Below are 57360 nucleotides of genomic sequence, written 5' to 3' on the forward strand. Positions count from 1 at the left end.
GTGATCGCGCGCACGGCCGGCTGGAGCGCGCACATCGTCGAGCAGCGCATCGACAACAAGATCATCCGGCCGAGCGCGAATTACACCGGACCGGACGATCTGCCGTTCGTGCCGCTCGCGAAACGCGTTTGATGTGGGGTTGGGCGGCTCGGGTTGCCACCTTCGCCGCCAACCCCACCTCGAAAGAGCAGCATCAGAACAGCGAGCTAAACTAGCGTCACTGTCCGACCGACCGCGCGAGTGAAGCGCCGGCGGCCGCCGGCATGCCGTCCGCCGTCCGATAACCGTCCTGTCCCCAACGCCATGAATACTGCAAACCGCAAACGCCTTCCCGGCACCGAGCTGGACTTCTTCGATACGCGTGCCGCGGTCGAGGCGATCGAACCCGGCGCTTACGACAAGCTGCCGTACACGTCGCGCGTGCTCGCTGAGAATCTCGTGCGCCGCTGCGACCCCGCGACGCTCACCGCGTCGCTCAGGCAGATCATCGAGCGCAAGCGCGAACTCGATTTTCCGTGGTTTCCGGCGCGCGTCGTGTGTCACGACATTCTCGGCCAGACCGCGCTCGTCGATCTCGCCGGTCTGCGCGATGCGATTGCGGCGCAAGGCGGCGATCCGTCGCTCGTGAACCCGGTGGTGCCGACCCAGCTCGTGGTCGATCACTCGCTCGCCGTCGAGTGCGGCGGTTTCGATCCGGATGCGTTCGCGAAGAATCGCGCGATCGAAGACCGCCGCAACGAAGACCGCTTCCACTTCATCAACTGGACGAAGCACGCGTTTCGCAACGTCGACGTGATTCCGCCCGGCAACGGCATCCTGCATCAGATCAACCTCGAACGCATGAGCCCGGTCGTGCAGGTGAAGGACGGCGTCGCGTTTCCCGACACGCTCGTCGGCACCGACTCGCATACGCCGATGGTCGACGCGCTCGGCGTGATCGCGATCGGCGTGGGCGGCCTCGAAGCGGAGAGCGTGATGCTCGGCCGCGCGTCGTATATGCGGCTGCCCGATATCGTCGGCGTGGAGTTGACGGGCAAGCCGCGCGAGGGCATTACGGCGACCGACGTGGTGCTGTCGTTGACCGAATTCCTGCGCAAGGAAAAGGTGGTCGGCGCATACCTCGAATTCTATGGCGAGGGCGCGGCGAATCTGACCTTGGGCGATCGCGCAACGATTGCCAACATGGCGCCCGAGTTCGGCGCGACGGCCGCGATGTTCTATATCGACGAACAGACGATCAAGTATCTGAAGCTCACCGGCCGCGACGATGCGCTCGTGAGGCTCGTCGAAACCTATGCGAAGGAAACCGGCTTGTGGGCCGATACGCTCGAACACGCCGAATACGAACGCGTGCTGACGTTCGACCTTTCGAGCGTCGTGCGCACGCTCGCGGGGCCGTCGAATCCGCATCGGCGCCTGCCGGTGTCGGACCTCGCCGTGCGCGGCATTAGCGGCAAGGTCGAGAACGAGCCGGGTTTGATGCCGGACGGCGCGGTCATCATCGCCGCGATCACGAGCTGCACGAACACGAACAACCCGCGCAACATGATCGCGGCGGGCCTGCTCGCGCGCAACGCGAACCGGCGCGGACTCACGCGCAAGCCGTGGGCGAAGACCTCGCTCGCGCCGGGCTCGAAGGCGGTCACGCTGTACCTCGAAGAAGCAGGGCTGTTGCCGGAACTCGAAAAGCTCGGCTTCGGCGTGGTCGCGTATGCCTGCACGTCGTGCAACGGCATGTCCGGCGCGCTGGACCCGGCGATCCAGAAGGAAGTGATCGAGCGCGATCTGTATGCGACTGCCGTGCTGTCGGGCAACCGCAATTTCGACGGCCGGATTCATCCGTACGCGAAGCAGGCGTTTCTCGCCTCGCCGCCGCTCGTCGTCGCGTATGCGATTGCGGGCACGATCCGCTTCGACATCGAAAAGGACGTGCTCGGCGTCGATGCCGATGGCCGTGCGGTCACGCTGAAAGACATCTGGCCGTCGGATGCGGAGATCGACGCGATCGTCGCCGCGAGCGTGAAGCCCGAGCAATTCCGCAAGGTGTACGAACCGATGTTCGCGCTCGCCGCCGAGAGCGGCGAGAAAGCCGATCCGCTTTATGACTGGCGCGAGACGAGCACCTACATTCGCCGCCCGCCGTATTGGGAAGGTGCGCTTGCCGGTGAGCGTACGCTCAAGGATATGCGTGCCCTGGCCGTGCTCGGCGACAACATCACGACCGATCACCTGTCGCCGTCGAATGCGATTCTGCCGGATAGCGCCGCGGGCGAATACCTCACGAAAATGGGGCTGCCCGAAGAGGACTTCAATTCGTACGCGACGCATCGTGGCGATCACCTGACCGCGCAGCGCGCGACCTTCGCGAACCCGACGCTGAAGAACGAGATGGTGCTCGAAGACGGCAAGGTGAAGGCGGGCTCGCTCGCGCGCATCGAGCCCGAAGGCAAGGTCACGCGCATGTGGGAGGCGATCGAAGCCTACATGGAGCGCAAGCAGCCGCTGATCGTGATCGCAGGTGCTGATTACGGCCAGGGCTCGTCGCGCGACTGGGCCGCGAAGGGCGTGCGCCTCGCGGGCACCGAGGCGATCGTCGCCGAAGGGTTCGAGCGGATTCACCGCACGAACCTCGTCGGCATGGGCGTGCTGCCGCTCGAATTCAAGCCCGGCGTGAACCGCCTCACTCTCGGCATCGACGGAACCGAGACCTTCGACGTGATCGGCGAGCGCAAGCCGCGCGCGGACCTGACGCTCGTGATTCATCGCAGAAGCGGCGAACGCGTCGAAGTGCCCGTGACGTGCCGGCTCGATACAGCCGAAGAAGTATCGATTTACGAGGCGGGCGGCGTGTTGCAGCGTTTTGCGCAGGATTTTCTGGAGTCGACGAAAGCCGCGGCTTGATGATTCGCCGCCGCGCGCTTTATGCTGCGCTTTTTTACCGCGTTCCTTGCCGCGCTCCTTGCGCAGCGAACGTGACGACGGAACAGGGCGATGCGGCCTCACGCGCCGCATCGCCCATCGTCGAAGAAGACCTCACCTCAGGACACTTTCATGGCCCACCTACCCCAGATCAAGATTCCGGCCACCTATATGCGCGGCGGCACCAGCAAGGGCGTGTTTTTCCGCCTTCAGGATTTGCCCGAGGCCGCGCAACAACCGGGCGCCGCGCGCGACGCGCTGCTGATGCGCGTGATCGGCAGTCCCGATCCGTACGGCAAGCAGATCGACGGCATGGGCGGGGCGACGTCGAGCACGAGCAAGACCGTCATCATCTCGCGCAGCAGCCGCCCCGATCACGACGTCGACTATCTGTTCGGGCAGGTGTCGATCGACAAGGCGTTCGTCGACTGGAGCGGCAATTGCGGCAATCTGTCGGCGGCGGTCGGACCGTTCGCGATTAGCGCGGGCCTCGTCGACGCGAGCCGCGTGCCGCGCGACGGCGTCGCGACCGTGCGCATCTGGCAGGCCAACATCGGCAAGACGATCGTCGCGCACGTGCCGGTGACGGGCGGCGCCGTGCAGGAAACCGGCGACTTCGAACTCGACGGCGTGACTTTTCCGGCGGCAGAGGTGCAGCTCGAATTCATGGACCCGGCCGCCGAGGAAGACGGCGCGGGCGGCGCGATGTTCCCGACCGGCAACCTCGTCGACGATCTCGACGTGCCCGGCGTCGGCACGCTGAAGGCGACGATGATCAACGCGGGCATTCCGACGATCTTCGTCGAGGCCGAGGCGATCGGCTACAAGGGCACTGAGTTGCAGGACGCGATCAATAGCGACGAAAAAGCGCTCGCGATGTTCGAGACCATCCGTGCGCACGGCGCATTGCGCATGGGGCTCATCAAGCATCTCGACGAGATCGCGACGCGCCAGCACACGCCGAAGGTCGCGTTCGTCGCGAAGCCGGCCGGCTATGTGGCGTCGAGCGGCAAGCCGGTGGGCGCGGGCGAGGTCGATCTGCTCGTGCGCGCCATGTCGATGGGCAAGCTGCATCACGCGATGATGGGTACGGCGGCCGTCGCGATCGGCACCGCCGCGGCGATCGCGGGCACGCTCGTGAATCGGGCTGCGGGCGGCGGCGCACGCGAATCGGTGCGCTTCGGGCATCCGTCGGGAACGCTGCGCGTGGGCGCGCAGGCGAGCCTCGAGCATGGCGAGTGGGTCGTGACGAAGGCGATGATGAGCCGCAGCGCGCGCGTGTTGATGGAGGGGTGGGTGAGGGTGCCGCAGCATGGATGACCGCGCCGATCGTGCAGATCGCGCAGTCATCGTCATCGCTATCGCTCAACTGCTTGGCACCTCGCTGTGGTTCAGCGCGAATGGCGCGATGCGCGATTTGCAGGTGGCCTGGCAATTGAGCGCATCCGGAATCGGCTGGCTCACGAATGCGGTACAAGCCGGTTTTATCGTCGGGACGCTACTCTCCGCGACCACCGGGCTCGCGGATCGCGTGTCGGCGAGCAAGGTGTTCGCCGTGTGCGGCGTGCTCGGCGCCGCGCTGAATGCGCTGTTTGCGCTGTGCAGCAGCGGGCTCGCTTCCGCGCTCGTGTTCCGCTTCGGCGTGGGTGTCGCGCTCGCGGGCATCTATCCGCTCGGGATGAAGCTGCTCGTCACGTGGGCTCCGCAGCGCGCCGCGCAGACGCTCGCGTTGCTCGTCGCGATGCTGACGCTCGGCACGGCGTCGGTGCATGCGATTCGCGCGTTGCTGTCGAGCGTGCCGTGGCAGACGGTGGTGCTGACGTCGTCGGTGCTCGCGGTGATCGGCGCGCTGCTGGTTTTTTCGCTCGGTGAAGGGCCACATGCGGGGCCACATGCGGGGCCGCATGCGCGACGCTCGGGCAACCGCCGCTTCGGTTTGTCGGCGGGAATCGGCGAGGTGGTGCGGATCAAGGAGTTTCGCGCGGCCGCGCTCGGCTATTTCGGGCACATGTGGGAGTTGTACGCGTTCTGGACGCTTACGCCGCTGCTCGTGCAGCGGGCTTTCGCGAGCGGTGCGCCTGTGTCCGCGAGCACCGTTGCGATGTGGTCGTTTTTGATCATCGCGATCGGCGCGCTCGGCTGCCTCGCTGGCGGCAGGTACAGCAAATCGGCCGGCAGCGCGCGCACGGCGGCGCTCGCGTTGACGATATCGGGCACGCTGTGCGCAATCTATCCGCTGACGAACACGCTCGGCACCGCCGCGCAGCTTGCGCTGCTGCTCGTGTGGGGTATCAGCGTGATCGCCGATTCGCCGCAATTCTCGGCGCTGTCGGTCAGGGCCTGTCCCGCCGACAAGATCGGCGGCGCGCTGACGTTGCAGAACAGCTTCGGGTTTTTTCTGTCAGCGTGCTCGATCCTGTGGTCGACGAGCGTTTATCACACGCTCGACGTGCGCGTGGCGTGGTTGCTGCTGCCTGGTCCGATCGTCGGCCTGATCGCGATGACACCGCTCTTGCGCAAGCGGCCGCGTTGGTGATCCCGCACGTCTGATTGCGGCCGCGTCGCGCTGGTTTATTTGCCGCCGTGCTTTTCCTGCCAGCGCTTCATGAACGCGATCTCGTCGTGCTGTGCCTTGATGATGTTGCGCGCGAGTTGCTTGATCTCCGGATCCTTGCCGTATTTCAATTCCGTCTGCGCCATTTCAATTGCGCCTTGATGATGCGGGATCATGTGGGCGACGAAGTCCCTGTCGGCGTCGCCCGTGTATTCGGGGGCGCTCATGTCATGCATCATGCGATCGTCGGCGGCCTTGAATGCCTGCGTCGAGTCGCTGGCATCGGCGTGCGCCGAACCCGGCATATCCATGCCGGGCATGCCCTGATGTTGCGCATGGGCCGGCATTGCCGCGACTGCGAAAGCGAAACCGCCGAACAAACAGAGAGCGCGAAAAGCGCGAAGGTTTTTCATATTGGATGTCCGTTGATAAAGGAGAGTCCCCGGTGCCGCTGCTACTGCGATGAAAGCGTTGAATCAGGCCCGGCGCGAAGGATGAAATCCCGCCGCCTCGATAGCCTCGATGAGCCGTTGCTCGGGCAGTGCCGAGGTGATTCTCGCGATTTTGACGGGCACGTCGATATCGATCTGTGCGGCCGGGTCGACGCGGTTGAGTGCATGTGCAACGGCTTTCGCACAGCCGCCGCAGGTCATGTCGGGAATGACGAGTTCCATTTTCTGGCTCCGTTGAGAAATCACGCCTCAATCGTGGACCTTCCTACAGTGGTAAGGTCAAGCGCGCGCCGGGATTATTTGCCGTTTGTGGTTCACGGCTCATGGTTCACGGTTCGTTGCGCGGGCTTGCGCGATTACACCGGACCGAATGCCGTGCCGGCAGGCGTATCGCGAGAATCCGGAGCGGGGCAGTGTGGCTGACGTGACGTTCAGGCCGGTCTCGCGAGGTCCGCGAAGCTGATGCTCGCCGCCGCGCAGGCTTGCGTGAATCCCTCGTCGTAGCTCGTGAAAAACACCGTGCGCGTTTTGCCGAGCGTTCTGAACAGATCGGCAAGTACGGCGCGTGCGGATGCATCGAGTCCGCCGGCCGGTTCATCGGCGATCAGCACGTGGGTTTCGCCCAGCGCGGCCGCGCTTAGAAACACCTTCTTGCGACTGCCGTACGACATCTGCTCGAAACGCTTGTCCAGATGCGGCGCGAGGCCGAAGCGCTCGGCGAGCGCGAGCACGTCGTCGGTGAGCGCCGTGCGTCTCGCCGACGCGACCTGCTGCAAATACTCGCGGCCGGTCTGATCCGGCCAGCTCATGCAGTCTTCGGGCACATAGGTGAGCACTGCTTGCGCGGCGGCTCGTGCGGTGCGCAGCGAATGACCGCCGAGCCACACATCGCCGGTATCGGCTTCGAGCGCACCGGCGAGGATGCCGAGCAACGTCGATTTACCGCTGCCGGACTCGTCGTTCAACGCGACGCATCCGGACGTCGTGTCGTAATGCAGTCCTTCGAAGAGGATGCGTTCGCTGTAGCGCTTGCTGAGGTTGTCGAATCGAAGCATGGTTGGAGCGGGAATGGCGGGTTCACGAAAGTGTAGCAGCGCGCGCCGCGTCATTCGTTCGCGGCGCTTGCAGCGGCTCTGCATCCGCATCCGCCGCCGCGTTTATCGCCGCATTTGTCGCCCCATTTCCTGCCTCATTTCCTGCCTCATTTTCCGCCTCATTTACAACCATACTCAGCATCGTTGCGCGGCCGGCGTCTCCAGCAAAAACTCCACCATCCTGTCGCACACGCGGCTGAACATCTGCGTGCCCGTCACCGTCGTACAGCCACGCGCGCGTGCCGCTTCGATCAGCGGCGTGAGCGGCGGCTTCGTCACCACGTCGCCGACGAACGTCGTAGCCGGCAAACGCGTGACGTCGACCGGCAGCGGATCGTCCGCGCGCATGCCAAGCGGTGAGGCGTTCACGACCACGTCATAGGTATGCGCCTGCACGCCGGCATCGACGCCGCGCGCTTCGCCCTGGCTGCCAAGGCTGCCTTGGGCGAGCGCATTGAGCCGCGCTGTCAGCGAATCGGTGCGCGCGGCATCGTTATCGCGCACGTCGAGCGAGCCGACGCCGCTCTGAATCAGCGCATGTCCGATCGCGGAACCCGCACCGCCCGCGCCTACCAGCAGCACACGCTTGCCGCGCAGCTCGCAGCCCGCCTCGACGAGCGCGGCGACAAAGCCCGTACCGTCGAACATGCCGCCGTGCCAGGCGCCGTCCGCGGTGCGGCGCAGCGTGTTGGCCGCGCCGAGGAACGCCGCCTCGGCGGAGAGCGTTGCGCAGTAGTTCGCGGCGCTGAATTTGTGCGGCACCGTGATGATGACGCCGTCGACGTTGCGCATCGGCGTGATGCCCGCGAAGAACGCGGGCAGGTCCGCGTGCGCCACATGAGCGGGGACCACGAGCGCGTCGCGGCCGGCCGCGCGCAACGCGGCGGTCACGCCGGACGGCGAGCGCACCTGCGCAATTGGATCACCGACGATGAAATAGACGCGCGTCGCGCCGCTCAGACCTGCATCGAGCGACGCGGAAAACGGAACCGTATGAGCTTGCTGCATCTTCGAATCTCCTGAAATGGGCGCCCGCCTGCACCGTGCACGATGCGGCGATCGTGTGCCGTCTGCCTGGGGGTGTTCAAAAAATTTTGCATTTTTGCTTTTTCAGAATAGTATTCCATTTTCAAAGAAAATTCTACGGTTTGCGGAAAGCTGGCGGAAAGCCGGAAATGGCGGAAATGGGCAAGCGCGAAGCCATCGGGCCGCAGCGGCCCGTTCATCGCCGGCGAAACGTGCGAGCACACAAGGAGCAGCAGATGGTGGAGACACTCAGCGGTTTGCAGCAGAACGAAACATTCGACGTCGCGGTGATCGGCGCGGGCGGAGCAGGCATGTCGGCGGCGCTGTTCGCCGCGATCGAGGGCGCGCGCGTGCTGCTCGTCGAGAGCACGGAGTATGTGGGCGGCACGACCGCCTATTCGGCCGGCACCACGTGGATACCGAATTCGCCGCACGGCCCGTCGGTCAATCCGCACGACAGCAACGCCAATGCCGAAGCCTTTCTGCGCCGCGCGGTCGGCGAGCGCAGCAACGACGCGTTGCGGCGCGCGTTCTTGCAGGCGGGGCCGCAGGCCGTCGCGCACATCGAGGCGAATTCGGACGTCAAGTATCGCGCGCGCCTGTTTCATCCGGACTATCTCTCGGAGCTCGAAGGCTCCACGCTGCGCGGCCGCGCGCTCGAGCCGCTCGCGTTCGACGGCCGCAAGCTTGGCCGCCACTTCGCGTTGATCCGTCCGCCGATTCCCGAGTTCACGGTGCTCGGCGGCATGATGGTCGATCGCGACGACGTCGCGCACCTGCTCAACATGACGAAGTCGTTCGGATCGCTGCGTCACGCGGTGAAGTTGCTTGCGCGTCATGCGCGGGACCGCATGAGCTGGCCGCGCGGCACGCGTCTCGTGATGGGCAATGCGCTGATCGGCCGGCTGCTTGCTTCGCTGCTCGCGCGCGACGTGACGGTGCTCGTGAGCACGAAGCTCGAAGCGTTGAGCACCAACGCAAGCGGCGGCGTCGACGGGATCACGCTGAGCCAGGGCGGGCAGCGGCGTCAGATCGCGGTGACAGGTGGCGTGATTCTCGCGAGCGGCGGCTTCAACCGGCATCCGCACCGGCGTCGCGCGATGCTGCCAGGTGCCGACCCTGCATGGTGTCCCGGCGCGCCGGGACATACGGGCGGCGCACAGGATCTCGCGCTCGCGGCCGGCGCGCGGTATGGCGAAGGTGCGCTCAGCAACGCGTTCTGGGCGCCGGTGTCGGTGCGCCGACGCAGCGACGGCACGAGCGCGGTGTTTCCGCATTTCATCATGGACCGCGGCAAGCCCGGCACGATCGTCGTCAATCGCGAAGGCCGGCGCTTCCTGAACGAAAACACGTCGTATCACCTGTTCGGCATCGCGATGCAGGACGCGCATCGCAAGACACCGTCGGTGCCCGCGTTTCTCGTCACGGATGCGGAGGGCTTGCGCAAATATGGGCTCGGCATGGTGCGGCCCGGCGGCAAGGGGCTGGAGCCGTTTCTCGCGGACGGCTATCTGACGCGCGGCGCGACGCTCGAAGAACTGGCGGCGAAGCTCGGCATCGATCCGGCGGGTCTCGCCGATAGCGTCGCGCGTATCAACGACTACGCGAAGACCGGTGTCGACCTGGATTTCCAGCGCGGCACGACCGACTATCAACGCGCCAACGGCGACGCGAACTGGCCAGGCCCGAACCCGTGCCTCGGCCCGATCGCACGCGCGCCGTTCTACGCGGTGCGGCTCTATCCCGGCGACATCGGCGCGGCGACCGGCCTCGTCAGCGATCACGAGGCCCGTGTGCTCGATCGCGGCGATCAGCCGATCGGCGGCCTCTACGCGTGCGGCAACGACATGCAATCGGTAATGGGCGGCGTTTATCCCGCTCCCGGCATTACGCTCGGGCCGGGGCTCGCGTTTGCCTATCTCGCGGGGCGCGACGCGGCGGCGCGCGCGAAGGCCGCGCAGAGCGAGGCCGCCGGTGCGCAGGCTTCGGCTTCGCCTGTGGCGCCCGTCGCGCGCGCTGCCGCGCAGCCGGTCAACGAAAAGATCGTCTGACGAACCAGGGGTGAGCCTGATGGAATAAATTAATAAAATGGAATAGTATTCAACAAATGAGTTGAAGCTGGTTTCTTTCCAACCGATGAAGCGAATGGCAATGAAGCACGAACCGATCCTCGAATGCGATGTGCTGGTGCTCGGCTCCGGCGCGGCCGGACTCTCGGCCGCGGTCACCGCGGCCACGCATGGGCTGCGCGTGATGGTGGCGGAAAAAGCCGACGTGTTCGGCGGCACGAGCGCGTGGTCGGGCGGCTGGATGTGGATTCCGGGCAATCCGCTGGCGAGGCGCGCGGGTATCGTCGAGGAATCCGAAGCATCGCGCACCTACCTGCGCAATGAACTCGGCACGCACTACGACGCGGCCAAGGTCGACGCGCTGCTCGATCATGGCCCGGCGATGATCGAGTTTTTCGAGCGCCATACGGCCGTGCGTTTTATCGACGGCAATCGCATTCCCGATTTTCATACGACGCCCGGCGCGATGAGCGGCGGCCGTTCGGTGTGCGCGATGCCGTTCGACGGCCGCGAACTGGGCCCGCTGATCGGGCGCTTGCGTCCGCCGCTCGACGTCGTTACGTTGAAGGGCATGGCGATCGCCTCGGGCCAGGACCTCGCGCATTTTTTCAACGCGACGCGCTCGCCGCGTTCGGCTATGTACGTGCTGCGCCGCCTCGCCGCATTCGCGGGGCACAAGCTGCGCCACGGCCGCTCGATGCGGCTCGTGAACGGCAATGCGCTGGTCGCGCGTCTGCTGAAGTCCGCGCATGATCGCGCGGTCGACCTGCGCAGCAATGCGAAAGCGGTTGCCTTGCTACGAGAGGGCGATGCTGAAACGGGCCGCGTGACAGGCGCGCGCGTCGAGATCGATGGCGTCGCGCACGAGGTGCATGCCACGCGCGGCGTGGTGCTGGCATGCGGCGGCTATCCGCACGACGTCGCGCGCCGCGCGCAAACCTTCGCTTATACGCGCTCGGGTCGCGAGCATTGGTCCGCCGCGCCGCTCACGAATACCGGCGACGGCATCCGGCTCGGCGAGGCCGCCGGCGCGCATTTCGATGCATCGCTCGAAACGCCCGCGGCGTGGGCGCCGGTGTCGCTCGTGCCACGCGGGAACGGCGAGCCGCCAGTTGCGTTTCCGCATCTGATCGAGCGCGCGAAGCCCGGTGTGATAGCGGTCACGCGTGGGGGGCAGCGTTTCGTCAACGAGGCTTCGTCGTATCACGACTTCATCAACGCGCTGATCGGCACGACGCCCGCGGGCGAGGAAGTCTGTGCGTGGCTGATCTGCGACCATCGCTTTCAGCGCCGTTACGGCCTCGGTTTTTCGAAGCCGTTTCCATTTCCGACTGGCCCGTATCGGCGTTCGGGCTATCTGCAACGTGCGGACAGTCTTGCCGCGCTGGCCGAGCAATGCGGCATCGATCCTCGCGGGCTCGAAGCGACCGTGACTGCCTACAACAGCTATGCGAAGGACGGCTTCGATCCGCAATTCCATAAAGGCTCGACGCCGTACAACCGCGTGCAGGGCGATGCGCGGCATGCGCCGAACCCCTGCATCGCACCGCTCGAACGCGGTCCGTTCTATGCGGTCAAGCTGCTGCCCGGCAGTCTCGGCACGTTCGCGGGTCTCGCCACCGATGCGGCCGCGCGCGTGCTCGACCACGCGGGTCGGCCGGTGCCGGGGCTTTACGCGGTCGGCAACGACAGCGCGAGCATGATGGGCGGCTGCTATCCGAGCGGCGGCATCACGCTCGGGCCCGCGATGACCTTCGGTTATCTCGCGGGTCTGGCGCTCGCGGGCATCACGCGGGCGGAGAGCACGCGACGAAGTGTGAGCGCGCAACGAGGGGCGCATGCGGTTCAGGCAACGCCAGGCGCGCAAGTCACGCCGAGCGCACAAACCACGCAAGGCGCACACGCCGTACCAACGGCACCAACGGCACCAACGGCACCAACGGCACAAGCCGTACTACAAACCGCACAAACCAAACCCACTCCGAATTCCACCATCCCATCACAAGGACGCATCTCATGACTCTCTACGACGTCGTCACGCTCACCGTGAAAATCGGCGCGAACGCGCAGGTTTTCGAAAGCATCCAGGCCCGCGGCGCAGCACCCGGCTCGAAGCTGCTCGGCTGCTGGTACTCCGATATCGGCGCGCTCGGGCAGGTGCTCGTGCTGCGCGGCTTCGATTCCGAAGCGGCTTTGATCGCCGAGCGCAAGCGTATGCTGCTCGAAGGCAATCCATTCGGTTGCGGCGAATTCATCACCGACGTGAAGATCGACAGCTATGCACTGTTTCCGTTCTTGCCGCCGATCGAGCCGGCCGTTCACGGCGGCATCTACGAGATGCGTGTCTACGGCACGAAGCTCGCGAGCTTGCAGCACACGATCGACGCATGGGAGAAGGCCGTGCCCGAGCGCACGCGGCGCTCGCCGCTCGTCGGCGCGATGTATGCGCTCGACGGCGCCGTGCCGCGTTTTCTGAACATCTGGCCGTATGCGAGCGTCGACGAACGTTCGCGGATTCGCGCCGAAGCGGTCAAGGACGGCATCTGGCCGCCGAAGGGCGGCCCGGCTCATCTGACGACGATGGAGTCGACGATCTGCGTGCCGGCGCCGTTTTCGCCGCTGCGCTGAGCGCGAATCCATCGAGACCCGGCGCTCACGAGACTCGCGATCCGCATCGCAAAGCATCGTAAATCCAGCAGTTCGGGAGAGGACATGACTCAACACAACTCGCGGGCGCTCTCGCTATCGGCGTTGACCGTGCTCGAACTGAGCCCGCCGCAGATGGTCGAGTGCGCAGCGCAGGCTGGCTACGACTACGTCGGGCTGCGCCTCGTGCCCGCCACCGATCACGAAGTGCGGCACGACATCATCGGCCCGACGGCGTTGAAGCGCGAAACGCTCGCGCGCTTGCGCGACACCGGCATCAAGGTGCTCGACGTCGAAATTCTGCGGCTCAAGCCCGACACCGATGTGAACGCATGGCAGCCGATGCTCGATGCCGCCGCCGAATTAGGCGCGCGCTACGTGCTAGTCGCGGGTAACGATCCCGACGAGACGCGCACTGCCGAGCGGCTCGCGCAACTGTGCGAGCTGGCTGAGCCGCGCGGCCTCGCGCCTTCGCTCGAACCGATGCCGTGGACCGATGTGAAGGACGTGACGCAAGGCGCGCGCATCGTGAAGGCGGCGGCACGGCGCAACACCGGGCTGATTGTCGATCCGCTTCACTTCGATCGCGCGGGCACGTCGGTGGAAACATTGCGGGCGTTGCCGCGCGAGTACTTCGGCTACGTGCAGTTCTGCGACGCGCCAGCCGAGCGTCCGGCCGATCTCGACACGCTGCTCTATCAGGCGCGGTGCGAGCGCATGATTCCGGGCGAGGGCGGTCTCGATCTCGCCGGCATTCTGCGCGCGCTGCCCGACCATCTACCGATCAGCCTCGAAGTGCCGATGCAGAAGTGGGCGCAAACCGCATCCGCGCTCGAGCGCGCACGCAGGCTGCGCGAGGCGGCGCTCGGTCTGCTCGAGCGTACTTACGCGGCGACGTAGGGTTACATCACGTGATGATATAAGCGCGCTTCGCCGCTTCGCTTCACAGTTCTGCTTCACAGCTTTATCACCCACGGCCGGTCCATTCAGAAAGCGCACGGCAAGGATGCGCGAAGGACCGGCTTTCCCAATCGATAACGACAAGAAGATCTGGAGACAGCATGGAACCTTCAATCAAGGCGCCGCGGCCGGACACGTCCGCCGCTCGCGCAATCGACGTGCAGCAGTGGTTCGACGAGCGGCCTGTCGGGCGCTTTCAGATTCTCGTGTTGCTGATGTGCATGTTCATCGTCACGCTCGATGGGCTCGACACCGTGATGGTCGGCTTTATCGCGCCGGCGTTGTCGAGCGCATGGGCGATTCCGCGCGATGCGCTCGGACCCGTGATGAGCGGCGGCCTGCTCGGTCTCGCGTTCGGTGCGCTGTGCGCGGGGCCGCTCGCGGACCGGCTCGGCCGCAAGACGGTGATGACCTGCGCGGTGTTGTTCTTCGGCGTGTGGAGCCTCGGCTCGGCGTTCGCGACGGGCATCGGCGAATTGACGGTGCTGCGTTTTCTGACCGGCCTCGGGCTCGGCGCGTCGATGCCGAATGCCGCCACGCTGATGGCCGAGTACGCGCCGCAGCGCTGCCGCGCGCTGATGGTGACGACCGTGTTCTGCGGCTTCACGCTCGGCGCGGCGGGCGGCGGTTTCGTCAGCGCATGGCTGATCGCGTCGCACGGCTGGCGCTCGGTGCTGATTCTGGGCGGCGTGCTGCCGATCCTCTACGTGCCGCTGATGATCCGCTTTCTGCCGGAATCGGCTCGCTTTCTCGCGTTGAAGGACACGCGGCGCGCGCGGCTCGTCACGGTGATGAACCGCATCGAGCGCGGTATCGCCGATCGGACGACGCGCTTCGCCGTGCATTCCACCGCGCACGAGACGCGGCGCGAGCGCAGCCCGGTGCGCCTGATCCTGTCGCGCGATTACGCGTTCGGCACGGTGATGCTATGGGTCTGCTATTTCGCCGGCCTGCTCACGGTGTATCTGCTCGGCAGCTGGCTGCCGACGCTGATTCGCGGCGCGGGCTTCACGCTCGCCGAAGCGGCGCTCGTCGGCGCGCTGTTCCAGGCGGGCGGCACGATCGGCTCGCTCGCGATCGGTTGGCTCATGGACCGCTTCAACCCGCATCGCGCGCTCGGCGCGACCGTGTTCGCGGGCGGCGTGCTCGCATGGGCGATGGGTCTGCCCGGCCACGGCATCGCGATGATCGCCGTGCTCGCGTTCTTCATGGGCTATTGCATGAACGGCTCCAACACCGGTTTTTGCGCGCTGGCCGCGGGTTCGTATCCGACGCGCATGCGCGCAACCGGCACGAGCTGGATGCTCGGCATCGGCCGCTTCGGCGGGATTGCGGGGGCGATGCTCGGCGCCGGGATGCTGCACGCGAACTGGGGCTTTAGCGAGGTGTTCACGTCGCTGGCATTGCCCGCGGCGGTTGGAGCGGCGGCGGTGCTGCTCAAGGGGGCGCGGCATCGCGGACCGCTCTTGCGCGTGAGCGCGGGAGTGGGGCACTGAGGGCACTGAAGAAGGGCGCCGAAGAAGGACACCGAGGCGGCCCCCAGCACGCGACAGACGCCCGGGCGTCCGTCGCGTGCTTGTATTCCGATGTTGAATCATGTTCTCATGTGGGATTCAAATCGAATGAGGCTGGATCATGGCGGGGAATCTCGAGCGGGCGCTGGCTATCATCGAATTGCTGGCGAAGCAGGGCGGCAGCATGCAGCTGGCGGCGATCGCCGATACGCTGAACATTCCGCGCAGCGGCACGCACCGGCTGCTCGCCGAGCTGAGCGACGAAGGCTACGTGCGGCAGGATGAGCACGGCGAATACGTGCTCGCGCTGAAGCTCGTGTCGCTCGGGCTGATGTGGTTGTCGACCGCGGGCGTGCTCGATATTTCACAGCCGGTGCTCGACCGGCTGGCGGCCGCGTCGGGCGAACTCGCGCGGCTCGGCGTGATCGAGGACGATCACATTACGTTCGTCGGCAAGGCGCAGGGCGCGCGCTCCGGCCTGCGCTACGACCCGGACATGGGCAGCCGCCCGCCGCTGCATTGCACCGCGAGCGGCCAGGCATGGCTCGCGACGATGAGCGACGAGGAAGCGCTCGAACTCGTGTCGCGCCAGGGCGGCATCGGCAAGGCGGGACAGCGCGGGCCGAAGGCGCCGAAGACGATCCAGCAGTTCCTGCAGGACCTGAACGGCGCGCGCAAGCGCGGCTACGGCGTCGCGAGCGAGACTTACGAGGCGGGCATGACGTCGATGGCGGCGGCGATCCGTCATCCGGTGACGGGGCTCGTGGTCGGCACCGTGAGCCTCGCGGGGCCGACGAGCCGTCTGCCGGACACGCGTCTGAAGGAATTGGCGCCCGCGCTGCTCGAAGCCGCGTCGGACATGAGCGGGGCTGCGCTGAGTTCACCGTATTTCAAGCGTGGTCCGCGCGCCGCGCCGGCGGCGGCCGCGGTGCAGCCGGTCGAGCCGAAGCGCAGGGGCCGTCCGCGCGCGGCGTGAGCGTGGCCTGCGCCGCACAGTAGGGGAACGGATCACCACCGGCCTGAGCGGGTTTCTCTGAAGACGAACCCTGGAGCCGCAACGCGCGTGCCGTGGTTGTGCGTTCGGACCTCAGACGCGCGAGTTCTATCAGAGCGGATGCGCGCCGGACAGCGTCTGCAAAACGCCCGATTTCCAGATCATCTGCGCGGCGGCGGCCAGCACGAACAGCAGAACCACCGCACGGAACACCGCGGGCGGCAAGCGGTCGCGCAGCGGCCGCGCGAGCAGGATGCCCGCGATCACAGGTACGCTCGCGCACACTGAAATCGCCAGATCGGTCCAGCTTGCCTGCGCGCCGCCGCTGAACGCAGCGACGAGCGTGATGATCGACACGACGAGGATGATCGCGATCTGCTTCGTGAACACCTTGCCGGTCGCGCCCGTTGCGATCAGATACATCGCGAGCAAGGGGCCGGGCACCGACGCGATGCTCTCCATCAGCGCGGCGCCGAATCCGAGCGCGAGTCCCGCGGGCTTCGCGCATGCCGGCGACAACGTCAGCCGGGGCGCGGCGAGCATCAACACGGCAGCGACCATCAGCAGCACGCCTGCCGCCGCCAGCGCGCGATGCGGCGCCAGCGAGATCAGCACCATCACCCCGACGAGATTGCCGATAACCGTGCCGATGAGCGGCGCGGCGATGCGCTTCATCGTCGGCAGCAGCTCGCCGCCTTCGAGCGCCTGCGGAATATTGCCGAGGATGATCGGCATCGACAGCAGCAGGACGGCTGCCTTGATCGGCAGGAAGTGACTCAGAATCGGCATCGCGACGAGCGGCACGCCGATGCTGACCACGCCTTTGACCATGCCGCCGATCAGCAACGCGGCAACGATGCCGATGAGCGCATAGAGATCGAGTGCTTGCAGGCTTGCGCCCAGCACGCCGTTGGCGAAAGTGAAATCAGGCATGGTGGCAATCCGCGAACCAGGCGCGCGGACCGGAGGACGGATGCCGCGCGAGGTCTGTTTTTATCGTTTGGCCGGATCGGCCGCGCGTGTTGCGCGGAGTGCGAAGCGGCCGGCTAGTGAGGGCGAATGATACCGTGGTTGGACATGAGCCGAGAGGAGGGCGAGCGCAGTTGTGGTCGCGCGAACCCGAAAGGCTGGGTGCGGTATTCGACGCTTATGCGACGTCGGATGAAGCGCGCGATAAATTTTATTTGTCGCGATGAAAAGGAATTTTTTGTTGGACGCCGATTTTTGGCGGCTGAACACTGCGCGCCACGCACATTACGGTTATCAATAATTCGACCACTTGCGGACAGCGGTTCGCGAAACGCGTTCGACGATATGACGAATACGGTTGGCCGCATGAAAACGCGGCGCCGTCGCTGCTCGATTCACCGAACCGCTGCATGGCTACGGCATGGATTTTCAGATCCGTTCCGGGCAAACAGCCGGTTGCATATGCATTTATAAATTTACCCATAACAGGAGGAAACAATGCCGGGAGCAGCGAGACCAATCAATGTTCGAGAATTTATCGATGAACGCGCAGTAAGTCCATTTCAATGGCTGGTCGGATTTTTAACGTTCGTCATGATCTCGCTGGACGGCTGGGACACCGTCATTATCGGCTTTGTCGTGCCGGAGTTAATCAAGGAATGGGGCGTCACCAAGCAGGCACTGGCTCCGGTACTAAGCGCCGCATTGTTCGGTCTTGCTGTGGGTGCTTTTGTCGGCGGTCCGGTGGCGGACCGGTTTGGACGCAAGCGCGTCCTCGTGGCAAGCGTTTTGGTTATCGGCCTGGGGACGCTTGCCACTGCGCACGCGCCATCTCTCGAGATAATGCTGCCGATCCGGTTCATCACGGGGCTCGGTCTCGGCGCGGTCATGCCGAACGTGGTGACCCTGTGGTCCGAGTACGTTCCGGAGCGTCGGCGCTCCTTCCTCGTGACCGTCGTGTACAGCGGGTTCACGGTGGGCGCCGCACTGTGCGGTTTCATCGCGGCCTGGATCATTCCCAGCTACGGATGGCGCACCATGCTCACGGTCGGCGGTGCGCTCGCGGTTCTTTGCGTGCCCGTCATGATGCTCTGGCTTCCCGAATCAGTGGCCTTCCTGACGGTCCAGAACAAGCGTCCTGACCTGATCGGCAAGATTCTTTCCGCTATCGGCCGCACGCGCCTGCCCGCCGACGCGCAGTTCTTCCTGCCGGCACAACCCAAGGTCAAAGGCGGCGCTATCGGAACAATCCTTTCGAGGCGCTATGTAGCCGGCACGGTACTCATCTGGCTTTGCTATTTCGTCGGCTTGTTCGTGCTTTATCTGCTTTACAGCTGGCTGCCCACCATGGCGAAAGAGGCGGGCTATACGAGTGCCCAAGGGGCAGTGATGGTGGGGTTTCTGAATTGGGGCGGCACACTGGGCTCGATCGCCATCGGCTGGCTGATGGACCGCTTCAACCGATACCTGACGGTCGCGGTGAGCTTTTGCATGGCGGCAGTTTCGCTCTGGGCAGTCCATAGCGTGGAGTCGACGTTTTGGGCCTTGCAGGTACTGGCCTTCGCCTGGGGATGGTTCATTCCGGGGACCAATACCGGCATGAACGCGTTGACGGCGCGCTTCTATCCGACCGTCGCCCGATCCACCGGCCTGAGCTGGATGCATGCGTTCGGGCGGTTCGGCGCCATTGGCAGCGCGTTTGCCGGCGCGGCAATTCTGAGTGCGGGACTGGGGCTCAGCCAGATTCTCCCGATCATGGCCGTGGCGCCGCTGACGGGTGCGGTCGCCGTGCTCATCATCGCAGGTCTCGTGAGGCGCTGGGCAATCGCTGACGAATCGGCGACGAAGACCGAGCCATCCACCACTGAAGTTTCGTCAAACGCCTGACGAGCGCCTGAACCAAAGGAACCGGGGCCTGAGATCGGGCCCCGGCACCTGGGCAGGTACGACGTGAGGGAGTCGTCGCCTCCGTCTCCAGCAACATGCGAGCTGGCCGCTCAAACGACATCGGAAGCCGCGTTATCCTTTTTCAACGAGCGCTTCTCATGCGACGCCAGTGAAGCAGGCATGCTCGAAGCCGCGGAATGCGCCGCCGCTTCCGCTGCATTCGCGGCCTTCGCCTTCACCACTTCAGCCGCATCTCCGCGCACCTTCAAGCGCAGAATCGGCTCCTCGATAAAGCGCCACGACAGCACCGCAATGCCCAGCGAAATCGCAAACGACGCGACGATGCCGAGCGCGTGCGCCCACATCGGCACCGTGCCGCCGAAGAACGCTTCGGCGTGGTGATTGCGCGTGAGATCGGGGATCAGGTTGTGATACAGATAGAAACCATAGCTGATGCGTCCAAGCGCGGCGAGCCAACTGGTTTGCAACACGCTGATAACCACCGCATGACGGCAGCACGCAATCGAACACACGAGCGCCGCGATGCCGATGCCGTATACGGTGCTGATCGCAGTGAACAGCAGCGGGTTGTCGAGCGCGCTCCACATCGGCTCGGCCGCGCACAAACCGGTCACGCCAACACTCAGCGCGAACAGCGTCAAGCCATGACCGAGCCACGCCTGCATGCGGCCATGATCGTTCGCGATCATCAGACCGCCCACACCGCCGAGCGCGAGCAGCCAGACATTGCTCAACGGGTGCGTGTAAATCGTGATCTCGTCCCAATGCGCGGCGCGCATGGCCAGTAATGCGGCGAGCCCGAGCGCGACGATCGCCCAGCATGCCGCGCGATGCCGCCGCACGGCGAGCAGCAGCAACAACGGCGCAACCACGAGATAAAACTGTTCCTCGATCGCGAGACTCCACAAATGCGAGTAGCGTCCGGGCCAGTAACGCAGTACCGAGCCAATCCAGAAGTTCGACAGATAGGCGAAATGAAACGGCATGCCGCCCGCGAGTTCGGGATTCGCGAAGCCGAATGCCATCAGCACGCACATCACGACGAGCATCAGGTAATAGATCGGAAAGATGCGTAAGGTGCGGCGAAACAGGAAGCGCCGGAGTTCGGTGCTGAAGCAGCTGCCGCCCGCTTCGATGCGCGCGCGCTGCGACGACAGAATACCGACGATCAGAAAGCCGCTCAGCGCGAAGAAGATCCACACGCCGAGATGACCCATCTCGCCGAAGTCGCCAAACAGCCGGTGCTGCAAAAACACCATCAACACGGCGAGCGCGCGCAAACCATCGAATCCGGCAATTCTGTTTTTCATAAACCTGGGTTCCGGAGTTCGAACACACAGGTGGCGCACGCGGCACGGCGGCGTGTGGCGGGAGCGGAGAGACCGGAGCATGCCGGCGACGACGATGCCGTGAAAGGCGGAAAGCGGCGAAAAAGCATGAAAACATCCTACGATGAAAAAAAGCGAAAAAAATCGCACTGCGTATTTAGCGTTTTTTTTCGTACCGGTTTTCCATTCATTACCGGACACGCTCGTATTTCAAGTAAGAAAGGCCGCAAAACTTTCTGCGCATCAAACAGGCATGCGCCAAGTATTACCGCTCGCCGACACTGGCATTTCAGATTGACTCTGTGAGAGCACGCGTTAAAGCAGGTTGTCAGCGCATATCGATGTCATGCGCGAAGCGGGTGGGAACGAATTATTCTTTTCGAGTTCGCAGAGCATATGGCCGCTTATCGTTGGCCGTTTCTGTCATCGCGCGCCGCTCGCGCGCATTCTTCGAGAAGCTGAATGGAAATCCGTCGTGGACGTTCTATAGAAGTCGATTTCTTCCGCGGTGTCGTATTGATCGTCATCGTGCTCGATCACATTCCAGGCAGCATGCTGTCGCATCTGATGCTGCACGCATACGCATTGTGCGACTCCGCCGAAGTGTTCGTGTTTCTCGGCGGCTATGCATCGGCGGCGGCGTATACGGCGGTGCTCGCACGTCGCGGCGAGAACGCGGCGAAAATGCGTTTCCTCAAACGCTGCTGGGAAATTTATCGCGCGTATCTGTTGACGGCCGTGTTGACGCTCGTGTCCGGCGCGGCTCTCGAACTGCTGAATCTGAACCGCCCGATGGTCGAGCTGACTGGCTGGCTGCCGTTCGCGCTGCAGCCGTGGCGCGAGGCGTTCGATATCCTGCTGTTGCGCCGCCAGCCGTATCTGTCGAGCGTGTTGCCGATGTACGTGATCTTCGCGCTATTCGTGCCGGTTGCCGTGCCGCTCGCGCGCCGCTCGACATGGCTCGCGCTCGCCGTGAGCGCCGCGGTCTGGGCATGCGCGCGGCCGCTCGCCGCGTTATTCAGCATTGACGATGTCGCCGGCTGGGCTTTTAATCCGTTTGCATGGCAGCTGATGTTCGTGCTCGGCATCGTGTGCCGCGTGCAACCCATCAGCGAACGCTTTCATGCGAGCGGCACCGCGCGCTGGCTGACGCATGTCGCGATAGTCGCGGTGCTGGCGTTCGCCATCGTCAAACTTTTCGTGTTGACGCAACCGCTGCCCGGCACACATAAACAGAATCTTTCGGTGGAACGTGTGATCAACTTTGCCGTTATCGCGTGGCTGGCCGCGCAGTTCGTGCGCACGGGCAGCATCGCCTGGCTCGCGCAGCGGCTACCCGCCGTCGTGACGGTGGGGCGCACCGGGCTCGTGTGCTTCGTCACGGGCACGCTCGTGTCGCTGGTCGTCGATACGGCGACGCCGCATACGTTCAATGGTTTTCGCGGCGTGCTGGTCGGACTCGGCGGCGATCTCGCCGCGATCGGCGCGCTGCTGATGATCGCGCGCGTCTGGAGCAGCTGGAAAGGCCGGCAGCGTGGCGTGTACGCCAACGGCGCGGGTTACGGATGACTCGGCGTGCCCGCCGCGCGCGTGCGGCGCGTATCGCGCACAGGCTCGCCGGAGTCGCGACGGCTGCGAGCCTCGGCGCGCTGCCGGGGCTTGCGATGCATCGCACGTCCGCCCAGGCGAAAGAAGCGCCGCTCGCGATGCACTGCGCGGAATTCGCGGGCGCGGTGCTTTCGCCCGAGCTGATCGCGTTGCCAACGGCCGGCGCGCAGATAGAGAGCGCGGCGATGATCGGCGCGACCGCGCCCGGCAATCAGCAAGGCGGCGAGTACTGCCGCATCACGGGCCGCATCAAGGCGCTCAATGCGACGACGCCCGATATCCGCTTCGATCTGAATCTGCCGCGCCGCTGGAACGGCCGCGCGTTGCAGATCGGCGGCGGCGGGTACAACGGCGTCGTGGTGAGCGGCACGGGCGTGATGCCGTTCTCGCCGGATCGCGCGCCGCTCGCGCAAGGCTATGCGACGTTCGGCGACGACTCGGGCCATGTCGGCGATTCCTCGCTTGCGGTGTTCGGCCTCGTCGACGAAGCGGTGACGAACTTCGGCTACGCGCACCTGAAGAAAACGCATGACGTTGCGCTTGCATTGATTGAGCGCGCTTATGGCAGCCTGCCGCAGCGCATGTATTTTGCCGGCGGCTCGACGGGCGGCCGTGAGGGCTACACCGTGATGCAGCGCTTTCCCGACGATTACGACGGTGTGATCGCCAATTCGCCCGCCCTCAATTTTTCCGGCGTGCGGCTGATCGGCGTAAAGCTCGGCCAGGCGGAGTACGGCAAGCCGGGGGGCTTCGTGCCGCCGGCGCTGCTCGAACGCGTCTATCAACGCACGCTCGCCGTATGCGACAAGCTCGATGGCGTGGCCGACGGTATCGTCAGCGACGTTGCCGCGTGCCGTGCGCACGAGGCGGAGATCATCGATTCGCTGCGTTGCGCGGCACCGGAATCCACGTATGCGCCGAGCCATGCATCGAGCCCTGCATCGAGCCACGCGGCGTCATACACGTCGTCATACACATCGCCGCGCGGCGAATGCCTGACCGATGCGCAACTCGCGACGCTGTTCGTGATGCGCGACGGTCTGTCCTTGCCTTATCGACTGGCGTGGGGCGTGAAAGGCTACCGCGGCTACAACGTCTTTCAGGGCACGCATCTGACCGGGACGCTCGGGCTTGCGCATGAGCCGCGGCGCCTGCCGGCGCCCACTTTCCGCGCGAACGGCTACCTGTTCGCGCAGGGCGACGGCTATCTGCGCTACTTCGTTGCGCGCGACGCGGACTTCGATTCGCTCGCGTTCGATCCGCAGCGGCCCGGCAGGTATCGCGCGCAACTTGTCGCGCTGTCGCGCACGATCGGCTCGATGAATCCCGACCTGTCGCGCTACATCTCGCACGGCGGCAAACTCATCACCGTGCAGGGCCTGGCCGATGAAGTGATCAGCCCGAATCAGACCATCGCCTATTACGAAGCGCTCGTCGCGCGTTTCGGCGCGGACCAGGTCAACGGCTTCATGCGGCTTTACATGGTGCCGGGTTTTCAACACGGCAACGGCGTGTTCATTCCCTCGGTGGATCTGCTCGGCGCGCTCGATAACTGGGTGACGCGCGGTGCGGCGCCCGAAACGCTGATTGCCACCGACATCGCGGCGGAGACGAACGGCCGCTCGCGGCCGTTGTGCCGCTATCCGGGGTTTCCGCGCTACATCGGCAAAGGCAACGTCAATCTGGCGAGCAGTTTTGCATGCGCTGAACCCTGAGCCGGGCGATTTTGCGTTGCAGCGAAACGGCCGCCGTGCCGCCGCCTCGCGCTGCACGCTTTCACACTTTCCATTACATTGCGGATGCGGCGCAGCGTTCGCGCCGCTTCCTCCAATCAGTTAGCGGTGTCGGCCATCGTCGAATCCATGCAACCAATCGTCTCGGTCACGAATCTGTCGAAAACCTATGCCAGCGGTTTTCAGGCACTGAAAAACATCAATCTGGCGATCCACCGTGGAGAAATCTTCGCTTTGCTCGGCCCGAACGGTGCGGGCAAGACCACGCTCATCAGCATCATTTGCGGCATCGTCAACGCGAGCGAAGGCAGCGTGACGGTGGACGGCCGCGATATCGTGACCGACTACCGCACGGCCCGCTCGCAGATCGGCCTCGTGCCGCAGGAGCTGACCACCGACGCGTTCGAAACCGTCTGGGCGACCGTCTCGTTCAGCCGGGGCCTGTTCGGCAAGCCGAAGAATCCGGCCTACGTCGAGAAGGTGCTGCGCGACCTCTCGCTCTGGGACAAGCGCAACAACAAGATCATGACGCTGTCGGGCGGCATGAAGCGCCGTGTGCTGATCGCCAAAGCCTTGTCGCACGAGCCGCGCGTGCTGTTTCTCGACGAGCCGACCGCCGGTGTCGACGTCGAGCTGCGGCGCGACATGTGGAAGCTCGTGCGCTCGCTCACGGGCAACGGCGTGACGATCATCCTCACCACGCACTACATCGAGGAAGCCGAGGAAATGGCTGATCGCATCGGCGTCATCAACGCGGGCGAGATCATACTCGTGGAAGACAAAACCGAGTTGATGCGCAAGCTCGGCAAGAAGCAGTTGACGCTGCAACTGGCGAATCCGCTCGACGACGTGCCGGCGTCGCTCGCGGGCTATGCGCTCGCGCTCGCGAAGGGCGGCAACGAGCTGATCTACACGTATGAGGGCGAGGGCGGCCGCACCGACATCATCGCGCTGCTCGAGTCGCTCGACGCCGCCGGCATCCGCTTCAAGGACCTGCACACCACGCAGAGTTCACTCGAAGACATTTTCGTGAGCCTGCTCCGGGGGAACCAATGAACATCCACGCAATGCGCGCAATCTACAAGTTCGAAATGGCGCGCACCTGGCGCACGCTGACGCAAAGCATCATCGCGCCGGTGCTTTCCACGTCGCTTTACTTCGTCGTGTTCGGCTCGGCGATCGGCTCGCGTATCAAGGAAGTGGAGGGCATCAGCTACGGCGCCTTCATCGTGCCGGGGCTCATCATGCTGTCGCTGCTGTCACAGAGCATCGCGAACGCGTCGTTCGGGATTTACTTTCCGCGCTTCACCGGCACGATCTACGAATTGCTGTCCGCGCCGGTGTCGTATCTCGAGATCGTCGTGAGCTATGTCGGCGCGGCGGCCACCAAGTCGATGCTGCTCGGGCTCATCATTCTCGCCACGGCGGGGCTGTTCGTGCCGCTGAAGATCCTGCATCCGTTCTGGATGGTGCTGTTTCTCGCGCTGACCGCGGTCACGTTCAGCCTGCTCGGCTTCATCATCGGGATCTGGGCGGACGGTTTCGAGAAGCTGCAACTCGTGCCGCTTCTGATCGTCACGCCGCTCACGTTCCTCGGCGGCAGCTTCTATTCGGTGAACATGCTGCCGCCGTTCTGGCGCGGCGTGACGCTGTTCAATCCGATCGTCTATCTGGTCAGCGGTTTTCGCTGGAGCTTTTTCGAGCTCGGCGACGTGGACGTGAAGCTCAGCCTCGGCATGACCTTGCTGTTTCTCGCGGTGTTCCTCGTGATCGTCGGCTGGATCTTCAAAACCGGCTACCGGTTGAAGAACTGAGCGCCGCCGAACGCGCCATGCGACACTGGCGCTCACCCTGACCACGGAGCCGGGAGTCACCATGTCCATTGATTCGAGTCTGATCGGGCGCAGCGCGTGCGAGGTCGTCGAGCTGTTGCGCGCCGAAGCGGTGAGTCCGCGTGATCTGCTCGACACGCTCGCCGCGCAGGTCGAGCGTGTCGAGCCGCAGGTCAATGCGTTGCCGACGCTGTGCTTCGAGCGCGCACACGCGCATGCCGACGCGCTGATGAAGAAGCCGGTTGCCGAGCGTGGCCTGTTGTGCGGCTTGCCGGTGCCGATCAAGGATCTCACCGACGTGGCCGGCGTGCGCACGACGCGCGGCTCGCTCGTCTACCGCGACCGCATTCCCGACACGTCCGACGCCGGCGTGACGCTGCTCGAAGCGCGCGGCGGCGTGGTCTACGCGAAGTCGAACACGCCGGAGTTCGGCTCGGGCGGTCATACGTACAACAGCGTGTTCGGCATCACGCGCAATCCATGGGACCTGTCGCGCTCGGCGGGCGGTTCGTCGGGCGGCGCGGCGGCCGCGCTCGCGTCGGGCACCGCGTGGGTCGCGCAAGGCTCGGACCTCGCGGGATCGCTGCGCACGCCGTCGGCATTCTGCGGCGTGGTCGGGCTGCGGCCGACGCCGGGGCGCGTGTCGTACGCACCGGCCGCCGATCCGTACGGCACGCTCGGCATCCACGGGCCGATGGCGCGCAACGTGACGGACGCGGCGCTGCTGCTCGACGCGATGTGCGGTGAAGTCGACGGCGCGCCGCTGTCGCTCGCGGAACCCGCCACGCCGTTTCTCGCGCATGCGCGCAGCCCGCGCCGTCCCGCGCGCGTCGCGTTCAGCGCGGGGCTCGGCATCGCGGCCGCCGAACCGGAAATCCTCGCGATCTGCCGCCGGACGATGGACCGGCTCGCGGCGGATGGCATCGGCGTCGATGAAAGCGACATCGATCTGAGCGCGGCCACGCAGGCGTTCCACACGCTGCGCGGCATCGCCTACGCGACGAATTACGAGGAGGTGCTCGCGCAGCATCGCGACGTGCTGAACCCCAACGTGATCTGGAACATCGAGTTCGGTCTGCGGCTGGATAACGCGGCGCTGCGTGCGGCACTGCGCACGCGCGCCGCGCTGTTCTACAAAATGAACGCGCTGTTGCAGCGCTACGACGTGCTGATTTGCCCGGCGTCGATCGTGCTGCCGTTTCCGGTCGAGGCGCGCGATATTCGCGAGGCGGCGGGCCGCCACTTCGACACGTACATCGACTGGCTCGCGATTACCTATGCGTTGACGCTGACCGGCATGCCGGTTATCGCGATTCCGTGCGGCATGAGCGCGAACGGTCTGCCGGTGGGTATCCAGATCGTCGGCAGGGCGCGTGGGGAGGCGGCGCTGCTGTCGGCGGCGCGGGCGATCGAGGAGATCATCGGCACATGGGCGGTTGGCAAACCACAGGTGTCCTGAGCATGTGAAAAAGGCGCGGCGGCATGATCCGCCGCCGCGCCTCCTGCAACCGCCCGCTACGACACATACCCCTGCGCGACGTTGATGAGCTGCACGCGATTGCGCACATTGAACAGTTGCCGCAAACGGCGCAGATGATAGTCGACGTTATGCGGCGACAGCCCGAGGAAATACGCGATTTCCTTGTCCCGCTGCCCCTGCACGACGGCCTTGAGCACCGCATGCTGAAGCTTGCTCAGCGCGACGCGCTGCTGCTCGGCGGGCGCAATGCCGATCACGCTTTTCGCGTGGGTCCAGATGAACTCGTGAATCGTGTGCGCGAACATGAGCGTTTCCGCGACGATCGATTCAGTCATCCAGCGCGGGTTGCCGATCTCCGAGTTGAAGCACAGGCTTGCGGAGAGCTCCGGCTCGGGCAGCGGCATCTGCGTGAGAATCCCGCTCTTGCGGCCAGTGGCTTCGAGCATGTCGATCAGATCGCCGAGCCGCTCGCTGCGCAGTTGCGCGCGCGGCAGGTCGGCGCGCATGTCGGCGGTATTCCACAGAAACGGCATACCGGTCGGCGAGGCGAGCGCGACGCGCGGGTCCAGCTCGAAATAGCGCTCGCGGAAATAGCGCGTGAGCCACGCCTGCGACTCGTAGCTCGTGAGCACGAACATCGTCTTGTGATGCGACGATGTGCGCGTGGCCGTATAGCTGAACGAATCGAAGCCCAGTTGCCTGATGCGCTGCCGCACGAACTCCATGCGGTCCTGCGCGCTGCCGAAACGTCCAAGCGGACTGATGAGCGGCGTGGTTCGGCGCGCCGCGGGCGACGGCGTGCCGATTTCCTCTTCGGTGAAGAGCGTGAGAAAGCCCGTGCGCGCCGCGCCGATCGCGGCGCGGCTGGATGCCTTCGATGCTTCAGCCGCGTGGGCTGATTTCACGGCGTGCCGCATGCCGGCCGGGTAAGCCGGTTGTGCGGATGCCGCTGGTGGGTATGCTGCCGACGCGTGCCCGGCTTCGCCTTGCGGCGAGCCGGTCAGCCAATGCGGCAGCGTATCGCATTCATGTTCCATGAAACGGTAGCTCCGGCGTTCGAAACGCGTGAAAGACGACAACCTCAATGATTAGCTATTTCCTGAAATGACGGTAGCCGGTTCCTTGCTATCATTTTTGCGATCTTGCGCTGACAGTGGACCGGCAACGCGATACGGCGGAGTTTCTTCTTGCATGTGGCACCTCCTTTGAAGGGATGTGATGGCACGAATTCCAAAGCTCACAACAACGCTTGCGTACGACCGCTACATGGCCGGCCAGAGACTGGTGTCGAGCGTGGATCGCGAGTGGCGGCATCTCGTGCTGCGCTCGTATCTCGAGCCGGCCAGGCAGGAACTGCTGGAGGCGCCCGGCCTGCGGGACCTCACCTTGATGACGCTCGCGAGCGGCGCCGAGCATCTCGAACGCAATCTGGGCGGACGCTGGGACAGCGCCGATATGCGCGTGAACGATCTGTGGTTCGTGCCGCCCGCGCCGGTGTCATGGCGCTGGCATTCGATCAGCGACGAGCCGCTGTCGACCGTTCATCTGCACATCGAGCGCGGCCTCGTCGACAGCGTCGCGCAGCAGATGGGGCTGGACGGATCACGCGAACTGAGATTCGGCGACGCGATGCGCTTTCACGATCCGCTGATTGCCGCGATGCTCGCCGCGTTGCATCGCGCCGCGCGCGATCCCGGCGATTCGCGTCTGTATGTCGATACGCTGGTTCACGCGCTTGCCGCGCATCTGCTGCAGTATTACTCGTGCGGCAGCGATGCGCATCGCGCCGGGCCGGCTCGGCCCGAACGGCTGGTGCCGCGCCGGATTCGCCGGGTGATCGACTACATCCGCGCCAATCTCGCCGAAGATCTGGCGATTGCCGAACTAGCCTCGCAGGCCGGTTTGAGCAGTTTTCATTTTGCGCGGGTGTTTCGCCGCGAGACGGGCGAGACGCCGCATCAGTTCGTTATGCGCTTACGGCTCGAGGAAGCGGCGAGACTGCTGCGCGCCACGGATCAAACCGTGCTGCAAATTGCGCTTGGGGTTGGTTTCGAGAATGCCAGTCATTTCTCCGTGCAGTTCAAGCGGGGCCATGGCGTGACGCCGCTCGCCTACCGGCTGCGCGGCTAGCGCGCGCTAGTACGCGCGGCTGATATGGATAGCGCGGCGGGTCCGCCGCGCTCGATCACGCGCGCGGCCGGCATGATCCGCCGAACTGCGCCAGCGAGCCGCTATCCAACGGGAATCACGCGGGAATCACGCACCTGCGCAGTGTGCGGTGCATTGCGCGGCTTGCAAACTACGAACTTTCGTGGCGGCGCGCGGCGGGCTCTGGCATGGCGCGGTGCGGCAAGCCTTTGCGGCCGGCCCGGCGCCGCATGCTTGCGGCGGGTCTGACTGGCCTGACCGAGGTGGGGGCGGCCGTATCGGCCGAAGCCTTGCATCTGGCGGGAGAATCAGACTCGCACCCCGCCGCATGAACGGGCAGGGTGCGCGCGACTTCACCTGGCTACTTTCACCTGAACAGCTTCATGGCCTGCGACAGCGTATTGATGACACCCCACGCGAGCGGAATCATCACGTAGAGCCAGAACACGGCGAGCTTCGCCTTGTTGGTCGGATGAGCGGTTTGAACGGTCGACATACGGATATCTCCTCACGCGCCCTTGGCGACTTGTGCATCGGTCATGTGGTGCCTGTCATCCACGCGCTTGACCAGCAGGTTGCAGATAAAGCCGATCACGAGCAGCACGGCCATGATGTGCACGGTCATCGTGTACGCGTCCGCCTTGGCGACGCCGTTCGCGACTTCATACGCGCGGATGTAATTGACGAGCACCGGACCGGCCACACCCGCCGCCGCCCACGCGGTCAGCAAACGCCCGTGAATGCCGCCGACGAACGCCGTGCCGAACATGTCCGCGAGATAGGCCGGCACCGTCGAGAAGCCGCCGCCGTACATCGACAGGATGATGCAGTACGTGAGTACGAAGAGGGCGATCTGTCCGCTCGCGGCGAAGCCCGGCACGAGGTAGTACAGCACCGCGCCGAGCGCGAAGAACACGAAGTAGGTGTTCTTGCGGCCGATCCAGTCCGACGCCGACGCCCACACGAAACGCCCGCCCATGTTGAAGAGCGACAGCAGGCCGACGAAGCCGGCCGCCGCGGCGGCCGTCACCGTGTTCTTGAAGCTCTCCTGAATCATCACCGAGGCCTGGCCGAGAATGCCGATGCCGGCTGTCACGTTCAGGAACAGCACGAGCCAGATCAGATAGAACTGCGGCGTTTTCAGCGCCTGGTCGATATGCACGTGATTGCGCGAGATCAGGCGGTGCTGCGTCGCCGCGGGCGGTGTCCAGCCGGCCGGCTTCCAGTCCGCGGGCGGCACGCGGATCGCGAGCGCGCCGATCGACATCGAGATGAAATAGACGATGCCGAGCACGATGAAGGTCTCGCTCACGCCGACGCTCGTCGCACTATGGAAGTGATTCATCAGCGCGACGGACAACGGCGCGGCGATCATCGCGCCGCCGCCGAAGCCCATGATCGCCATGCCGGTCGCCATGCCACGGCGGTCGGGAAACCAGCGGATCAGCGTCGACACCGGCGACACGTAACCGAGACCAAGCCCGATGCCGCCGATCACGCCGTAGCCGAGATAGAGCAGCACGATCTGATGCAGGTACACGCCGAGCGCGGACACGAGAAAGCCGCCGCCGAAGCAGCACGCGGCGGTAAACATCGTGCGGCGCGGGCCGACGTGTTCGAGCCACTTGCCGGCAAACGCGGCCGACAAACCGAGGAACACGATCGCGAGCGAGAAGATCCAGCCGAGCGCGGTCAGCGACCAGTCATCGGGCGCGGACTGCGTAATGCCGATCACTTTCGTGAGCGGTCCGTTGAACACCGAGAACGCGTACGCCTGGCCGATGCACAGATGCACCGCGAGCGCGGCGGGCGGCACCATCCAGCGCGAAAAACCGGGTTGCGCGATCGTGGCCTGTTTGGAAAAGAACGGGGCGGAACCTCGCTGGCCGCCCGGCTCGCTGATGCTGCTCATAGTCAGTCTCCTTTGTCGACCGAAGTCAGTGTCTTGGCGCTGACTCTGGTCCCATGTGATTTGTCGCGGTCGATCGGAGTGGGTGCTTTAGCGCCTCCTTTGGTCCCATGCACAGCACTTGCTCCGATTCCCTGCAAGATAGTTGTTGAAGGATTCTTCTGTTATCGGCGCTTCATACGTTTTCTTCAGGCGGCGTAGCGTAGCGCGCGCAGGCCATCGCGCTGTTTCCATATGTACTTTTATTTCATATGGCCTGGGCTCCCCACACCGGGACGTCCGCCTTGCACGACAATAGGACGCACATCGGGCGTTCGCAATATGAGACGCGACGACATAAGGTGTCATCCTGGTGAAAAGCCGCGGTCAGACGCGCGATTGCGCAAATGGTGGGAAACGAGCGCTTTTGGGAGGTAATGCCGGGAGATGAGGAAGATAGGGCGATAACGGTTTTACCGGCGCGGCGCAAGCGAACGCGCAAAAACGAACGCGCAAAAACAAACGCACAAAAACGAACGGACCGGTGCGGCAATTGCGCCGCGCCGGTCCGTTGCAACGTGACGGATTCGCGAGTCTCAGCCGATCTCGCGTCCGGTCTTCATGCGGGCCGCGACGAGCACCGAGATCAGGCAGCCGATCGCCAGATACGCAGCCACCGGATGCCACGAGCCGCCCGCGAAGCTGACCAGCGCCACCGCGATGAACGGCGTGAAGCCGCCGCCGACCACGCTCGCCACCTGATAGCCGACGCCCGCGCCGCTATAACGGTACTCGGTGCCGAACAGCTCGGTGAACATCGGCTGCTGCACGCTCACGACCATGTCGTGCGCGATGTTCGCGAGCATCACCGCGAAGACCACGATCCACACGGTCGAGCGCGCTTCGAGCGCGAGAAAGAACGGCACCGCGCTGAACATGCCGACCAGTGCGCCGATGATATACACGCGGCGGCGCCCGAAGCGGTCCGCGAGCCATGCGAAGCACGGAATCGTCACGCAGCTCAGTGCGCCGACGATGAAACCGATGGTCAGGAAGAATTCGCGCGGCATGTGCAGGTTCGCGGTCGAGTAGTTCAGCGCGAACGCGGTCACGATGTACATCGTGAACAGTTCGGCGAGACGCAGCGCGATGATGAGCAGGAACGCCTTCGGGTGGCGCAGCAGCGCCTCGACGATCGGCAGGCGCACGCTGTGCTCGCCGCGCTGGCCGACTTTCTCGACGAACTCCTTCGACTCTTCCATGCTCGAGCGGATCCACAGTGCGATCAGCACGAGCACCACGCTGAACAGGAACGGCAGACGCCAGCCCCAGTTGAGAAACGCGGCGTTGTCCATCGAGCGGCTGATCAGCGCGACGAGCCCGGTGGACAACACGAGCCCGACGCCGTAGCCGACCTGCACACCGCTGCTGTAGAACGCCTTCTTTTTCTCGGGCGCGCTTTCGACCGCCATCAGCGCCGCGCCGCCCCACTCGCCGCCGACCGCGAAGCCCTGGATCGCGCGCAGCGTCACGAGCAGCACGGGCGCCCACCAGCCGATCGACGAGAACGCGGGCAGCAGGCCGATCGCGGCGGTGGAGAGACCCATCATCATGACCGTGAGCACGAGCATGCGCTTGCGCCCGAGCCGGTCGCCGTAGTGGCCGAACACGAAGCCGCCGAGCGGGCGGAACAGGAAGCCGACGCCGAAAGTCGCGAATGCGGCGAGCGTGCCCATCGCCGGGCTCACGGCCGGGAAGAACTCGGCGTTGAACACGAGTGCGGCGACGATGCCGTACAGCAGGAAGTCGTACCAGTCGACCACGGCGCCGATGAAGCTGCCGAGCGCCGCCTTGCGCGCCTGACTGCGCGCATTGCGGTGGGTGGCCGTGTGGGTCTGGGGGTGGGTCGTGCTCATCATGTGTCCTTTGTCGGCCAGAGTGAGTGCTTTAACTGAGTGCTTTAGCACTGACTCCGGTCTCATGCAGGATGGTTGCTAGATTCTCGGGATTGCCGGTGCGGATCGCGCGGTGCCGGCAGGGCGCCCGACACATTCGATCCGTGGCAGGATGTCCGGAAGGTTAATGACGCGCGGCGGATCTCACAATCCGCGTGAGGGTGAATTTGCGCGATCATCGCACGCGCCTGCGCGCATATCGCGCGTTTTGCGCGTTTACACCAAGCGGTGGCGGGGGATCGACGCAGCGAACCCGTGACGGCCGCCGCGTGCTAACGTGAGGAGTGAGGTGAGAAATACGCTGAGAGTACGGTCCTAAAAACAACATGTATTGATATACTACATACGGAATATTGAAAAATGCGGCGTCGCAGCATATGATTGAGGGATTCGCTTCCTCAATCGTCCGGAGTTACACGTGGAATTTGTGCCTCTCGTGCTGTTCGCCATTGCTGTCGTGGGTTTGGGCGCTGCCGCTACCGTTTTGCTGACCGACGGGATTCCCGCGCGGATCTCGGAACTTGCATCGCAACATGGCCGCTTCATCGGCCTGGGCGAGCAATGCGGCCAAGCGGCGCCGGCGTCGGCGCCGTATCGCGCACATGTTCAAGCAGAGGCGATGAATGTCGTCAGAACTTCAAACTGAAACAGTGGCCACCCCATTGACCCTGTCATTGCAGCCGATCGGCGCGAGCGTTAGCTTGCGCGATCAGGCCTATGCCATGCTGCGCCAGGCGATCGCCGACGCGGATATATACCAGAATCGCGACGAAATCCGCCTCGACGAGCGCGTGCTCAGCGAGTCGCTCGGCGTGAGCCGCACGCCGGTGCGCGAGGCGATGACGTTGCTCGAACAGGAAGGCTTCCTGCGCATGGTGCCGCGGCGCGGCATTTACATCGTGCGCAAGAGCAAGCGTGAAATCGTCGAGATGATCCAGATGTGGGCCGCGCTCGAAAGCATGGCCGCGCGCCTCGCCACGTTGCATGCGACCGACGAGGAAATCGGGCGCCTGCGCCACATGTTCGATAATTTCCGCGACACGACGCCGGCCGAGCATATCGCCGAGTATTCGGACGCGAACATCGCATTTCATCAGGCGATCGTCGAGCTGTCGAAGTCGCAGATCATTCTCGACACGATCAAGAACATCTTCATCCACGTGCGCGCGATCCGGCGCATGACCATCTCGCAGAGCGACCGGGCGGCGCGTTCGATCGTCGATCATCTGCGCATCATCGAGGCGCTGGAGAAGCGCGATACCGAACTGGCCGAGCGGCTGACGCGCCAGCATTCGCTCGACCTCGCGGCTTTCGTCGAGGCGAACTGCGATTTTCTCGATTGAGCGGATAAGTCACCGGTAACCTGTTTGACGGATTGAAGGCCCGCGACGTGGAAGCGTCGCGGGCTTTTTTGTTTGCGCGCCGCACGGCACGGCATCGCCGCGTGCGGTGCAGCATGAGCAGATACCGGATAAACCCGACCTTGACGGCCCGAGAAATGTGGTATGTGATATATCAACAATGCTCGATGCTGAGTGCGACCCAGTGTTTTCCCTTGGAATCGATGCCTTTGCGGCCGCAATTTGGCCGCATAGCCTTAGCTGGCAAAGCTTGAGAAGCAAAGACCTTCCGCCATTGCATCTTGAAACTGAGCTTGATTGAGTTTGATATATCACATACGGTATGTGAGTCGGCGAAGCGAGATGTAGGCGATGGCGGGCGCGTAGCGATGCGGATGCGTCCGTCGATAACCGTTGCACAACTGATTGACGAGGAGACGACTATGTCCGCAGTTGTTTCATCCCCGAGCCCGGCCACGGGCAGCACGACCGCCGACGACACGCTCAGGCAGAAAACGCGCAACGCCGGTGTCATCTCGGGTGGCCATCTGGTCGCGAAGGCGCTGAAAAACGAAGGGGTCGACACGATCTTCACGCTGTGCGGCGGCCACATCATCGATATCTACGACGGTTGCGTCGACGAGGGCATCCGCATCATCGACGTGCGCCACGAGCAGGTCGCCGCGCACGCGGCCGACGGCTACGCGCGCCAGACCGGCAAGCTTGGCTGCGTGGTCACGACCGCGGGCCCCGGCTGCACGAACGCGGTGACCGGCATCGCCACCGCGTTCCGCTCGGAGAGCCCGATCCTGCACATCGGCGGGCAGGGGGCGTTGAGTCAGCACAAGATGGGTTCGCTGCAGGATCTGCCGCACGTCGACATCATGGCGCCGATCACGAAATTCGCCGCGAGCGTGCCGAGCACCGAACGGGTCGCGGACATGATCTCGATGGCCGCGCGCGAATGCTTCAATGGCGCGCCCGGTCCGGCTTACCTCGAGATTCCGCGCGACGTGCTCGATCGCGAAGTCGACGTGACGCGCGCCGTCGTGCCGCAGCCGGGCCACTATCGCGCGTCGACGAAATCGGTCGGCGACCCGCGCGACATCGAAAAACTCGCGGACATTCTCGTCGATGCGGAGCGGCCGGCGATCCTGTACGGCCAGCAGGTGTGGACCGCGCGCGGTCATGAAGAAGCGATTGCGCTTCTGCGCGGCATCGACGTACCCGGCTATTTCAACGGCGCGAGCCGCGGGCTATTGCCGCCGGGCGATCCGCACCATTTCGACCGCACGCGATCACAGGCGTTTGCGAATGCCGACGTGCTGATCGTCGTGGGCACACCGTTCGATTTCCGTATGGGTTACGGCCGGCGCATCAGCAAGGAGCTGACGCTCGTGCAGATTGATATGGATTACCGAACAGTTGGTAAGAATCGCGATATCGATCTCGGTCTTGTCGGCGATCCGGGCGCTATTCTCGCCGCGGTGCTGCAGGCCGCGAGCGGCCGCCTCAAAGACGACAGGCGTCAATCGCGCCGCAAATGGATGGCGCAGTTGCGCGATGCCGAGGCCACCGCGACCGAAAAACTGATGCCGCTGTTCAGATCGGATAGCACACCGATTCATCCGTACCGCGTCGCGTACGAACTCAACGAATTCCTCTCCGACGACACGATCTACATCGGCGACGGCGGCGACGTCGTGACGATCTCCGCGCAGGCGGTGCGCCCGCGCCGTCCCGGACAATGGATGGACCCGGGCGCGCTCGGCTCGCTCGGCGTCGGCACCGGCTTCGCGCTCGCGGCGAAGCTCGCGCATCCGCACAAGGAAGTGCTCTGCTATTACGGCGACGGCTCGTTCGGCATGACCGCGTTCGACATGGAAACCGCGAACCGCTTCGGCGCGCCGTATCTCGCGGTGATCGGCAACAACTCGGCGATGAACCAGATCCGTTACGGCCAGCTTGCCAAATACGGTGAAGAGCGCGGCAACGTCGGCAATCTGCTCGGCGACGTGCCGTTCAGCAAGTTCGCCGAAATGCTCGGCGGCCACGGCGAGGAAGTGCGCGATCCCGCGCAGATCGCCGGCGCATTGCAACGCGCGCGCGAAGCGATTCATCGCACGGGCCGCTCGGCGGTCGTGAACATCTGGGTCGACCCGCGCGAATACGCACCGGGCACGAAGAACCAGACCATGTACAAATAAGACTCATCCTTCAGGAGAAACGACATGGCGAAGGCACTCGACGGTGTGCGCATCCTCGATTTCACGCATGTGCAATCAGGGCCGACCTGCACGCAATTGCTCGCATGGTTCGGCGCGGATGTCATCAAGGTGGAGCGGGCGGGAGCGGGCGATATCACGCGCGAGCAATTGCGCGACATTCCCGACGTGGACAGCCTCTATTTCACGATGCTCAATCACAACAAGCGTTCGGTCACGATCGACACGAAAAATCCGGAAGGCAAGCAGGTACTCGAAGCGCTGATCCAGAAATGCGATGTACTGGTCGAGAACTTCGCGCCTGGCGCGCTCGATCGCATGGGCTTCACGTGGGAGCGGATTCAGGAGCTCAATCCGCGCATGATCGTCGCGTCGGTGAAGGGCTTCGGCCCCGGCCCCTACGAAGACTGCAAGGTCTACGAGAACGTCGCGCAATGTGCGGGCGGCGCGGCGTCGACCACGGGCTTCGATGATGGGCCACCGGTCGTGACCGGCGCGCAGATCGGCGACAGCGGCACGGGTCTGCATCTCGCTCTCGGTATCGTCACCGCGCTGTATCAGCGTACACATAGCGGACGCGGCCAGCGCGTGCTCGCCGCGATGCAGGACGGCGTGCTCAATCTGTGCCGCGTGAAATTGCGCGACCAGCAACGGCTCGATCGCACTGGCGTGATGAAGGAATACCCGCAATATCCGAACGGGAAGTTCGGCGAAGCGGTGCCGCGCTCGGGCAATGCGTCGGGCGGCGGCCAGCCGGGCTGGATTCTCAAATGCAAAGGCTGGGAGACGGATCCGAACGCGTATATCTATTTCATCACGCAGGCGCCCGTGTGGGCGAAGATCTGCAACGTGATCGGCAAGGAAGAGTGGGCCACCGACCCCGACTACGCGACGGCGTCCGCGCGTCTGCCGCGCCTGAAGGATATCTTCGCCGAAATCGAGCGCTGGACGATGACGAAGACCAAGTTCGAGGCGATGCAGATTCTCAACAAGTACGATATTCCGTGCGGCCCGATCCTCTCGATGAAGGAAATCGCCGAGGAGCCGTCGCTGCGCAAAACCGGCACGATCGTCGAAGTGGATCATCCGATGCGCGGCAAGTATCTGACAGTTGGCAATCCTATCAAACTGTCCGATAGCCCCACTGAGGTCAAACGCTCGCCGCTGCTCGGCGAACATACGGACGAAGTGATGGCGGAACTCGGCTATTCGCCCGAGCAGATCAGCGCGCTGCGCACGGCTGGCGCAATCTAGAGGTGCTCGAGGAGCGAGGTATGGATACGTGGATGCGGTTCATGTCGAGTGATGGCAGCATTGTGTTCGGCCGGGTCGAAGGCGCTTATCTGCACGAGTACGAAGGTCTCGCGCAGCCGGTGCCGACCGGCGCGGTGCTGTCGTTGCGTGCCTTGACGCCGCTTGCGCCCTGCGCGCCCGGCAAGATCGTTGCGCTGTGGAACAACTATCACGGGCTCGCCGCGAAGCTCGGCAAGCCCGTGCCCACGCATCCGCTTTTTCTGCTGAAGCCGGCGGCCTCGGTCATCGGCACGGGCGAGCCGATACGAAGACCGGGCAGCTATGCGGGCAAGATCGTCTACGAGGGCGAGCTAGGCATCGTGATCGGGCAGCGTTGCCGCGACGTCGATGTGCAGCAGGCCGAGCAGGCGATCTTCGGCTATACGCTCGTTAATGACGTGACCGCTGCCGATCTGCTGACCGAGAATCCGCATTTCCCGCAATGGTGCCGCGCGAAAGGTTTCGATACGTTCTGCTGCATCGGGCCCGCGATCGTCTCCGGATTCGAGTGGCGCGACGCGCATCTCGTGACGATGCTCGATGGCGTCGAGCGGCAGAACTATCCGCTTGCCGATATGGTTTTTTCGCCCGCCGAGCAGGTGAGTCTGATTTCGCAGGATCTCACGCTCGAACCCGGCGACGTGATTGCGTGCGGGACGTCGGTGGGCGTCGGGTCGATCAGGGAAGGCGCGACGGTGTCGATTACGATCGACGGAATCGGCACGCTTACCAATACGTTGATTGCCGGCACTCCAGACGGAGCACCGGCTGCTGCGCAGGAACGCTCGGGCGCTACCGCGAACGCCGTTTGAGAGCGCGCTTGAAGCATTCCATCGGCCTCGTGCCTATGCATCGCATCACGGAGGATCACGCATGCCGCAAGCCTGTGAGCGTACCGTGTGGATGGGCGTATTGTTTTCGCTCGCGGTGGCCGTTGCCGCTGCGTTGGTTGCCGTGCTGATGGTTGCGTTGGTCGCGCTCGGACATCGGCAATTCAAATGGCACTCGGGGCGCCGGCCTTACTGGTGCGCTCTCGCGTTGTCGGCGGTACTGGCTGGCATGTTCGCCGCGGGTCTTGGTGCGAGCAGTATGGTGGTCGACGCCGCAATGGCGGGAGCCGTATTCGGCGCGTGGCGCGTGCGCGAATGCAATCTGACGCGCTGGCCGGGACTCGTTGCCTTGCTCGGCAGCGGCATGGGCCTCGCGGTCGTTTCGGGTGGCATCGCGCGTTATCTGTCGGCGGCGGCGCGCGAGAACAGCGAGCGCGTCGAACTCTATGCGGCGGTATTTATCGGCGCGCTGATCTTTGCGACATCCGCGATTGCATTCTGCAAACTGCGCGGAGCATTGCAGTCCGATGCGGTGGCGCGTCCGGGCCACCACCTCGTCAATCTGCTCGCGATGCTGCTATGTGGTTGGCTCGGCTACGGTTTCGTGACCGAACAGGCGCAGCCGTTCGGACTCGCCGCATTGCTCGCCATGAGCGCGCTCGCGTCCGCCATGGGCGCACATCTGATGATCAGCCGCGAGTACTCGGGAAGTCATGCTGCCGCCAATGACGACGGCTGTACCTTGCACGTGCATGCATTCGCAGCGCGCAGCGATGGTCTGAGCGTCATCAGGCGAGACTTGCTGTCGAGTATCGAATGGCACGGCGGGGAAGAGCAGACGTGGGCGCTGCGCGACGTCGCCTCGGGCGTCGTGCGCGCGAGCGCTTATTCGCATCGTCGGGGCTTGCATGACGGCAGACGGGCGGAGAGCCGCGAGTGCGTTCGTGAATGTACTCGCAGACGGCTGGTTCATTTCATGACGCGTCCTTGAAGATGAATACATTCACGCAGGGAATGACGAATAGGATGTACAGCGGGAGGATGATCCTCCCGCCAGGCTCTTCATCAATCCGTGCGGTATGTCTAACGCGGTCAATCGTCAGCCACTGCGAATTCGCTGTAGTACTGCGTTTTTCTATGCAGGATCAGTTGCGCGAGGAAGTCGGCGTCGTATGCACGGTGCAGATGGCTGTGATAACGCTCGATGTACGCGGTGATACGAGCCAGTTCGCCGTTGAATTCCCTCAGCACGTCGAGCGTGGCGCGGTCCCAGCGAAACCGCAGACCGAGGTCGCTGAATGCCGCGTTGTATGCGCTCAGATGCGCGTCGTCGGGATGAGTTTCGCGATTCGCCGTTGTGCGAGCGGCGTGTGCGTCGGTGTGGGGGTTAACCGGAGCGTGGTTCATGATCGGCCTCCTCGGCTGGCAAGTGAAAGAACTCGCTTGCAGCATAGAAGTCTCGATCGATTTGCAATAGTTAAAGTTTTATTGGATTTTCATAGCCTATTGCTTATGTACGGTCAATTCCTTCACGCGCGTAATTTTCTCGATCAGATTCGCGCCTTCCTCCATCAGGAAGCGTTTGAAGGCGACCGCAACCGGCGGCAGACGTTTGTTCTTCCGGTGCACGACATACCAGTTGAGCATGACTGGAAAGCTTTCGACATCGAGCACGACCAGATGACTCAACTGCAATTCGAGGCTGATCGTATGCGCGGACAGGAATGCGATGCCCATTCCGGCAATCACGGCCTGCTTGATCGTCTCGGTGCTTTTGATCTCCATCGCGATCTTCAGGTTGGACAGACGTCCGGCAAAACCTTCTTCCATCGAATTCCACGTATCGGAGCCGCGTTCGCGCACGATAAACGCTTCGTTCGCCAATTGACTGAAGCGGATGTTGCGCTTGTGCGCAAGCGGATGCGAGGGCGCCGCGACGATCACATAGGGATGCGGCGCAAATGGTTCGTTGGTTGCATCGGTTTCATGCGGCGGACGCACCATGACCGCGAGGTCGGTTTGATTGGTCGCGAGTTGATGCAGCAGCTCTTCGCGGTTGTGCACCGCGAGATTCAGATCGACACCCGAATAGCGGCGCGTGAATTCGGCGAGGAGCCGCGGAAAGAAGTAGTCGCCGGCGCTGATTACCGCGACGTTGAGCTTGCCGCCCGAGACGCCCTTCAACTGACTCATCGCCTCGTCGACTTCGTGGAACTGCTGAATGATCGCCCGGCTGTAGTGGAGCATTTCGGTACCGGCCGGCGTCAGATAGATCTTTTTGCCGAGCTGCTCGAAAAGCGGCAGCCCGGCATGTTCTTCGAGTTGCCGGACCTGAGTCGAGACAGCGGGTTGTGTCAGATGCAGTTCCTCGGCAGCGCGCGAAAAACTCAGGTGACGCGCCACCGTTTCAAAGACCTTCAGTTGTCGCAGAGTGGCATTGCGCATCGTCATGGTCGATGTATAAGGGAATGTGAATCAACATAATAACAAACTTTAATTATTAGTAATTCAGCAATGACCCTAGCATGCAACTGATAAGAAGCGGAATTGTCACCGCACTACCTGTAGCTGTACCCGGATTCACGTGTGGATAGGCGGCGCAGCGGAATAAATAGGGGAAATAGCTTGTAAGGCTTACCGCCTGAGCAGCTAATTTGATAGGAATAAAGAAAGAAATTTCGTGAAAATTCGAGTCGGATGCATTGAAGAGGGTGGAATAAGGCAGTGCCAATTTCAATCTTCCAGAATGGCGAATTTCCTCGGGACACGACAATAAGGTGGGACACATCCAGCGCGGCGCGTTGGCCGGCTGCACTAAACAAATAGTGGAGACAAGGCTCATGGACAATATTACCCAGCAAGCGACGGCCGGCGTGTTCTGGCGGAACCGGTGGTGGCAGCTGGTCATCGGCATGGTGTGCATGGCGCTGGTGGCTAATCTGCAATATGCGTGGACGTTGTTCGTTGCGCCGATGAATGCAAGGCATCACTGGAGCGAAGCGTCCATCCAGCTTGCCTTCTCGATCTTCATTCTGACCGAGACATGGCTCGTGCCATTCGAAGGCTGGCTTGTCGATAAATTCGGCCCACGCCCAGTGGTCGCGGCCGGCGCGGTATGCGCAGGTCTTTCGTGGATTCTCAATTCATATGCGACGACGCTCGGCGTGCTGTACTTCTCCGCCGTGATCGGCGGCATGGGGGCGGGTGGCGTGTACGGCACGTGTGTCGGCAATGCCTTGAAGTGGTTTCCGGACCGGCGCGGTCTCGCCGCGGGGCTGACCGCGGCAGGCTTCGGTGCGGGCGCTGCGATCACGGTGATTCCGATCGCCAACATGATTACGCGCCACGGCTATGAGCAGGCGTTTTTCTTCTTCGGCATTTTGCAAGGCGTGAGCATTCTGCTGCTCGCGCTGTTATTGACGCGACCGACTTTGCGCCAGCAAGCCGGGCGCAAGAGCCGGTTGGCGATGTCGAAGGTCGATTTCACCGCACGCCAGATGATCAGGACGCCGGTGTTCTGGGTGATCTATGCGTCGTTCGTCGCGGTAGCGGCGGGTGGTCTCATGGCGACCGCGCAGATCGGCCCGATCGCGAAAGACTGGGGGCTCGCACGCATTCCGATGTCGTTTCTCGGCATGACGTTGCCGCTGCTTACCGTCACGCTATCGATCGACAACATATTCAACGGATTGACGCGTCCGTTGTGCGGCTTTCTTTCCGACAGGATCGGCCGTGAAAATACGATGTTCCTGATCTTTATCGGTGAAGGTCTGGCTCTGCTCGGCATGATGCAGTTCGGCAGCAACCCGTACGCGTTCATGACGTTTGCCGCGCTGATTTTCCTGTTCTGGGGGGAAATCTTCTCGATCTTCCCGGCGATTTGCGCCGATACGTTCGGCAGCAAGTATGCGACGGCCAATGCCGGCACCTTGTACACCGCGAAGGGCACGGCCTCGTTATTGGTGCCGATCGCGTCGCTGCTCGCGGCCACGGGCGGATGGAGTCTCGTTTTCACGGTCGCCGCCGTCATCACCATTGCGGCAGGCATCTCCGCGAAATTCATACTCGAGCCGATGCGCACGCGCTGGATCGAGTCGCACAATCAACCTCAGGGTGCGTTGGCCGTCGCGGGTCACGGCAACGGCAACGCGTCGCGGATGAGCCACTGGCCCGAGCAGAGCGGCGAATAGCGTGAACGGCGCAAGTTCGGATTCGACGTCATGAACGTTTCGTTGCAGCAACTCAAGGTGTTCGTCGCCGTCGCGCGCGAGCGGAGTTTCACGCGCGCGGCGCGCGAGTTCGATCTGACGCAATCGGCCGTGAGCCGTTGCGTGCGCGAACTCGAGGAAGCGGTCGAGTTGAAACTGTTCGACCGCACGACACGCCAGGTTGAACTGACGAATGCGGGCGCGAGTCTCGAACGAAGAATTGGCCGTCTGATCGACGAGTTGGAATTGACGCTGCTCGAAGAGCGTGCCGCTTATGACGGCCGCACCGGTGTCGTGGTGTTGGCGAGCAATCCGGTATTGTCGTCGAGCTGGGTGCCGCGGGCGCTTGCACGTTGCGCGTCGGCATTTCCCGACCTGATGGTATCGGTCAAAGATCAGCCTCAGAGCGGTGCGCTCGCGAGCGTCGCGCATGGTGAGGTGGACTTCGGCGTGGTGTCGCTGGCTTCGCCGGTTGAATCGATCGACAACCACCTGTTGCACGCGCAAGTGCTTTTCGCCACGCCAATGCACGCGGTGATACCGCCCACGCATCCGCTTGCACAACACGACAGCATTGCATGGCGCGCATTGCACGCATGGCCGCTGATTACGCTCAATGCCGACACAGGTATGCGCGCGGCGCTGGAACCGGCTTTTGCCGCAAGTGAATTGAAACGCAGGCCAATACAGGAGCTGGGGCACGTCGCGGCGGTATCGCGCATGGTCGAACTGGGTCTTGGCGTCGGCATATTGCCGGTCGATGCATATTGGCCTTCGCCGGGGTCAACGCTGGTGAGCCGGCCCCTGGTTCCTGAAACGACGCTGACCACGGTACTCGTGCATCGCAGGAACCGTTCCCTTCGTCCTAACGCGGCTGCCGCGTGGGCGCAATTTGCGGCATCGGCGAATGTGCCTTCGCACGCCGGCCGCGCCGGGATTTCCGTTGCGCAAGCGCTCAACCGCCCGTCCATTGCGCGAGGCGGTACTCTTTTGTCTGAACCCTAGATCTGGAGCCGAGCGAAGGCCGTTGTTCGATTCCGGTCTGCGATCGATGCTCCGCCAGTCAGCCACATCACTTCCTATTCAAGGAGCTTCATGATGGAAACCCAAACCGACCTCAGGCACCATGATCTGCTGATCGACGGCAAGCGCCTGCCGCCCGGCACCGGGGAATATTCCGTCGACATCAACCCGGCCACCGAGGAACCGATTGGGCTCGTCGCCCAGGGCAGCGCCGTCGACGTGGATGTCGCGGTGCATGCGGCACGCGCCGCATTGAAGGTATGGAACTCGATCCGGGCCGCCGAACGCGGCCGCATTCTGATGCGTCTCGCCGCGTTGATGCGCGCCAATCTCGAAGAACTCGCCGCGCTCGAAAGTCTCGACGGCGGCAAACCGATTGCGGCCGTGATGCGCCAGGATATTCCCGCTGCGATCGACACGGTCGAATACTACGCAGGCTGGTGCGACAAGATCAACGGCCAGGTGGTGCCGACGCGTCCCGATGCATTGACGTACACCTTGCGCGAGCCGGTAGGTGTGGTCGCCGCGATCGTCCCGTGGAATTTCCCGCTGATGATCGGTATGTGGAAGATCGCGCCCGCGCTCGCGTGCGGTTGCACGCTAATCGTCAAACCTGCTGAGATTACGCCGCTCACCGCATTGCGTATCGGCGAATTGGCACTCGAGGCGGGCGTTCCTCCCGGTGTGCTGAATATCGTCACTGGAAAAGGAAGTGTGGTGGGCAATGCATTGGTCGCACACCCCGGCATCGACAAGGTGACTTTCACCGGTTCGCCTTCGGTCGGGCGCGGCATTCTGCAGGGCGCGGCAGGCAATTTCAAGCGCGTCACGCTGGAGTTGGGCGGCAAATCGGCGAACGTGATTTTTCCTGACGCGAATCTCGACAATGCGGTGCGTGCCGCGGCATCCGGCATTTTCTTCAATACCGGGCAGGTGTGTTCCGCGGGTTCGCGCATTCTCGCGCATCGCGATGTGTATGACGAAGTGGTCGAACGTCTTGCCGCGCGTGCGAAGTCGATCAAGGTCGGCGATCCGTCGGTGCGCGAAACGTCGATGGGTCCGCTCATTTCCGCCGCGCAGATGAAGACCGTGCTCGGCTATGTCGATACCGGGCGCTCCGAAGGCGCATCGCTCGTGACGGGCGGCGCGCGTGTCGGCAACCGCGGCTTTTTCGTCGAGCCGACGGTGTTCGCCAACGTCGAGCATGAGATGCGTATTTCGCAGGAAGAAATCTTCGGTCCCGTGGCTAGCGTGATTCGCTTCAATGACGAAGCCGATGCAGTCAGGATTGCCAACGGCACGTTGTATAGTCTCGCCGCCGGCGTATGGAGCTCGGATATCAGCCGCGTGCATCGGGTTGCGCGAGATCTGAAAGCGGGCACCGTGTGGATCAATACTTATGGCTATACCGACGTGCGCCTGCCGTGGGGTGGTGCGGGTGATTCAGGTTTTGGCCGCGAGCACGGTGACGTGGCGATCGAGAACTTCACGGAGCCGAAGGCTGTATGGCTTGCGATCGATCAATAGTGAAGTGGAAGAAAGGATCGAGCGCAATGCGTTCGATCCTTTAGCCGGTATGGCGAGTAGAGAGCAGTTCGTGGCGCCGGTAGCGGATTAACTGCCCTGCAATGCCATCCGCTCACGCAGCTTGATCAACGCGAGCACCACGTCGATGGTAGGCGTGGGTTCCGCGACGAGGCGGCCCATTTCCTGCACGACCGTCAACAGCGGGTCGATTTCCATTGGCCGCCGGTTCTCCAGATCGACCAGCGTCGATGTCTTGTGCGCGCCAACCGCGCCCGCGCCGTCAATCCGCCTTTCCACATCGACACGAAAGTGCACGTCGAAGTGATCCGCAATGCGCTTTGCTTCGAGCATCATCGTGCGTGAAACCGCGCGGGTGCCAGGGTCGCTCGTGAGTACATCGAGCGTTGCGTGCGTCAATGCGCTGATCGGGTTGAAGCACAGATTGCCCCACAGCTTGAGCCAGATTTCGTCGCGGATGTTTTCGCGTATCGGGGCTTCGAAGCCTGCAGCCTGCATGATTTCGTGCAATTGCTGAATGCGCGGCGTGCGTTCGCCACTCGGCTCGCCGATCGGAAATTTCTTGCCATACACATGCTTGATGACGCCCGGCTCGACGATCTCGGCGGCGGGGTATAGCACGCAACCGATCGCGCGCTCAGGCCCAAGCTTCGTCCATTGGCTGCCGTCGGGGTCGACACTCGCGAGGCGTGTGCCGGCAAAGCGCCCGCCATGCTGATAGAAGTACCAATAGGGAATGCCGTTGACGCCGGTCACGATCGCCGTGTGTTTGCCGAGCAGGGGTTGCATCGAATCGACCACGCCGGGAAGCGAATGCGCTTTGAGCGTGACGATGACGAAATCCTGCACGCCGAGCTCGCGCGGGTCGGATGCGCACCGAACCGGCGCGCTGAACGTTTCGCCATTCATGATCAGGCGAGCGCCTTGTTCGCGCATTGCCGCCAGATGCGGGCCACGCGCGATGAAACTCACGTCCGCGCCGGCACGCGCCAATTGCACGCCGATCAAACCGCCAATCGCTCCCGCTCCGAAGATGCAGATCTTCATGATGTCGCTCCCATGACGATGAAAAGCCGTTTGCCCAGTGCAGCCGCATGTCCCGTATGCAGTTGCGGGTCACTCTTCGAGCATAAATTGGAGCAACGAAAGCCGATAGTTAAAGTTTCTCGGCCGATGCATTAGCTATTCGTTATGGAGCGCAGGTTGCAGCGTCGTTGTGGAAGGGCGATGGGATCGGGATGGGGGAGCGAGGAAATTGACAGGATTCAACGCCTCATACCCGCCGAACCAACAGGAAGCTCACACCGATAGCCGCCAGAAATCCTCCGCAGCAGCGATTGAACCAGCGGCGGATCTTCGCGCGCACCAGCCATTTGCCGAGATACATGCCGGCCCACGAGTACAACGCGATTGCGATCCATTCGAGCACCAGAAAACTCGCGCCGAGAGCGGCAAACTGCGGAAGTATGGGTTGCGCGACGTCGACGAATTGCGGCAGGAACGCGGTGAAAACCAGAATCGCTTTCGGGTTGCCGGCGGCCACGAGAAATTCCTGCCGCGCAATGCGGGCAAGCGCTGCGTCCTGCGATTGCGACGTGTCGATCGCGGGCGCTTCGCTGCGCCACAACTGAATGGCAAGCCAGATCAGATAAGCGGCGCCGGCCAGCTTGATCGCGAGAAAGATCCATTCGGATGCGTGCAGCACGACAGCGAGACCGGTGGCGGCGAGCATCAGCATCATCGCGAATGCGAGCAGGCGACCCGTGCCCCCGACGAACGCCTTCATGAAGCCGTGACGCGCTGCCACGTTGATGGAGAGCAGATTATTGGGCCCGGGTGCGAGATTGATAGCGAAGCAGGCGGGCAAAAAGAATAGCCAGGCAGTAACGGACATGACGGCTCGCATTCTGAACAGGAAGGGACGTACGTCGTGCGGCGGCAGATCGCGCGCAGTACTTTCAATAAGATTGTAGCGAAACTGCCGCGGACCTCCGCTGGGCACGCGTTCAGTTCACCGCCTTGATAAAGTCCGGATCGCCGATCAATGCATCGACACTTTGTTTCACCGTGTCTTCAATCGCGATCGTATTGCTCGTGAATTTCGGCGACTTCTGCTTCACGGTTCGGGAGGCCGTGAACATGACCTTCTGTGTCACTGCATCGGTGACCACGTAGCGCATCTTCAGTGTCCAGAGCGCTGGCGAGCGCGTGTCGTTCACCGTGAACGTTTCGATGCTGCCGCTCAGCACGCGCTTGCGGTCGTCAATGCGAAAACCGGCTATCCGCAGATTGTTCGCGACGCTGTTGCGCACGATCTGGTTGATATCGTCCTTGAGCACGATGCCGGTCATCGCCGTATTTTCGATGCGATTCGGCGAAACATGATCTGCGTGAGCGGGAAGATAGGCGAAGTTGCTGGCGGGGGCAACGCTGAGCGACCCCGTGCCGTGTGTTTTCACGTGCGTCGCGCTGCTATTGAGGCCGAACCACGACCAGGAGCAGGCGGATAGCATCAGCGGCAACACCACGGCGCCACAACGCTTGAGCACCACGGATATCAGCGCCGCATGCGCGCGATTCATGCGGGAGAAGGTGGTGATCGAAGCCAGAGAGGTCGCTCTTTTAAATGAAGTCATCCCGTTGGAGAACAGTATGGTAGCAGTGAGCCGGACTGTTGCCCGTGGGCCGGCAATCCCGTCCATCATACCTGGCTGCATTTGCGATGGATACGGGGGAGTACGCGCAAATGGCGCTCCCGCAAAGCGTGAGCGCATCACCATAATCGTTGCAAATGAGAACAATGTGAAAATCTGTTGTTATGCGCTCTCACGTGCCTTCACGTTTTCAACACTGAAAGCGCCAGGCTGATCAGAAGAAGCCTGCTTTTCCCTGTGTCATATCGATCAGCGCTCGCTTCGCATCCTCGATGGCGTTGGCGGGCACGCGCATCGTCATCTTCACCAGCATGCCATAGGCGCTTTCCAGCAGCGCGTAGCCCTCGGCATCCATCCATCGGCGTACTCTGGCTTCATCGGCATAAGTCAGTTCGACACTCAGCAAGACCTGCGCAATCCTCTCGATTCGCGGGGCGTCGAGCAGCGCCGATGCGATCGCATCGGTGTACGCGCGCACGAGGCCGCCCGCGCCGAGTTTTACGCCGCCGTAGTAGCGCACGACGGCGGCCAGCACACCGTCCAGATCGTGATGCCGCAGCACTTCGAGAATCGGCCGGCCCGCGGTGCCGGAAGGCTCACCGTCGTCGGACATGCCGGATTGGCCGCCCGCAAGCAGCGCCCAGCACACATGCGTCGCGGCCGGGTGTTCTTCGCGCAGACGCTGCAATTCAGCCATCGCCGCGTCGCGATCGGCGACCGGTATCGCATAGGCAATGAACCGGCTTTTGCGAATTTCGAGTTCCGCGCTGAGCGGCGCAGGCAGAGTATAGGTGGGCAAGGCAAAGACTTTAGTGGATGAAAAGAAGCGAGTTGCAAGCCGCGCTGTGCCCGTCATGGTAGCGGATCATCCCCGCTGTGCGTACGGCACGAAGTTTACGCGTTCGTCTACAATGGCCCGTTGAACGCGCATCCATTGACTCGATCCAGCGCGTGCGCAAGGAGACGACATGCTTGACCTATCCACGTTGGGGACTTTCGTTGCCGTCGTGCTCGGGCTTTTTCTGATTCCGGGCCCGGCCGTGCTGCTGGTTTTGACGCGCACCATGCACGGTGGACGCAAGGCCGGCATTCTCACCGGCCTCGGTATCGCAACGGGCGATTTCGTGCACGCGCTGGGTGCCGCAGTGGGTCTTTCCGCGCTGCTGATGACCTCCGCTCTCGCGTTCAACGCAGTGAAATTCGTCGGCGCCGCCTATCTCGTCTATCTGGGCATTCGCGCGTTGCGTGAGAAGCAGACGAGTCCAAATATGCCGGCCGTCGCGCCGGTGTCGGGTTCGAAGGCGTTTTTTCAGGCGATTCCCGCCGAAGTGCTGAATCCGAAGACCGCGCTGTTTTTTCTCGCGTTTTTGCCGCAATTCGTGCGTCCCGAACACGGCTCGACGTTTCTGCAGTTCACGATGCTCGGCTTGATTTTCGTGGGTATGAGCGCGCTCTATACGACGCTGATCGTGCTGACCATGCGCCCGCTGGGCAGGCTGGTCAAGCGCTTGACGTGGCTGACTCGCTGGCAGAACAAGATCATCGGCGTGCTGTTCATTTCGCTTGGCCTGCGCGTGGCCGTGCAAACGCGCTGAGCGTTCCGCGCGAGCGCTTGCCGCCGATCAGAGGAAGTTGCATTTCGTGCCGGATATTGCGGCGCGGTCCTGGCAAGCGGCCTTCGCGCGCATATTGCATCTGGCTTGTGTGTGAACTGTGCGTCTTTGCTCTTCGGCGCGGCTCTTTGGGAAAGACACGTTGTTCAGGCGAACAACACTGTATATATACACAGTGCAGTCTTTCCGACCTGTCTCGTGAATGAGAATGTGTCGTGCAGGTAGGGCGTGTGAACCCGCGTGAGCGGATTGCGGTGAGCTCAGGACAACGCGAGCAGAATCAGCGACGAAACGACGATGATGAAAAGACAGGTCGCGGTGAGCATGTCATACGGGTAGGTCATGGTCTGGCCGTCAGGATGTGAAGCGAAGGCGCCATCATAAGCAGAAGCGCTTCATGCAACTGTCAAGCTTTGCAAGGAGCGATGTCGCAGCATTCGCGGTATTCGCGAATTGCGTCGCACATGATTCGGGAGGCAGCAATGGGCGATGTCGCGTCTTCTCCGGTTTCTTCGTCAGTGCCGTCTGTTGATGCGACGGCACGCGCAATCGAGTTCTGGTTCGATTTCGGCAGCAACTACAGCTACCTGAGCATGATGCGCATCGAGGCGTTGGCGGCTGCACGAGGCGCGCGGATTCTCTGGCGTCCGTTCCTGCTGGGGCCGGTGTTTCGCAAGCTCGGCTTCGACAACTCGCCGTTCGTACTGCAGAAGGAAAAGGGCGCGTACGTATGGAAGGACATGGAACGGCAATGCCGCAAATACGGTATCGCGCTCACGCGCCCCAGCACCTTTCCGCGCGCCGCGCTGCTGGCGATGCGCGTGGCGTTGCTCGGTGCGCATGAACCGTGGATCGGCGCTTACTGCCGCAAGATCATGCAACTGAATTTCGCGGACGACCGCGACATCGGTTCGATCGACGTGGTGAGCGAAGCGCTCGACGCTCTCGGTCTGCCGGCGCAGCACCTCATTGCCGATGCGCAAAGTGATGCCAACAAACTACGCTTGCGCGAGCAGACCGAGGCAGCCATTGCCAAAGGCATTTTCGGTGCGCCGACGTTTTTTGTCGGCGGGGAAATGTTCTGGGGGAACGACCGCCTGGAGGATGCGCTGGACTACTGCCATTCGATGCCGGCGAGCGGCTAATGCGATGACGCGCTGCGCGTCGTAGAGCGAATTCGTAAAGCGGATTTCAGTCGGCTTGCTGGCAGAATCGGCGGCCCGGCACGTGGGAGACCACGGCCTGTGCGATTTCGAGTGGAGTGCTTTCGGCGGGAACGACGCGGCGGCTTGCTTCGGGCGTGTGTTTCATCGTCCATTCGACGAGCCGGTATGAACGGCCCCAAGGCGGTTGCAGCGGATCGGAGACTTTGCAGGAATGGATCTGGCGAGTCCATTCGTGGCCGGGCATGGTGCGCAGGTGCTCGAATACCATTTCTTCAACCATGGGTTGGCTCCTTGTTCTTCGCAGGCATGCGGTTCGCGGCGCGTTTTTTTGACATCCCGTGGGAGAAAAAGCGCCGCCGATGTTCTGGCGGCTCAACAGGGGATGGTTTTCGCCATACTTGCAGGGAAGAATTAAGCCAGCCTTAAGAAACGTCGCTCCAAACGTCACTTCATGCAAATGTGTGTAACGGCTTGTGAACGGTTTGTGAAGCGTGAGCTCAAACCCCCGGCGCATCGGGCGGCACGCCCAGCAATTGCAGCGCCCCGCCCGTGACCCCGCTGAACACCGGCCCCGCAACCGTGCCGCCGTAGAACGTCTTGCCGGCCGGATCGTCGATCATCACGGCGACGATCAGACGCGGGTCGCTCATCGGCGCCATGCCGACGAAAAGCGCGCGGTAGCGGTTTTTCGCATAGCCCGCGCCGATCTGCTTGCGCGCGGTGCCGGTCTTACCGCCGACGCGATAGCCTTCCACCACCGCCGCGCGTCCTGTACCGCCCGCGCCGGTCGCCATTTCGAGCATGTTGCGGATCGCCCGCGCGGTCGCCGGCGTGGTAACCGGCTGACCACGTTCGGCCGGGCGCGTGGCGTCGTCCGCGTCCACGTCCGCACCAGCCAGGGCGACGGGATCGCGCAGCAGGCTCACGCGCTGCAGCGTGCCGTCGCCGGCATACGCGGTGTAGACCTGCGCGATTTGCAAGAGCGACACCGACAGCCCATAGCCGTACGCCATCGTCGCCTGTTCGATCGGACGCCAGCGCTTGTACGGGCGCACCTTGCCGGCGGCCACGCCCGGAAAGGTCAATTCGGGCTTCGAGCCGAGCCCGTATTGCTGGTACTTGGTCCAGATCGTCTCGGCCGGCAGGTTCAGCGCAAGCTTCGCGAGCGCGATATTGCTCGACTTCTGCACCGCCTCGGCGACAGTCATCACACCGTGATTCGACGTGTCGTGAATCACGGCCGGGCCGATCCGATACCAGCCCGGCGCCGTATCGATGACGCTTTGCGGCCGCACCTTGCCCTCGTCGATCGAAAGCGCGACGACGAGCGGCTTGATCGTCGAGCCCGGCTCGAACGTGTCGATCACCGCACGGTTGCGCAACTGCCGGCCGGAGAGGCGCGCGCGGTCGTTCGGATCGAAGCTCGGGTAGTTCGCGAGCGCGAGAATCTCGCCGTTGCGCGCGTCGAGCACGACCACGCTGCCGGCTTCGGCATTGTGCTTCGCGATCGCTTCCTTCAGTTGCGTGTACGCAAGCTGCTGGATGCGCCGGTCGATCGTCAGGTGGATCGTGTCGCCGTTGCGCGCGGGCACGAGCGGCCGCGTCTCGGACACGACGCGGCCGAGCCGGTCGCGGATCACCTCGCGCTGGCCCGGCACGCCTTGCAGCCGTTCGTTGGCGGCGAGTTCGACGCCTTCCTGGCCGTTGTCCTCGATGTCGGTGAAGCCGACCACGTGCGCCGCCGATTCCCCTTCGGGATAAAAGCGCTTCGAATCGGCAATCTGCGTGATGCCGGTGAGCCCGAGCCGTGACAGATGCGCGGCGGTGTCGGCGTCGACCTGGCGCTTGAGCAGCACGAACGTGCGCTCGCCGTCGAGCCGCTTGCGCAACTCGGCGAGCGGCATCTCGAGCAGCTTCGAGAGCGGCGCGACCGCGCTTTCGTCGACGAGCTTCGGCGACGCCCAGATTTCGTAGGTCGCGAGGCTGACCGCGAGCATCGAGCCATTGCGATCGACGATCCGGCCGCGCGTCGCATCGAGCTCGAGGACGCGCTGATAGCGCTTCTGCCCCTGGTCGACGTAGAAGTCCTGGTTCACGACCTGCACCCAGAACGCGCGGCCCGCGAGCGCCGCGAACGCGCAGAACACCAGCAGCACGATGAATTTCGAGCGCCACGCGGGCAGGCGCGCGGCGAGTAGCGGGTTCTTCGCGACGGGCGCGTAGGGGTCGTGCGGTTGTGGTTTCTTCTTGTGGATCATGGGGGCGGATAACGGAGCTCTCGATTGAGCGAGGCCGCTGCACGACGAAGACCACGGGAACGACGAGGCCGACGCGCGCGGGCGGTGCGGATCGACGGTCGTTGCCGGTTGCGCGATCGCGAGGCGCCTCGGGCTGACAGCGAGGACCGTCGTTGCTGCATGATTGTAAATAAAACGTAATTTAATCGCGAGGATTATGCAAGGATGTGCGAGACGAGCGGCAGCAGCGTGAAGAGGAGGGACGTCGCAAAAGCCAACCAAAAAAACCGCGCGAATTTGCAAAATCCACGCGGCTGGCTCGTTCGATTGATGCGTCGACTCCGACGCGGCGTGTTGAAGAGGCGCTCCCTGCCTGTGGAGCGCCTTCTTTTGTGCGCACCCATTGCAGGCGCGGCTTCGAGAAGAACGAAGGGCGGCCTCGCCCAATCCGGAACGTCAGGCCGGCAACGCAAAGCTCGCGATTGCCTCGCGCAGCGCACCCACCTGGTCCCTCAGCGAATGCGCGGCCGCGGCAGCCTCTTCGACGAGCGCCGCGTTCTGCTGCGTGACCTGATCCATTTCGCCGACCGCGCGATTGACCTGCTCGATACCCGCGCTCTGTTCGCGCGACGCATGACTGATCTCTTCGAGAATTTCGTTGACGCGCCGCACCGATTGCACGATTTCGCCCATCGTCGCGCCCGCGTTGGAGACGAGCGCCGCGCCGGTTTCGACGGTATCGGTCGAGGTTTCGATGAGCGCCTTGATTTCCTTCGCGGCCGTCGCCGAGCGTTGCGCGAGGCTGCGCACTTCGGCGGCGACCACCGCGAAGCCGCGTCCCTGTTCGCCCGCGCGGGCTGCCTCGACGGCCGCGTTGAGCGCGAGGATGTTCGTCTGGAACGCAATGCCGTCGATCACGCCGATGATGTCGCCGATCTGCCGCGAACTCGTGGTGATCTCGCCCATCGTGCGCACTACGTCGTCGACCACGCGGCTGCCGCGCGTAGCGACCTCGGCCGCCTCGCTCGCGAGGTGCGCGGCCTGCATCGCGCTGTCCGCATTCTGCTTCACGTTGACCGTCATCTGATCCATGTTCGACGCGGTTTCCACGAGCGCTGCCGCCTGCTGCTCGGTGCGCTGCGACAGATCGGTGTTGCCCGCTGCGATCTCGTTCGCGCCGACGTTGATGTTCTCGGTGCCCTGACGCACGCGCGATACCGTATCGACGAGCCCCGCCTGCATCGTGCGCAGCGCGTGCAGCAGGCTGCTAGTGTCGTCGGGCGCGACCGGCACGTACGTCGCGAGATTGCCCTGCGCCATCAGTCGCGCGTGCTCGACGGCCGCTTCGAGATCGCCGCCGAGCGAGCGGCGCACGCTGCGCAACACGAGCAGCATCACGGCGGTGGCGAGTACGCCGAGCGTCACCGTGATCGCGAGCCAGCGCAACAGGTTGCGGTAGAACGCGCTTTGCACGTCGTCCATATACATGCCGGTCACGAGATACCAGTCCCACGGCGCGAAGCGCATCGAATAGCTCGTCTTCGCGACGGGCTTTTCGCTGCCGGGCTTGGCCCACAGATAATCGACGAAGCCGCCGCCGTCGCGATTGCCCGCGTTGACGATATCGACGAACAGGTGGTTGCCCGCCGGATCGGTGAACTGCGCGAGATTCTTGCCGACGAGCTCATGCTTGATCGGATGCATGAGCATGACCGGCTGCGAGTCGTTGATCGAAAGGTAGCCGTCGGTGCCGTAACGCATCGCCGACAGTGTCGCGAGTGCCTGCTTTTTCGCCTCGTCTTCGGAGAGCGCGTGCTGCTGGGCGAGCGCGTAGTAGCGGCCGACGATGTGGTTCGCCTGGTCGATCAGCGCGCGCAACTGGTCGCGCCGATCCGAGACCATCGAGGCGCGGTTCTGCCACGCGCCAAAGCCGCCGATCAGGATCAGACCGGCCCATAAAACGGCGATCATCAAGGCGAGTTTTCGGTTCAGAGTCATAGCGATGAGATTGGCTTTGGTAACGAAGTCGAGTGGATTGATGCCTGCCTGGTCTGTTTGCCGCTGATTGTGTTTACGGCATGCCGATGCGGCATTACAGGCAGGGGAAACCCGCTGTTTTGCCAGCTGGCTTATTTGTCTGATTCATAAGCGGATTTATTGGTGGTTTGGCGATGGCGTCATATCGGTTTTAGAAGGATGCGAAGTTTTGCGATTTAAAAAAGGATTTCTGGTGAACATTAGCGAATCCCGAATTAACGGGTGATCTCGCGCAAAGCGTGGAGATTCAAAATCTGCGCCGGCATCGTTATAAGTACCGTCATGAACATTGCCATAAATGGACGGATAACCCGCCGCGCCATGTCCAGCAAGCCTCGCATCAAGATTCCACAAAACGCCAAGCAAATCCAAAATATGGTTATATGAACGTTGATGCAAAAAATGACACATTTTTCCACTTAAGCGCAACGACGGAAAATCGCGGGGATTTCAAAAAGACCTATCAATAAAAATTCCGTTATAGTCGCCCTTTTCCAGTCGCCAGCCGGGCGCAGAAAAGCACCAATAAGCCCGCCATCAGGAGCACAGAACAGAAAATGAACGCCCGCGAACCCGCCTTCGTTTCCCAGTCCCGCAGCGCGCGCCTGCGCCAGATGCTTCTCAGCAACGAACTCGAATTTATGATGGAGGCCCATAACGGCCTGTCCGCGCGCGTCGTTCGCGAAGCCGGCTTCAAGGCGATCTGGGGCTCGGGCCTCGCGATCTCCGCGCAATTCGGCGTGCGCGACAACAACGAGGCAAGCTGGACGCAGGTGGTCGATACGCTCGAATTCATGGCCGACGCGAGCGATCTGCCGATCCTGCTCGACGGCGACACCGGCTACGGCAACTTCAACAACGTGCGCCGCCTCGTGCGTAAGCTCGAACAGCGCGGCATTGCGGGCGTGTGCATCGAAGACAAGCAATTCCCGAAGACCAACAGCTTCATCAACGGCGAGGCGCAGCCGCTCGCCGAGATCGACGAATTCTGCGGCAAGATCAAGGCCGGCAAAGACTCGCAGACCGACGAGCATTTCTCGATCGTCGCGCGCGTCGAAGCGCTGATCGCGGGCTGGGGCATGGACGAGGCGCTGCGCCGCGCGGAAGCGTACGCCCAAGCCGGTGCCGACGCGATCCTGATTCACAGCAAGCTGTCGCGTGCCGACGAGATTCTCGAATTCGCGCGCGAATGGGCCGGCCGCGCGCCGCTCGTGATCGTGCCGACCAAGTACTACAGCACGCCGACCGAGGTGTTCCGCGAAGCGGGCATCAGCACCGTGATCTGGGCGAACCATCTGATCCGCGCGGCGGCCTCGGCGATGCAGGCGGTCGCGCGCGAAATCCACACGAGCGAAACGCTCGTCAACGTCGAGGACAGCATCGCGGCCGTCAATGAAATCTTCCGCCTGCAGGATGCGGATGAATATTCGCAGGCCGAAGACCGCTATCTGTCGGGCGCTCGCTCGGCGGGTTCGGCGCTCGTGCTCGCCGCGAGCCGCGGCAAGGGGCTCGAAGCCGTCACCGAGGACCGCCCGAAGGTCATGCTGCCGATCGCGGGCAAGCCGCTGTTGCGCTGGCTCGTCGACGCGTTCAAGAAGCAGGGCGTGAACGACATCACCGTAGTCGGCGGCTATCGCGCCGACGCGATCGACACGGCGGGCATCCGGCTCGTCGTCAACGAACAGCATGCGCAGACCGGCGAACTCGCGTCGCTCGCGTGTGCGCTCGACCAGCTCACCGGCGACACCGTGATCTCGTACGGCGATCTGCTGTTCCGCAGCTATATCCTGCGCGATCTCGTCGAGAGCGAGGCCGTGTTCAGCGTGGTGGTCGATTCATCGCTGGCCGATGCGGAAAACGCGAGCGTGCGCGATTTCGCGTGGTGCTCGGCCGCCGACGATCGCGGCCTGTTCGGCAACAAGGTCGTGCTGCGTCATGTGTCGAGCGGGCAGGATGCGTCGTCGTCGGCGCTTGCCGCGCATGCGCCGCATGGCCGCTGGGTGGGTCTGTTGAACGTGCGCGGCGCAGGGCATGAGCACTTGCAGGCCGTGATGAAGCAGTTGCGGATGCGCGCGGATTTCGCATCGCTCGACATGCCCGCGTTGCTCAACG

Annotated in this window: 50 protein-coding genes (1 of these 50 only partly in view); 30 read left to right on the forward strand and 20 right to left on the reverse strand. The window is 63.4% G+C overall.

All coding sequences use genetic code 11. The features are described from left to right. The 4 genes from B9Z01_RS33460 to B9Z01_RS33475 form a co-directional block, all read left to right on the forward strand. The coding region (locus tag B9Z01_RS33460; protein WP_275937542.1) for a citrate/2-methylcitrate synthase at positions 1–132 on the forward strand (132 nt) is incomplete at its 5' end. Positions 133–303: 171 nt separating this feature from the next. After that, a complete protein-coding gene (gene acnD, locus B9Z01_RS33465) occupies positions 304–2901 on the forward strand; it encodes a Fe/S-dependent 2-methylisocitrate dehydratase AcnD (RefSeq protein ID WP_085489802.1) in 2598 nt (865 codons plus the stop codon). A gap of 150 nt (positions 2902–3051) precedes the next feature. Then, the gene (prpF, locus tag B9Z01_RS33470) at positions 3052–4239 is read left to right on the forward strand and encodes a 2-methylaconitate cis-trans isomerase PrpF (protein ID WP_085489803.1); all 1188 of its coding nucleotides are present in this window, start codon (positions 3052–3054) and stop codon (positions 4237–4239) included. Further along, a complete protein-coding gene (locus tag B9Z01_RS33475) occupies positions 4232–5455 on the forward strand; it encodes an MFS transporter (protein WP_085489804.1) in 1224 nt (407 codons plus the stop codon). The genes prpF and B9Z01_RS33475 overlap by 8 nt, the downstream gene beginning before the upstream one ends. Before the next feature lie 35 nt (positions 5456–5490). Here the strand turns inward: B9Z01_RS33475 and copM are convergent, their stop codons facing one another. The 5 genes from copM to B9Z01_RS35805 all read right to left on the reverse strand — a co-directional run bounded on the left by copM (position 5491) and on the right by B9Z01_RS35805 (position 8245). Next, a complete protein-coding gene (gene copM / locus B9Z01_RS33480) occupies positions 5491–5886 on the reverse strand; it encodes a CopM family metallochaperone (protein ID WP_085489805.1) in 396 nt (131 codons plus the stop codon). 63 nt (positions 5887–5949) lie between these two features. Next, entirely contained in the window at positions 5950–6147 is a 198-nt protein-coding gene (locus tag B9Z01_RS33485) for a heavy-metal-associated domain-containing protein (RefSeq protein WP_085489806.1), read from the reverse strand. Between the two features lie 209 nt (positions 6148–6356). Then, positions 6357–6980 (reverse strand): ABC transporter ATP-binding protein, encoded by a 624-nt coding sequence (locus tag B9Z01_RS33490; protein ID WP_085489854.1) that lies wholly within the window; start codon positions 6978–6980, stop codon positions 6357–6359. A 174-nt stretch (positions 6981–7154) separates the two neighbouring features. Continuing rightward, positions 7155–8027 (reverse strand): shikimate dehydrogenase family protein, encoded by an 873-nt coding sequence (locus tag B9Z01_RS33495; RefSeq protein WP_085489807.1) that lies wholly within the window; start codon positions 8025–8027, stop codon positions 7155–7157. Next, the gene (locus B9Z01_RS35805) at positions 7976–8245 is read right to left on the reverse strand and encodes a hypothetical protein (protein WP_167387615.1); all 270 of its coding nucleotides are present in this window, start codon (positions 8243–8245) and stop codon (positions 7976–7978) included. Before B9Z01_RS35805 ends, B9Z01_RS33495 begins: the two co-directional genes overlap by 52 nt. 36 nt (positions 8246–8281) lie before the next feature. On the opposite strand from B9Z01_RS35805, the gene B9Z01_RS33500 reads away from it, so the two are divergent. The 6 genes from B9Z01_RS33500 (at position 8282) to B9Z01_RS33525 (ending at position 16210) form a co-directional block, all read left to right on the forward strand. Further along, positions 8282–10096, forward strand: a complete 1815-nt coding sequence (locus B9Z01_RS33500; RefSeq protein ID WP_085489855.1) for an FAD-dependent oxidoreductase — start codon at positions 8282–8284, stop codon at positions 10094–10096. A gap of 100 nt (positions 10097–10196) precedes the next feature. Further along, complete coding sequence (locus B9Z01_RS33505) at positions 10197–12134, forward strand: FAD-dependent oxidoreductase (RefSeq protein ID WP_244196242.1); 1938 nt, start codon at positions 10197–10199, stop codon at positions 12132–12134. Continuing rightward, complete coding sequence (locus tag B9Z01_RS33510) at positions 12131–12742, forward strand: NIPSNAP family protein (protein WP_085489808.1); 612 nt, start codon at positions 12131–12133, stop codon at positions 12740–12742. The genes B9Z01_RS33505 and B9Z01_RS33510 overlap by 4 nt, the downstream gene beginning before the upstream one ends. 84 nt (positions 12743–12826) lie before the next feature. Further along, entirely contained in the window at positions 12827–13660 is an 834-nt protein-coding gene (locus B9Z01_RS33515; protein WP_085489809.1) for a sugar phosphate isomerase/epimerase family protein, read from the forward strand. A gap of 161 nt (positions 13661–13821) precedes the next feature. After that, positions 13822–15216, forward strand: a complete 1395-nt coding sequence (locus B9Z01_RS33520; protein WP_085489810.1) for an MFS transporter — start codon at positions 13822–13824, stop codon at positions 15214–15216. Between the two features lie 139 nt (positions 15217–15355). Then, positions 15356–16210, forward strand: coding sequence for an IclR family transcriptional regulator (locus tag B9Z01_RS33525; protein ID WP_085489811.1), 855 nt, complete (start codon positions 15356–15358; stop codon positions 16208–16210). A 129-nt stretch (positions 16211–16339) separates the two neighbouring features. On the opposite strand, the gene B9Z01_RS33530 is transcribed toward B9Z01_RS33525, so the two are convergent. Next, complete coding sequence (locus tag B9Z01_RS33530) at positions 16340–17161, reverse strand: sulfite exporter TauE/SafE family protein (RefSeq protein ID WP_085489812.1); 822 nt, start codon at positions 17159–17161, stop codon at positions 16340–16342. 534 nt (positions 17162–17695) lie between these two features. On the opposite strand from B9Z01_RS33530, the gene B9Z01_RS33535 reads away from it, so the two are divergent. After that, complete coding sequence (locus tag B9Z01_RS33535) at positions 17696–19084, forward strand: MFS transporter (RefSeq protein ID WP_085489813.1); 1389 nt, start codon at positions 17696–17698, stop codon at positions 19082–19084. Positions 19085–19194: 110 nt separating this feature from the next. Here B9Z01_RS33535 and B9Z01_RS33540 read toward each other — a convergent pair whose 3' ends face one another. Next, entirely contained in the window at positions 19195–20415 is a 1221-nt protein-coding gene (locus tag B9Z01_RS33540; protein WP_085489814.1) for an acyltransferase family protein, read from the reverse strand. Between the two features lie 480 nt (positions 20416–20895). On the opposite strand from B9Z01_RS33540, the gene B9Z01_RS33545 reads away from it, so the two are divergent. From B9Z01_RS33545 to B9Z01_RS33565, 5 genes are all read left to right on the forward strand, one after another. Further along, positions 20896–22002, forward strand: coding sequence for an OpgC domain-containing protein (locus B9Z01_RS33545; RefSeq protein ID WP_085489815.1), 1107 nt, complete (start codon positions 20896–20898; stop codon positions 22000–22002). After that, positions 21999–23756: a tannase/feruloyl esterase family alpha/beta hydrolase gene (locus B9Z01_RS33550; RefSeq protein WP_085489816.1), complete on the forward strand. Its 1758-nt coding sequence runs from the start codon at positions 21999–22001 to the stop codon at positions 23754–23756. The genes B9Z01_RS33545 and B9Z01_RS33550 overlap by 4 nt, the downstream gene beginning before the upstream one ends. A 147-nt stretch (positions 23757–23903) precedes the next feature. Beyond that, entirely contained in the window at positions 23904–24830 is a 927-nt protein-coding gene (locus B9Z01_RS33555) for an ABC transporter ATP-binding protein (protein WP_085489856.1), read from the forward strand. Continuing rightward, positions 24827–25588: an ABC transporter permease gene (locus B9Z01_RS33560; RefSeq protein WP_085489817.1), complete on the forward strand. Its 762-nt coding sequence runs from the start codon at positions 24827–24829 to the stop codon at positions 25586–25588. Before B9Z01_RS33555 ends, B9Z01_RS33560 begins: the two co-directional genes overlap by 4 nt. Before the next feature lie 61 nt (positions 25589–25649). Next, entirely contained in the window at positions 25650–27065 is a 1416-nt protein-coding gene (locus tag B9Z01_RS33565; RefSeq protein WP_085489818.1) for an amidase, read from the forward strand. A 56-nt stretch (positions 27066–27121) separates the two neighbouring features. Here B9Z01_RS33565 and B9Z01_RS33570 read toward each other — a convergent pair whose 3' ends face one another. Next, positions 27122–28123, reverse strand: a complete 1002-nt coding sequence (locus tag B9Z01_RS33570; protein ID WP_085489857.1) for a helix-turn-helix transcriptional regulator — start codon at positions 28121–28123, stop codon at positions 27122–27124. A gap of 181 nt (positions 28124–28304) precedes the next feature. Between B9Z01_RS33570 and B9Z01_RS33575 the strand changes: the two genes are divergently transcribed. Further along, the gene (locus B9Z01_RS33575) at positions 28305–29216 is read left to right on the forward strand and encodes an AraC family transcriptional regulator (protein ID WP_085489819.1); all 912 of its coding nucleotides are present in this window, start codon (positions 28305–28307) and stop codon (positions 29214–29216) included. Positions 29217–29601: 385 nt separating this feature from the next. Here B9Z01_RS33575 and B9Z01_RS33580 read toward each other — a convergent pair whose 3' ends face one another. The 3 genes from B9Z01_RS33580 to shiA all read right to left on the reverse strand — a co-directional run bounded on the left by B9Z01_RS33580 (position 29602) and on the right by shiA (position 33038). After that, the gene (locus B9Z01_RS33580) at positions 29602–29730 is read right to left on the reverse strand and encodes an MFS transporter small subunit (protein WP_085489820.1); all 129 of its coding nucleotides are present in this window, start codon (positions 29728–29730) and stop codon (positions 29602–29604) included. A gap of 12 nt (positions 29731–29742) precedes the next feature. After that, positions 29743–31146: an L-lactate MFS transporter gene (locus tag B9Z01_RS33585; protein WP_085489821.1), complete on the reverse strand. Its 1404-nt coding sequence runs from the start codon at positions 31144–31146 to the stop codon at positions 29743–29745. A 572-nt stretch (positions 31147–31718) separates the two neighbouring features. After that, positions 31719–33038, reverse strand: a complete 1320-nt coding sequence (shiA, locus tag B9Z01_RS33590) for a shikimate transporter (protein WP_085489822.1) — start codon at positions 33036–33038, stop codon at positions 31719–31721. Positions 33039–33495: 457 nt separating this feature from the next. Between shiA and B9Z01_RS33595 the strand changes: the two genes are divergently transcribed. The 6 genes from B9Z01_RS33595 to B9Z01_RS33620 all read left to right on the forward strand — a co-directional run bounded on the left by B9Z01_RS33595 (position 33496) and on the right by B9Z01_RS33620 (position 39756). Continuing rightward, positions 33496–33723 carry a hypothetical protein gene (locus tag B9Z01_RS33595; RefSeq protein WP_085489823.1) on the forward strand — a complete coding sequence of 76 codons (228 nt, stop codon included), beginning with the start codon at positions 33496–33498 and terminating at the stop codon, positions 33721–33723. Further along, positions 33701–34420: a GntR family transcriptional regulator gene (locus tag B9Z01_RS33600; RefSeq protein WP_085489824.1), complete on the forward strand. Its 720-nt coding sequence runs from the start codon at positions 33701–33703 to the stop codon at positions 34418–34420. Before B9Z01_RS33595 ends, B9Z01_RS33600 begins: the two co-directional genes overlap by 23 nt. Positions 34421–34860: 440 nt before the next feature. Then, positions 34861–36624: a thiamine pyrophosphate-binding protein gene (locus B9Z01_RS33605; protein ID WP_085489825.1), complete on the forward strand. Its 1764-nt coding sequence runs from the start codon at positions 34861–34863 to the stop codon at positions 36622–36624. 24 nt (positions 36625–36648) lie between these two features. Then, positions 36649–37896 carry a formyl-CoA transferase gene (gene frc, locus B9Z01_RS33610; protein ID WP_085489826.1) on the forward strand — a complete coding sequence of 416 codons (1248 nt, stop codon included), beginning with the start codon at positions 36649–36651 and terminating at the stop codon, positions 37894–37896. A 20-nt stretch (positions 37897–37916) separates the two neighbouring features. Next, positions 37917–38747: a fumarylacetoacetate hydrolase family protein gene (locus B9Z01_RS33615; protein WP_085489827.1), complete on the forward strand. Its 831-nt coding sequence runs from the start codon at positions 37917–37919 to the stop codon at positions 38745–38747. 61 nt (positions 38748–38808) lie between these two features. Next, positions 38809–39756, forward strand: coding sequence for an NAD(P)(+) transhydrogenase (Re/Si-specific) subunit beta (locus B9Z01_RS33620; RefSeq protein WP_085489828.1), 948 nt, complete (start codon positions 38809–38811; stop codon positions 39754–39756). 101 nt (positions 39757–39857) lie between these two features. Here the strand turns inward: B9Z01_RS33620 and B9Z01_RS33625 are convergent, their stop codons facing one another. Both B9Z01_RS33625 and B9Z01_RS33630 read right to left on the reverse strand, forming a co-directional pair. After that, on the reverse strand, positions 39858–40172 hold the full coding sequence (locus B9Z01_RS33625; protein ID WP_085489829.1) for an HAD family hydrolase: 315 nt from the start codon (positions 40170–40172) through the stop codon (positions 39858–39860). Between the two features lie 96 nt (positions 40173–40268). Then, entirely contained in the window at positions 40269–41216 is a 948-nt protein-coding gene (locus tag B9Z01_RS33630) for a LysR family transcriptional regulator (protein ID WP_085489830.1), read from the reverse strand. 389 nt (positions 41217–41605) lie between these two features. Here B9Z01_RS33630 and oxlT point away from each other — a divergent pair, with 389 nt between their 5' ends. The 3 genes from oxlT to B9Z01_RS33645 all read left to right on the forward strand — a co-directional run bounded on the left by oxlT (position 41606) and on the right by B9Z01_RS33645 (position 45523). Beyond that, a complete protein-coding gene (gene oxlT / locus B9Z01_RS33635) occupies positions 41606–42955 on the forward strand; it encodes an oxalate/formate MFS antiporter (protein ID WP_085489831.1) in 1350 nt (449 codons plus the stop codon). 30 nt (positions 42956–42985) lie between these two features. Beyond that, entirely contained in the window at positions 42986–43978 is a 993-nt protein-coding gene (locus tag B9Z01_RS33640) for a LysR family transcriptional regulator (RefSeq protein WP_085489832.1), read from the forward strand. Between the two features lie 93 nt (positions 43979–44071). Further along, on the forward strand, positions 44072–45523 hold the full coding sequence (locus B9Z01_RS33645) for an aldehyde dehydrogenase family protein (protein ID WP_085489833.1): 1452 nt from the start codon (positions 44072–44074) through the stop codon (positions 45521–45523). Between the two features lie 87 nt (positions 45524–45610). Here B9Z01_RS33645 and B9Z01_RS33650 read toward each other — a convergent pair whose 3' ends face one another. From B9Z01_RS33650 to B9Z01_RS33665, 4 genes are all read right to left on the reverse strand, one after another. After that, the gene (locus B9Z01_RS33650; RefSeq protein WP_085489834.1) at positions 45611–46588 is read right to left on the reverse strand and encodes a 2-dehydropantoate 2-reductase; all 978 of its coding nucleotides are present in this window, start codon (positions 46586–46588) and stop codon (positions 45611–45613) included. A gap of 226 nt (positions 46589–46814) precedes the next feature. After that, the gene (locus B9Z01_RS33655) at positions 46815–47435 is read right to left on the reverse strand and encodes a LysE family translocator (RefSeq protein WP_085489835.1); all 621 of its coding nucleotides are present in this window, start codon (positions 47433–47435) and stop codon (positions 46815–46817) included. A gap of 112 nt (positions 47436–47547) precedes the next feature. After that, a complete protein-coding gene (locus B9Z01_RS33660) occupies positions 47548–48090 on the reverse strand; it encodes a hypothetical protein (protein WP_420814754.1) in 543 nt (180 codons plus the stop codon). 319 nt (positions 48091–48409) lie between these two features. Continuing rightward, on the reverse strand, positions 48410–48994 hold the full coding sequence (locus B9Z01_RS33665; protein ID WP_208626377.1) for an IMPACT family protein: 585 nt from the start codon (positions 48992–48994) through the stop codon (positions 48410–48412). A 169-nt stretch (positions 48995–49163) separates the two neighbouring features. Here B9Z01_RS33665 and B9Z01_RS33670 point away from each other — a divergent pair, with 169 nt between their 5' ends. Both B9Z01_RS33670 and B9Z01_RS33675 read left to right on the forward strand, forming a co-directional pair. Continuing rightward, positions 49164–49790, forward strand: a complete 627-nt coding sequence (locus tag B9Z01_RS33670) for a LysE family translocator (RefSeq protein ID WP_085489838.1) — start codon at positions 49164–49166, stop codon at positions 49788–49790. Between the two features lie 500 nt (positions 49791–50290). Further along, the gene (locus B9Z01_RS33675) at positions 50291–50953 is read left to right on the forward strand and encodes a 2-hydroxychromene-2-carboxylate isomerase (RefSeq protein WP_085489858.1); all 663 of its coding nucleotides are present in this window, start codon (positions 50291–50293) and stop codon (positions 50951–50953) included. A gap of 46 nt (positions 50954–50999) precedes the next feature. On the opposite strand, the gene B9Z01_RS33680 is transcribed toward B9Z01_RS33675, so the two are convergent. The 3 genes from B9Z01_RS33680 to B9Z01_RS33690 all read right to left on the reverse strand — a co-directional run bounded on the left by B9Z01_RS33680 (position 51000) and on the right by B9Z01_RS33690 (position 55209). Beyond that, positions 51000–51254, reverse strand: a complete 255-nt coding sequence (locus B9Z01_RS33680) for a DUF2866 domain-containing protein (RefSeq protein ID WP_085489839.1) — start codon at positions 51252–51254, stop codon at positions 51000–51002. 217 nt (positions 51255–51471) lie between these two features. Beyond that, positions 51472–53232 carry a peptidoglycan D,D-transpeptidase FtsI family protein gene (locus B9Z01_RS33685; RefSeq protein WP_085489840.1) on the reverse strand — a complete coding sequence of 587 codons (1761 nt, stop codon included), beginning with the start codon at positions 53230–53232 and terminating at the stop codon, positions 51472–51474. A 435-nt stretch (positions 53233–53667) separates the two neighbouring features. After that, a complete protein-coding gene (locus tag B9Z01_RS33690; RefSeq protein ID WP_085489841.1) occupies positions 53668–55209 on the reverse strand; it encodes a methyl-accepting chemotaxis protein in 1542 nt (513 codons plus the stop codon). Between the two features lie 278 nt (positions 55210–55487). Between B9Z01_RS33690 and B9Z01_RS35350 the strand changes: the two genes are divergently transcribed. Next, the gene (locus B9Z01_RS35350) at positions 55488–55718 is read left to right on the forward strand and encodes a hypothetical protein (protein ID WP_143809158.1); all 231 of its coding nucleotides are present in this window, start codon (positions 55488–55490) and stop codon (positions 55716–55718) included. An 87-nt stretch (positions 55719–55805) separates the two neighbouring features. Then, positions 55806–57360: the 5' portion of a phosphoenolpyruvate mutase gene (gene aepX, locus B9Z01_RS33695; protein ID WP_085489842.1), read on the forward strand. The gene runs 182 nt beyond the window's last position; the window shows 1555 of its 1737 coding nt (coding positions 1–1555); its start codon is at positions 55806–55808; its stop codon lies beyond the right edge, outside the window.

Origin of the sequence: Paraburkholderia susongensis (assembly GCF_900177725.1) — a bacterium.
Lineage (GTDB): Bacteria > Pseudomonadota > Gammaproteobacteria > Burkholderiales > Burkholderiaceae > Paraburkholderia > Paraburkholderia susongensis.

Excerpts from the sequence above, each read along its gene's own strand:
- B9Z01_RS33560 (WP_085489817.1), top strand. The coding sequence starts at position 24,827 with ATGAACATCCACGCAATGCGCGCAATCTACAAGTTCGAAATGGCGCGC.
- prpF (WP_085489803.1), top strand. The coding sequence starts at position 3,052 with ATGGCCCACCTACCCCAGATCAAGATTCCGGCCACCTATATGCGCGGC.
- B9Z01_RS33630 (WP_085489830.1), bottom strand. The coding sequence starts at position 41,216 with ATGACGATGCGCAATGCCACTCTGCGACAACTGAAGGTCTTTGAAACG.
- B9Z01_RS33510 (WP_085489808.1), top strand. The coding sequence starts at position 12,131 with ATGACTCTCTACGACGTCGTCACGCTCACCGTGAAAATCGGCGCGAAC.
- B9Z01_RS33685 (WP_085489840.1), bottom strand. The coding sequence starts at position 53,232 with ATGATCCACAAGAAGAAACCACAACCGCACGACCCCTACGCGCCCGTC.
- B9Z01_RS33475 (WP_085489804.1), top strand. The coding sequence starts at position 4,232 with ATGGATGACCGCGCCGATCGTGCAGATCGCGCAGTCATCGTCATCGCT.
- B9Z01_RS33675 (WP_085489858.1), top strand. The coding sequence starts at position 50,291 with ATGGGCGATGTCGCGTCTTCTCCGGTTTCTTCGTCAGTGCCGTCTGTT.
- frc (WP_085489826.1), top strand. The coding sequence starts at position 36,649 with ATGGCGAAGGCACTCGACGGTGTGCGCATCCTCGATTTCACGCATGTG.
- B9Z01_RS33490 (WP_085489854.1), bottom strand. The coding sequence starts at position 6,980 with ATGCTTCGATTCGACAACCTCAGCAAGCGCTACAGCGAACGCATCCTC.
- B9Z01_RS33580 (WP_085489820.1), bottom strand. The coding sequence starts at position 29,730 with ATGTCGACCGTTCAAACCGCTCATCCGACCAACAAGGCGAAGCTCGCC.
- B9Z01_RS33640 (WP_085489832.1), top strand. The coding sequence starts at position 42,986 with ATGAACGTTTCGTTGCAGCAACTCAAGGTGTTCGTCGCCGTCGCGCGC.
- B9Z01_RS33525 (WP_085489811.1), top strand. The coding sequence starts at position 15,356 with ATGGCGGGGAATCTCGAGCGGGCGCTGGCTATCATCGAATTGCTGGCG.
- B9Z01_RS33550 (WP_085489816.1), top strand. The coding sequence starts at position 21,999 with ATGACTCGGCGTGCCCGCCGCGCGCGTGCGGCGCGTATCGCGCACAGG.
- B9Z01_RS33600 (WP_085489824.1), top strand. The coding sequence starts at position 33,701 with ATGTCGTCAGAACTTCAAACTGAAACAGTGGCCACCCCATTGACCCTG.
- B9Z01_RS33565 (WP_085489818.1), top strand. The coding sequence starts at position 25,650 with ATGTCCATTGATTCGAGTCTGATCGGGCGCAGCGCGTGCGAGGTCGTC.
- B9Z01_RS33615 (WP_085489827.1), top strand. The coding sequence starts at position 37,917 with ATGGATACGTGGATGCGGTTCATGTCGAGTGATGGCAGCATTGTGTTC.
- B9Z01_RS33605 (WP_085489825.1), top strand. The coding sequence starts at position 34,861 with ATGTCCGCAGTTGTTTCATCCCCGAGCCCGGCCACGGGCAGCACGACC.
- B9Z01_RS33690 (WP_085489841.1), bottom strand. The coding sequence starts at position 55,209 with ATGACTCTGAACCGAAAACTCGCCTTGATGATCGCCGTTTTATGGGCC.
- B9Z01_RS33535 (WP_085489813.1), top strand. The coding sequence starts at position 17,696 with ATGCCGGGAGCAGCGAGACCAATCAATGTTCGAGAATTTATCGATGAA.
- B9Z01_RS33585 (WP_085489821.1), bottom strand. The coding sequence starts at position 31,146 with ATGAGCAGCATCAGCGAGCCGGGCGGCCAGCGAGGTTCCGCCCCGTTC.
- B9Z01_RS33495 (WP_085489807.1), bottom strand. The coding sequence starts at position 8,027 with ATGCAGCAAGCTCATACGGTTCCGTTTTCCGCGTCGCTCGATGCAGGT.
- B9Z01_RS33570 (WP_085489857.1), bottom strand. The coding sequence starts at position 28,123 with ATGGAACATGAATGCGATACGCTGCCGCATTGGCTGACCGGCTCGCCG.
- acnD (WP_085489802.1), top strand. The coding sequence starts at position 304 with ATGAATACTGCAAACCGCAAACGCCTTCCCGGCACCGAGCTGGACTTC.
- shiA (WP_085489822.1), bottom strand. The coding sequence starts at position 33,038 with ATGAGCACGACCCACCCCCAGACCCACACGGCCACCCACCGCAATGCG.
- B9Z01_RS33520 (WP_085489810.1), top strand. The coding sequence starts at position 13,822 with ATGGAACCTTCAATCAAGGCGCCGCGGCCGGACACGTCCGCCGCTCGC.
- B9Z01_RS33620 (WP_085489828.1), top strand. The coding sequence starts at position 38,809 with ATGCCGCAAGCCTGTGAGCGTACCGTGTGGATGGGCGTATTGTTTTCG.
- B9Z01_RS33515 (WP_085489809.1), top strand. The coding sequence starts at position 12,827 with ATGACTCAACACAACTCGCGGGCGCTCTCGCTATCGGCGTTGACCGTG.
- B9Z01_RS33545 (WP_085489815.1), top strand. The coding sequence starts at position 20,896 with ATGGAAATCCGTCGTGGACGTTCTATAGAAGTCGATTTCTTCCGCGGT.
- copM (WP_085489805.1), bottom strand. The coding sequence starts at position 5,886 with ATGAAAAACCTTCGCGCTTTTCGCGCTCTCTGTTTGTTCGGCGGTTTC.
- B9Z01_RS33650 (WP_085489834.1), bottom strand. The coding sequence starts at position 46,588 with ATGAAGATCTGCATCTTCGGAGCGGGAGCGATTGGCGGTTTGATCGGC.
- B9Z01_RS33575 (WP_085489819.1), top strand. The coding sequence starts at position 28,305 with ATGGCACGAATTCCAAAGCTCACAACAACGCTTGCGTACGACCGCTAC.
- B9Z01_RS33530 (WP_085489812.1), bottom strand. The coding sequence starts at position 17,161 with ATGCCTGATTTCACTTTCGCCAACGGCGTGCTGGGCGCAAGCCTGCAA.
- B9Z01_RS33500 (WP_085489855.1), top strand. The coding sequence starts at position 8,282 with ATGGTGGAGACACTCAGCGGTTTGCAGCAGAACGAAACATTCGACGTC.
- oxlT (WP_085489831.1), top strand. The coding sequence starts at position 41,606 with ATGGACAATATTACCCAGCAAGCGACGGCCGGCGTGTTCTGGCGGAAC.
- B9Z01_RS33485 (WP_085489806.1), bottom strand. The coding sequence starts at position 6,147 with ATGGAACTCGTCATTCCCGACATGACCTGCGGCGGCTGTGCGAAAGCC.
- B9Z01_RS33540 (WP_085489814.1), bottom strand. The coding sequence starts at position 20,415 with ATGAAAAACAGAATTGCCGGATTCGATGGTTTGCGCGCGCTCGCCGTG.
- B9Z01_RS33505 (WP_244196242.1), top strand. The coding sequence starts at position 10,197 with ATGAAGCACGAACCGATCCTCGAATGCGATGTGCTGGTGCTCGGCTCC.
- B9Z01_RS33645 (WP_085489833.1), top strand. The coding sequence starts at position 44,072 with ATGGAAACCCAAACCGACCTCAGGCACCATGATCTGCTGATCGACGGC.
- B9Z01_RS33555 (WP_085489856.1), top strand. The coding sequence starts at position 23,904 with ATGCAACCAATCGTCTCGGTCACGAATCTGTCGAAAACCTATGCCAGC.
- B9Z01_RS33655 (WP_085489835.1), bottom strand. The coding sequence starts at position 47,435 with ATGTCCGTTACTGCCTGGCTATTCTTTTTGCCCGCCTGCTTCGCTATC.
- B9Z01_RS33670 (WP_085489838.1), top strand. The coding sequence starts at position 49,164 with ATGCTTGACCTATCCACGTTGGGGACTTTCGTTGCCGTCGTGCTCGGG.
- B9Z01_RS35805 (WP_167387615.1), bottom strand. The coding sequence starts at position 8,245 with ATGAACGGGCCGCTGCGGCCCGATGGCTTCGCGCTTGCCCATTTCCGC.
- B9Z01_RS33680 (WP_085489839.1), bottom strand. The coding sequence starts at position 51,254 with ATGGTTGAAGAAATGGTATTCGAGCACCTGCGCACCATGCCCGGCCAC.
- B9Z01_RS33625 (WP_085489829.1), bottom strand. The coding sequence starts at position 40,172 with ATGAACCACGCTCCGGTTAACCCCCACACCGACGCACACGCCGCTCGC.